This window comes from Micromonospora sp. NPDC049529 (assembly GCF_055586685.1).
The window spans coordinates 114,459-171,323 of record NZ_JBVJHT010000003.1 but is presented as its reverse complement, the minus strand read 5'-3'; the positions used below and the strand labels follow the sequence as shown (position 1 = coordinate 171,323).

General features: G+C 71.8%; 53 protein-coding genes and 1 pseudogene (1 of these 54 cut by a window edge). 14 read left to right on the top strand and 40 right to left on the bottom strand.

The window, feature by feature from the left end:
- The 8 genes from ACZ6QQ_RS06005 to rimP all read right to left on the bottom strand — a co-directional run.
- On the bottom strand, window positions 1–199 hold the 5' portion of the coding sequence (locus tag ACZ6QQ_RS06005) for a hypothetical protein (protein ID WP_465874727.1). It extends 209 nt beyond the left edge of the window; the window shows 199 of its 408 coding nt (coding positions 1–199); the start codon lies at window positions 197–199; its stop codon lies off the left edge, out of view.
- A gap of 51 nt (window positions 200–250) precedes the next feature.
- Complete coding sequence (locus ACZ6QQ_RS06000) at window positions 251–1,318, bottom strand: DHH family phosphoesterase (RefSeq protein WP_465874726.1); 1,068 nt, start codon at window positions 1,316–1,318, stop codon at window positions 251–253.
- Complete coding sequence (gene rbfA, locus ACZ6QQ_RS05995; protein ID WP_465874725.1) at window positions 1,315–1,791, bottom strand: 30S ribosome-binding factor RbfA; 477 nt, start codon at window positions 1,789–1,791, stop codon at window positions 1,315–1,317. The genes ACZ6QQ_RS06000 and rbfA overlap by 4 nt, the downstream gene beginning before the upstream one ends.
- A 160-nt stretch (window positions 1,792–1,951) precedes the next feature.
- Window positions 1,952–2,245 carry a DUF503 domain-containing protein gene (locus tag ACZ6QQ_RS05990; protein ID WP_465874724.1) on the bottom strand — a complete coding sequence of 98 codons (294 nt, stop codon included), beginning with the start codon at window positions 2,243–2,245 and terminating at the stop codon, window positions 1,952–1,954.
- Window positions 2,246–2,334: 89 nt separating this feature from the next.
- Window positions 2,335–5,355, bottom strand: a complete 3,021-nt coding sequence (gene infB, locus ACZ6QQ_RS05985; RefSeq protein ID WP_465874723.1) for a translation initiation factor IF-2 — start codon at window positions 5,353–5,355, stop codon at window positions 2,335–2,337.
- 108 nt (window positions 5,356–5,463) lie between these two features.
- Complete coding sequence (locus tag ACZ6QQ_RS05980; RefSeq protein ID WP_465875026.1) at window positions 5,464–5,748, bottom strand: YlxR family protein; 285 nt, start codon at window positions 5,746–5,748, stop codon at window positions 5,464–5,466.
- A gap of 48 nt (window positions 5,749–5,796) precedes the next feature.
- Window positions 5,797–6,852 carry a transcription termination factor NusA gene (gene nusA, locus ACZ6QQ_RS05975; RefSeq protein WP_465874722.1) on the bottom strand — a complete coding sequence of 352 codons (1,056 nt, stop codon included), beginning with the start codon at window positions 6,850–6,852 and terminating at the stop codon, window positions 5,797–5,799.
- Window positions 6,849–7,583, bottom strand: coding sequence for a ribosome maturation factor RimP (gene rimP, locus ACZ6QQ_RS05970; RefSeq protein ID WP_465874721.1), 735 nt, complete (start codon window positions 7,581–7,583; stop codon window positions 6,849–6,851). Before rimP ends, nusA begins: the two co-directional genes overlap by 4 nt.
- Window positions 7,584–7,838: 255 nt before the next feature.
- Here rimP and ACZ6QQ_RS05965 point away from each other — a divergent pair, with 255 nt between their 5' ends.
- From ACZ6QQ_RS05965 to ACZ6QQ_RS05950, 4 genes are all read left to right on the top strand, one after another.
- Window positions 7,839–8,300, top strand: a complete 462-nt coding sequence (locus ACZ6QQ_RS05965) for a hypothetical protein (RefSeq protein WP_465875025.1) — start codon at window positions 7,839–7,841, stop codon at window positions 8,298–8,300.
- 19 nt (window positions 8,301–8,319) lie between these two features.
- Entirely contained in the window at window positions 8,320–8,742 is a 423-nt protein-coding gene (locus tag ACZ6QQ_RS05960) for a ferritin-like domain-containing protein (protein WP_465874720.1), read from the top strand.
- 97 nt (window positions 8,743–8,839) lie between these two features.
- Window positions 8,840–9,367 (top strand): PadR family transcriptional regulator, encoded by a 528-nt coding sequence (locus ACZ6QQ_RS05955; protein WP_465874719.1) that lies wholly within the window; start codon window positions 8,840–8,842, stop codon window positions 9,365–9,367.
- 119 nt (window positions 9,368–9,486) lie between these two features.
- A complete protein-coding gene (locus ACZ6QQ_RS05950) occupies window positions 9,487–9,993 on the top strand; it encodes a nitroreductase family deazaflavin-dependent oxidoreductase (protein WP_465874718.1) in 507 nt (168 codons plus the stop codon).
- A 63-nt stretch (window positions 9,994–10,056) separates the two neighbouring features.
- Here the strand turns inward: ACZ6QQ_RS05950 and ACZ6QQ_RS05945 are convergent, their stop codons facing one another.
- From ACZ6QQ_RS05945 to pcaF, 6 genes are all read right to left on the bottom strand, one after another.
- Window positions 10,057–10,773, bottom strand: a complete 717-nt coding sequence (locus ACZ6QQ_RS05945) for a VIT1/CCC1 transporter family protein (protein WP_465874717.1) — start codon at window positions 10,771–10,773, stop codon at window positions 10,057–10,059.
- Window positions 10,770–11,627 carry a type I methionyl aminopeptidase gene (map, locus tag ACZ6QQ_RS05940; protein WP_465874716.1) on the bottom strand — a complete coding sequence of 286 codons (858 nt, stop codon included), beginning with the start codon at window positions 11,625–11,627 and terminating at the stop codon, window positions 10,770–10,772. Before map ends, ACZ6QQ_RS05945 begins: the two co-directional genes overlap by 4 nt.
- Before the next feature lie 110 nt (window positions 11,628–11,737).
- A complete protein-coding gene (locus ACZ6QQ_RS05935; RefSeq protein ID WP_465874715.1) occupies window positions 11,738–12,934 on the bottom strand; it encodes an ATP-binding SpoIIE family protein phosphatase in 1,197 nt (398 codons plus the stop codon).
- 602 nt (window positions 12,935–13,536) lie between these two features.
- A complete protein-coding gene (locus ACZ6QQ_RS05930; protein WP_465874714.1) occupies window positions 13,537–14,037 on the bottom strand; it encodes a DUF456 domain-containing protein in 501 nt (166 codons plus the stop codon).
- A gap of 4 nt (window positions 14,038–14,041) precedes the next feature.
- Window positions 14,042–16,210: a putative bifunctional diguanylate cyclase/phosphodiesterase gene (locus ACZ6QQ_RS05925; RefSeq protein WP_465874713.1), complete on the bottom strand. Its 2,169-nt coding sequence runs from the start codon at window positions 16,208–16,210 to the stop codon at window positions 14,042–14,044.
- Window positions 16,211–16,487: 277 nt separating this feature from the next.
- Window positions 16,488–17,693, bottom strand: a complete 1,206-nt coding sequence (gene pcaF, locus ACZ6QQ_RS05920) for a 3-oxoadipyl-CoA thiolase (RefSeq protein ID WP_465874712.1) — start codon at window positions 17,691–17,693, stop codon at window positions 16,488–16,490.
- A gap of 132 nt (window positions 17,694–17,825) precedes the next feature.
- Between pcaF and ACZ6QQ_RS05915 the strand changes: the two genes are divergently transcribed.
- Complete coding sequence (locus ACZ6QQ_RS05915) at window positions 17,826–18,476, top strand: DUF998 domain-containing protein (RefSeq protein ID WP_465874711.1); 651 nt, start codon at window positions 17,826–17,828, stop codon at window positions 18,474–18,476.
- Between the two features lie 16 nt (window positions 18,477–18,492).
- On the opposite strand, the gene ACZ6QQ_RS05910 is transcribed toward ACZ6QQ_RS05915, so the two are convergent.
- The 5 genes and pseudogenes from ACZ6QQ_RS05910 to ACZ6QQ_RS05890 all read right to left on the bottom strand — a co-directional run bounded on the left by ACZ6QQ_RS05910 (window position 18,493) and on the right by ACZ6QQ_RS05890 (window position 24,286).
- Complete coding sequence (locus ACZ6QQ_RS05910) at window positions 18,493–19,737, bottom strand: sugar ABC transporter permease (RefSeq protein ID WP_465874710.1); 1,245 nt, start codon at window positions 19,735–19,737, stop codon at window positions 18,493–18,495.
- 226 nt (window positions 19,738–19,963) lie between these two features.
- A pseudogene (locus ACZ6QQ_RS05905) lies at window positions 19,964–20,803 on the bottom strand (ATP-binding cassette domain-containing protein); the annotation flags it as partial.
- A 63-nt stretch (window positions 20,804–20,866) separates the two neighbouring features.
- Window positions 20,867–22,000: a sugar ABC transporter substrate-binding protein gene (locus ACZ6QQ_RS05900; protein WP_465874709.1), complete on the bottom strand. Its 1,134-nt coding sequence runs from the start codon at window positions 21,998–22,000 to the stop codon at window positions 20,867–20,869.
- Window positions 22,001–22,123: 123 nt separating this feature from the next.
- Window positions 22,124–22,963, bottom strand: a complete 840-nt coding sequence (locus ACZ6QQ_RS05895) for a GNAT family N-acetyltransferase (RefSeq protein ID WP_465874708.1) — start codon at window positions 22,961–22,963, stop codon at window positions 22,124–22,126.
- Window positions 22,964–23,044: 81 nt separating this feature from the next.
- A complete protein-coding gene (locus ACZ6QQ_RS05890; RefSeq protein ID WP_465874707.1) occupies window positions 23,045–24,286 on the bottom strand; it encodes an MFS transporter in 1,242 nt (413 codons plus the stop codon).
- Between the two features lie 128 nt (window positions 24,287–24,414).
- On the opposite strand from ACZ6QQ_RS05890, the gene ACZ6QQ_RS05885 reads away from it, so the two are divergent.
- Window positions 24,415–24,987, top strand: coding sequence for a PadR family transcriptional regulator (locus ACZ6QQ_RS05885; RefSeq protein WP_465874706.1), 573 nt, complete (start codon window positions 24,415–24,417; stop codon window positions 24,985–24,987).
- A gap of 139 nt (window positions 24,988–25,126) precedes the next feature.
- Here ACZ6QQ_RS05885 and ispG read toward each other — a convergent pair whose 3' ends face one another.
- The 5 genes from ispG to ACZ6QQ_RS05860 form a co-directional block, all read right to left on the bottom strand.
- On the bottom strand, window positions 25,127–26,299 hold the full coding sequence (gene ispG / locus ACZ6QQ_RS05880) for a flavodoxin-dependent (E)-4-hydroxy-3-methylbut-2-enyl-diphosphate synthase (RefSeq protein WP_465874705.1): 1,173 nt from the start codon (window positions 26,297–26,299) through the stop codon (window positions 25,127–25,129).
- Between the two features lie 7 nt (window positions 26,300–26,306).
- Entirely contained in the window at window positions 26,307–27,557 is a 1,251-nt protein-coding gene (locus ACZ6QQ_RS05875) for a M50 family metallopeptidase (RefSeq protein ID WP_465874704.1), read from the bottom strand.
- Window positions 27,557–28,768, bottom strand: coding sequence for a 1-deoxy-D-xylulose-5-phosphate reductoisomerase (dxr, locus tag ACZ6QQ_RS05870; RefSeq protein WP_465874703.1), 1,212 nt, complete (start codon window positions 28,766–28,768; stop codon window positions 27,557–27,559). The genes ACZ6QQ_RS05875 and dxr overlap by 1 nt, the downstream gene beginning before the upstream one ends.
- Before the next feature lie 125 nt (window positions 28,769–28,893).
- Window positions 28,894–29,448, bottom strand: a complete 555-nt coding sequence (locus tag ACZ6QQ_RS05865; protein ID WP_465874702.1) for a GNAT family N-acetyltransferase — start codon at window positions 29,446–29,448, stop codon at window positions 28,894–28,896.
- Window positions 29,449–29,551: 103 nt separating this feature from the next.
- Entirely contained in the window at window positions 29,552–31,846 is a 2,295-nt protein-coding gene (locus tag ACZ6QQ_RS05860) for an MMPL family transporter (protein WP_465874701.1), read from the bottom strand.
- 80 nt (window positions 31,847–31,926) lie between these two features.
- On the opposite strand from ACZ6QQ_RS05860, the gene ACZ6QQ_RS05855 reads away from it, so the two are divergent.
- Window positions 31,927–33,543 carry a phytoene desaturase family protein gene (locus tag ACZ6QQ_RS05855; protein WP_465874700.1) on the top strand — a complete coding sequence of 539 codons (1,617 nt, stop codon included), beginning with the start codon at window positions 31,927–31,929 and terminating at the stop codon, window positions 33,541–33,543.
- Window positions 33,544–33,669: 126 nt separating this feature from the next.
- On the opposite strand, the gene ACZ6QQ_RS05850 is transcribed toward ACZ6QQ_RS05855, so the two are convergent.
- Window positions 33,670–35,235 carry a Rieske 2Fe-2S domain-containing protein gene (locus ACZ6QQ_RS05850; RefSeq protein WP_465874699.1) on the bottom strand — a complete coding sequence of 522 codons (1,566 nt, stop codon included), beginning with the start codon at window positions 35,233–35,235 and terminating at the stop codon, window positions 33,670–33,672.
- Between the two features lie 178 nt (window positions 35,236–35,413).
- Here ACZ6QQ_RS05850 and ACZ6QQ_RS05845 point away from each other — a divergent pair, with 178 nt between their 5' ends.
- Window positions 35,414–35,635 carry a DUF2631 domain-containing protein gene (locus ACZ6QQ_RS05845; protein WP_465874698.1) on the top strand — a complete coding sequence of 74 codons (222 nt, stop codon included), beginning with the start codon at window positions 35,414–35,416 and terminating at the stop codon, window positions 35,633–35,635.
- Window positions 35,636–35,780: 145 nt separating this feature from the next.
- On the opposite strand, the gene ACZ6QQ_RS05840 is transcribed toward ACZ6QQ_RS05845, so the two are convergent.
- From ACZ6QQ_RS05840 to ACZ6QQ_RS05805, 8 genes are all read right to left on the bottom strand, one after another.
- Window positions 35,781–37,010, bottom strand: a complete 1,230-nt coding sequence (locus tag ACZ6QQ_RS05840; protein ID WP_465874697.1) for a DivIVA domain-containing protein — start codon at window positions 37,008–37,010, stop codon at window positions 35,781–35,783.
- A gap of 67 nt (window positions 37,011–37,077) precedes the next feature.
- Complete coding sequence (rlmN, locus tag ACZ6QQ_RS05835) at window positions 37,078–38,214, bottom strand: dual-specificity RNA methyltransferase RlmN (protein ID WP_465874696.1); 1,137 nt, start codon at window positions 38,212–38,214, stop codon at window positions 37,078–37,080.
- Window positions 38,215–38,310: 96 nt separating this feature from the next.
- Window positions 38,311–39,756: a phosphatidate cytidylyltransferase gene (locus ACZ6QQ_RS05830; protein ID WP_465874695.1), complete on the bottom strand. Its 1,446-nt coding sequence runs from the start codon at window positions 39,754–39,756 to the stop codon at window positions 38,311–38,313.
- Window positions 39,756–40,313 (bottom strand): ribosome recycling factor, encoded by a 558-nt coding sequence (frr, locus tag ACZ6QQ_RS05825; RefSeq protein ID WP_465874694.1) that lies wholly within the window; start codon window positions 40,311–40,313, stop codon window positions 39,756–39,758. The genes ACZ6QQ_RS05830 and frr overlap by 1 nt, the downstream gene beginning before the upstream one ends.
- 140 nt (window positions 40,314–40,453) lie before the next feature.
- On the bottom strand, window positions 40,454–41,221 hold the full coding sequence (gene pyrH, locus ACZ6QQ_RS05820) for a UMP kinase (protein ID WP_465874693.1): 768 nt from the start codon (window positions 41,219–41,221) through the stop codon (window positions 40,454–40,456).
- Window positions 41,222–41,402: 181 nt separating this feature from the next.
- A complete protein-coding gene (gene tsf / locus ACZ6QQ_RS05815; protein ID WP_465874692.1) occupies window positions 41,403–42,230 on the bottom strand; it encodes a translation elongation factor Ts in 828 nt (275 codons plus the stop codon).
- 132 nt (window positions 42,231–42,362) lie between these two features.
- Window positions 42,363–43,211, bottom strand: coding sequence for a 30S ribosomal protein S2 (gene rpsB / locus ACZ6QQ_RS05810; RefSeq protein WP_465874691.1), 849 nt, complete (start codon window positions 43,209–43,211; stop codon window positions 42,363–42,365).
- A gap of 299 nt (window positions 43,212–43,510) precedes the next feature.
- The gene (locus ACZ6QQ_RS05805) at window positions 43,511–44,797 is read right to left on the bottom strand and encodes a hypothetical protein (protein ID WP_465874690.1); all 1,287 of its coding nucleotides are present in this window, start codon (window positions 44,795–44,797) and stop codon (window positions 43,511–43,513) included.
- Window positions 44,798–45,107: 310 nt separating this feature from the next.
- Between ACZ6QQ_RS05805 and ACZ6QQ_RS05800 the strand changes: the two genes are divergently transcribed.
- A complete protein-coding gene (locus ACZ6QQ_RS05800; RefSeq protein ID WP_465874689.1) occupies window positions 45,108–46,259 on the top strand; it encodes a DUF2332 domain-containing protein in 1,152 nt (383 codons plus the stop codon).
- Between the two features lie 179 nt (window positions 46,260–46,438).
- Window positions 46,439–46,816: a YraN family protein gene (locus tag ACZ6QQ_RS05795; RefSeq protein WP_465874688.1), complete on the top strand. Its 378-nt coding sequence runs from the start codon at window positions 46,439–46,441 to the stop codon at window positions 46,814–46,816.
- Between the two features lie 67 nt (window positions 46,817–46,883).
- On the opposite strand, the gene ACZ6QQ_RS05790 is transcribed toward ACZ6QQ_RS05795, so the two are convergent.
- Window positions 46,884–48,329 carry a glycerophosphodiester phosphodiesterase gene (locus tag ACZ6QQ_RS05790; protein ID WP_465874687.1) on the bottom strand — a complete coding sequence of 482 codons (1,446 nt, stop codon included), beginning with the start codon at window positions 48,327–48,329 and terminating at the stop codon, window positions 46,884–46,886.
- A gap of 164 nt (window positions 48,330–48,493) precedes the next feature.
- Between ACZ6QQ_RS05790 and ACZ6QQ_RS05785 the strand changes: the two genes are divergently transcribed.
- Window positions 48,494–49,807: an acyltransferase family protein gene (locus tag ACZ6QQ_RS05785; protein ID WP_465874686.1), complete on the top strand. Its 1,314-nt coding sequence runs from the start codon at window positions 48,494–48,496 to the stop codon at window positions 49,805–49,807.
- A 251-nt stretch (window positions 49,808–50,058) separates the two neighbouring features.
- Here ACZ6QQ_RS05785 and ACZ6QQ_RS05780 read toward each other — a convergent pair whose 3' ends face one another.
- Window positions 50,059–50,607: a GNAT family N-acetyltransferase gene (locus ACZ6QQ_RS05780; RefSeq protein WP_465874685.1), complete on the bottom strand. Its 549-nt coding sequence runs from the start codon at window positions 50,605–50,607 to the stop codon at window positions 50,059–50,061.
- A gap of 208 nt (window positions 50,608–50,815) precedes the next feature.
- On the opposite strand from ACZ6QQ_RS05780, the gene ACZ6QQ_RS05775 reads away from it, so the two are divergent.
- A complete protein-coding gene (locus ACZ6QQ_RS05775) occupies window positions 50,816–51,772 on the top strand; it encodes a helix-turn-helix domain-containing protein (protein ID WP_465874684.1) in 957 nt (318 codons plus the stop codon).
- 114 nt (window positions 51,773–51,886) lie between these two features.
- Complete coding sequence (locus tag ACZ6QQ_RS05770) at window positions 51,887–52,975, top strand: threonine aldolase family protein (protein WP_465874683.1); 1,089 nt, start codon at window positions 51,887–51,889, stop codon at window positions 52,973–52,975.
- Here ACZ6QQ_RS05770 and ACZ6QQ_RS05765 read toward each other — a convergent pair whose 3' ends face one another.
- From ACZ6QQ_RS05765 to ACZ6QQ_RS05750, 4 genes are all read right to left on the bottom strand, one after another.
- Window positions 52,976–53,464, bottom strand: coding sequence for a carboxymuconolactone decarboxylase family protein (locus ACZ6QQ_RS05765; RefSeq protein WP_465874682.1), 489 nt, complete (start codon window positions 53,462–53,464; stop codon window positions 52,976–52,978).
- Window positions 53,465–53,794: a GNAT family N-acetyltransferase gene (locus ACZ6QQ_RS05760; protein WP_465874681.1), complete on the bottom strand. Its 330-nt coding sequence runs from the start codon at window positions 53,792–53,794 to the stop codon at window positions 53,465–53,467.
- 35 nt (window positions 53,795–53,829) lie between these two features.
- Window positions 53,830–54,807 (bottom strand): pirin family protein, encoded by a 978-nt coding sequence (locus ACZ6QQ_RS05755; protein WP_465874680.1) that lies wholly within the window; start codon window positions 54,805–54,807, stop codon window positions 53,830–53,832.
- Between the two features lie 108 nt (window positions 54,808–54,915).
- Window positions 54,916–55,269 carry a winged helix-turn-helix transcriptional regulator gene (locus ACZ6QQ_RS05750; RefSeq protein WP_465874679.1) on the bottom strand — a complete coding sequence of 118 codons (354 nt, stop codon included), beginning with the start codon at window positions 55,267–55,269 and terminating at the stop codon, window positions 54,916–54,918.
- 107 nt (window positions 55,270–55,376) lie between these two features.
- Here ACZ6QQ_RS05750 and ACZ6QQ_RS05745 point away from each other — a divergent pair, with 107 nt between their 5' ends.
- A complete protein-coding gene (locus tag ACZ6QQ_RS05745) occupies window positions 55,377–56,486 on the top strand; it encodes an NAD(P)/FAD-dependent oxidoreductase (protein WP_465874678.1) in 1,110 nt (369 codons plus the stop codon).
- A gap of 58 nt (window positions 56,487–56,544) precedes the next feature.
- On the opposite strand, the gene ACZ6QQ_RS05740 is transcribed toward ACZ6QQ_RS05745, so the two are convergent.
- Window positions 56,545–56,772 carry a hypothetical protein gene (locus ACZ6QQ_RS05740; protein WP_465874677.1) on the bottom strand — a complete coding sequence of 76 codons (228 nt, stop codon included), beginning with the start codon at window positions 56,770–56,772 and terminating at the stop codon, window positions 56,545–56,547.
- Between the last annotated feature and the right edge of the window lie 93 nt (window positions 56,773–56,865).

The following is a 56,865-nucleotide window of genomic DNA, read 5'->3' as shown; positions in this document are numbered from 1 at the left end:
GCGGCCGACGCGGCACCCGGTTGCCGAGTCCGAGCCAGATCAGCACTCCCCCGGTGCCCAGGGTGTAGAGGTTCGCCGACAGCGAGAACGAGGGAAGCTGGCCGCCCACCAGCGACAGACAGGCGAGTACGGGGACCGAAACAAGGGGTTTGTCCCAGGGACGCGGCACAACGACGGCTATTTCCGAGGGCTGCTCCATCTTCCGATTGTGCCCGCGGTGCCGGAGTGCCGAAAGTGCATTGTCCCCGGACTATCCCCGATCTTCCGGCCCGGTCAGCGCCCGCTCCAACTCGTCCCGGATCGCCCCGATCACCTCGGCCGGGCCGCCACGACCGGTGAACCCGGCGGCCAGCCGGTGCCCACCGCCACCGAGCGCCACCGCGACCCGGCTCACGTCCAGCGCACCCTTGCTCCGCATCGAGACCGCCCACTCGGCCGCCGCCACCTGCTTCAGCACGCAGCTCACGTCCGCCTCCTCGGTGCACCGCACCGAGTCGATCAGGGCCTCCAGCACGTACGCCGGCTGCTGGTGCCGGGCCAGGTCGTCCAGGGTGGCGTAGGTCCAGACCAGCCCGTGGCCGGCGGCGGCGGCCGGTTCGAGCACCGCCCGGCCCAGCACGTCGCCGTAGAGCCGGACGGCACCGAACGGTCGGGTGTCGAAGACCCGGCGGGAGATCTCCTCCGGCCGGATTCCGGTGGCCAGCAGCCGGGCCGCCATCTCGTGCACCGCCGGAGTGGTCATCGCGAACCGGAACGAACCGGTGTCGGTGGTCAACGCGACGTAGAGACACTCGGCGATCTCGCGGTCGAGCGGTACGTCCAGCCGGTCGAGCAGCCCCTCCACCACCACCGAGGTGGCGGCGGCGAGCGGGTCGACCAGGTGGATCCGGCCGAACCGGGTGTTCGAGGCGTGGTGGTCCAGCACCACCACCTCACCCGCCCGGTCGAGCCGGTCGACCAGGTCGCCGATCCGGGACACGCTGGCGGCGTCGAAACAGAGCACCAGGTCCGGATCGGTCCAGGTGTCGGCGGCCGGCACGAGCAGGTCGAGACCGGGCAGGGCGCCGAACGGCTCGGCCACCCCGGGCGGGCCGGGGAAGGTCGCCTGGAGCTGCCGGAAACCCAGCCGGCGCAGGCCGAGGGCGCAGCCGAGCATGCTGCCCAGCGCGTCCCCGTCCGGGTTGACGTGACAGATCAGCAGCACCCGGGCGTCCGGCGACAGGGCGCGTACGGCGGCGACCGCCGCCGCCCAGTCAGCCGGGTCGGGACCGGCGTCGGCCGGAGACTGGGCCAGAGCCGGACCGGCGGAGCCGGTCACCGCCGGTCACCGGGCCCGACGGCCGGGTCGTCCTCGTCGTCGTCCGAGTCGTCGTCCTCGTCGAGCTTGTACGGCTGCGCGTCACCGGCGTACGCCGCGTTGGCCGCCCGCCGCTGCACCTCCTCGTCCGCGTTGCGCGCGACGGCGAGCAGGTCATCGATGTGCTTGACCTGGTCCTGCACGTTGTCCAGGACGAAGGTCAGGGACGGCGAGTGCCGCAGCCCGAGCGCCTTGCCGACGGTGCTGCGCAGCAGGCCCTTGGCGCTTTCCAGGGCGGCGGCGGTGGAGGCCTGTTCGGTGGCGTCACCGAGCACGGTGTAGAAAACCGTGGCTTCCCGCAGATCGGCGGTGATCCGGGCATCGGTGATCGTGATCATGCCGAGCCGGGGATCCTTGATCTGCGTACGCACCACGGAAGCCACCAGCTCCCGGACACGCTCAGCGTGCCGGCGCACCTTGGCCGGGTCCGTCATTTCCGCACCTCCACGGCATCCCTACTCCCGGCGCGGGTCGACGGTACGGAGCACCGCCGACGGCCACCGGCCGACTTTTGAACACTACCCGCGAGCCATGACGGGGCGCTCGGGGGCGCCGCCCGGTGACCTCCACCGGGACACCGGCCGCACCGGCCCCTCAGTCGTCCTCGCCGTGCAGTCTGCGCCGGACCGACAGCAGTTCCAGTTCGGGTCGACCGGCGACCAGGCGCTCGCACTTGTCGAGCACCTCGCCCACGTGGGAAGCCTCCGCCGCCACCACCGCCACCGCGATCTCGGCCCGCCCGTGCAGGTCCAGAGCACCCACCTCGGCGACCGAGATCTCGAACCGGCGCAGTGCCGCCACCACCGGGCGGACATAGGAGCGCTTTTCCTTCAGCGACCGGGAATCCCCCGGCAGCAATACGTCGAAAACCGCGGTTCCAGTAAACATCGAGTGGACGATACCGCCCCGACACCCCGCATGATCAAGGGGTTTACGCCACCACGGGCGTAAACCCCTTGATCAGTTGGAGCTATCCGTCAGGCGCGGGTCTTCTCCCGCATCTCGAAGGTCTCGATGATGTCGCCAACCTGGACGTTGTTGTAGTTGCCCAGGGTGAGACCGCATTCGAAGCCCTCGCGCACCTCGGTCGCGTCGTCCTTGAACCGCTTGAGCGAGCTGATCGTGAGGTTGTCCGCCACGACCGCCCCGTCGCGCAGCAGGCGGGCCTTGGCGTTACGCCGGATGACCCCCGAGCGGACGATACAACCGGAGATGTTACCGATCTTGGAGGACCGGAAGACGTCCCTGATCTCGGCGCTGCCGAGCTCGACCTCTTCGTACTCCGGCTTGAGCAGACCCTTGAGCGCCGCGTCGATCTCCTCGATGGCCTGGTAGATCACGGTGTAGTACCGGATCTCCACACCCTCGCGGTCGGCGATCTCGCGAACCTTGTTCGAGGCCCGCACGTTGAAGCCGATGATCGTCGCCGCCTCGGCCGAAGCGCTCGCCAGCATCACGTTGCTTTCCGTGATGGCACCGACGCCACGGTCGAGGATCTTGAGCTGAACCTCCTCGGGGATGTCCAGCTTGAACAGCGCGTCCTCCAGGGCCTCCACGGAACCGGAGACATCGCCCTTGAGGATGAGGTTGAGCGAGGTCTTCTCGCCCTCCTTGATCTGCTCCATGAGCGTCTCAAGAGTGGCCCGACCACGGGAGTTGGCGAAGCTCGCCGCCCGTCGCCGTGCCTGCCGCTGCTCGGCGATCTGCCGCACCGTACGGTCGTCGGCCGCGGCCAGGAACGTGTCACCGGCGCTGGGCACCGCGGTCAGACCGAGCACCATGACCGGACGCGCCGGTCCGGCCTCGGCGACCTGGTTGCCGTTCTCGTCGAGCATCGCCCGGACACGTCCGTGCGCCCCACCGGCGACGATCGAGTCGCCGGCCCGCAGGGTGCCCTTCTGCACCAGCACCGTCGCCACCGCACCGCGCCCCTTGTCGAGGTGCGCCTCGACCGCGACACCCTGCGCCGGCCCGTCGATCGGAGCGGTCAGCTCCAGCGACGCGTCGGCGGTCAGCAGGATCGCCTCAAGCAGCTCGTCGATGCCGATGCCGGGCTTGGCCGCCACGTTGACGAACATGGTGTCGCCGCCGTACTCCTCGGCGACCAGGCCGTACTCGGTCAGCTGCTGGCGGACCTTGTCCGGGTTGGCCTCCGGCTTGTCGACCTTGTTCACCGCGACCACGATCGGCACGTCGGCCGCCTTGGCGTGGTTGAGCGCCTCGATCGTCTGCGGCATGACGCCGTCGTCGGCCGCGACCACCAGCACCACGATGTCGGTGACCTGGGCACCACGGGCACGCATGGCGGTGAACGCCTCGTGACCCGGGGTGTCGATGAAGGTCAGCGCCCGCTCGTCCCCGTTGTGCGGAACCCACACCTGGTAGGCACCGATGTGCTGGGTGATGCCACCGGCCTCGCCCGCGACCATGTTGGTCTTGCGGATCGCGTCCAGCAGCTTGGTCTTACCGTGGTCGACGTGACCCATGACGGTCACCACCGGCGGACGGGTGACCAGTCGGGCGATGTCAACCTCGGCGTCGAGGTCGATGTTGAACTGCGCCAGCAGGGCGCGGTCCTCGTCCTCCGGGCTGACGATCTGCACGTCGAAGCCGAGGTGCTCACCGAGGAGCAACAGGGTCTCGTCCGAGCAGGACTGGGTCGCCGTGACCATCTCGCCCAGGTTGAACATCTCCTGGACCAGCGAACCCGGGTTGGCGTTGATCCGGTCGGCGAAGTCCGACAGCGAGGCACCGCGCGACAGCCGTACGACCTGACCCTGACCTCGGGGGGCACCCGAGCTCATGGTCGGCGCGGACAGGTTGTCGAACTCTTGTCTGCGCTGCTTCTTCGACTTGCGACCACGGGTCGGCTTGCCGCCCGGACGCCCGAAGGCACCCGCGGCACCGCCGCCACGACCGCGACCGCCACCACCCGGACGGCCGCCACCGGCGCCCGCACCGGCCGGCGCACCGCCACCGGGACCGCCACGGTAACCGCCGCCACCACCGGGGGCGCCACCGCCGCCACCGGGACGGAAGCCGCCACCGGCACCGCCGCCGCCACCGGGACGGAAGCCACCGCCGCCGCCACCGCCACCGGGGCCGCCACGGAAGCCGCCACCGGCACCGCCGCCGCCACCGGGACGACCCGCACCGCCGCCGGGACCGCCCGGACGGCCGGGGCCGCCGCCAGCGGGACGACCGGGACGCTGGGTCGGCATGGAAGCCGGGCTGGGCCGAGGCGGCATGGAAGCCGGGCTCGGCCGGGGCGGCATCGACGCCGGGTTGGGCCGGGGTCCGCCGGGAGCGGCCGGACGCTGACCACCCGGGGTGATGCCGAACGGGTTGTTGCCACCGCTACGCGCCGGCGGACGACCGCCGGGGCCGGGGCGACCCGGTGCCGGAGCACCCGGAGTCGCCGGCCGGGCGGCCGGGGAACCCGGACGCGGCGGAACGGCGTTCGGACCCGGCCGGGGCCGGGTCTGCGCGCCACCGTCGGCCGGCGGTTCCCGGCGTACGGTGTCGCGTTGCTGCTGACGGGCGGCCTGGGCGGCCTTGACCGCCGCCTCCTGCTCCGCCTTGAGGGCGGCGGCGCGCGCCTCGGCGGCCGCTACCTCGATGTCGTGCGCGCTCGCCGGCTTGGCGGTCGGCGCGGCCGGCTGGGGCGGACCCGGAACCGGGCCCTTCGGCCGGGCCGGCGGCGCCGTGGGACGGCGGGGCGGCATGGGCTTGGCGGAGATCCTCGGCTCACCCGGGGTTGCTGTCCCGGGGGTCGCCGACGGGGCCGCCGGAGGGGCTGGGGTCGCCGGCGCGGCGGGGGCCGCCGCGGCGTTCGACGACGCGACGAACGCGCCGCGCAGCCGGCGGGCGACTGGCGCCTCGACGGTGCTCGACGCGGACTTCACGAACTCGCCCATTTCCTTCAGCTTGGCGAGAACGGTCTTGCTTTCGACCCCGAGCTCTTTTGCCAGCTCGTGTACGCGGGCCTTGCCTGCCACTGCACTCCTCACTCCGAGGTCGTGCGGGCAAGTACCCGCAACAACCTCACTCGTGCACTTGAAGCCTGGTCATTTCAGGGACTTCATCGTGTGCTCATGTCGGTCGTCCTACCTTGCTTGCGACCCTCGCCCGGCCGGATGGCCGGACGTAGTGGTTGACGCATCAATGTGCTCGGCCAGCACCCCGGTGTCAGGAACACCGGGGATACGCAGTGCCCGCCCGAAGGCGCGGCGCCGCTGTGCCAGCGCGAAGCAAGCCGAGTCAAAGTGCAGATGCGCCCCCCGACCCGGCAACCTGCGGGCCGGATCAGGTCGGAGATTGTAGCCAACCCCGTCGCCGACCGCGACAATCCGCAGCAGATCGACAGCCGAAGCGCGTTGCCGACAGCCCACACAGGTGCGCTCCGGCCACACGCGTCGTACCACTGGGAAAGTCTACCCCTACCCGGCCGAGATCGCTCCGCCCGGCTCCGTCACGTGATCAGCACCGGCCCGCGCACCGGTCGGAGCCGAGCTCGCCGCCTGCTCGTTGTCGGGCTTGATGTCGATCCGCCAACCGGTCAGACGCGCCGCCAACCGGGCGTTCTGGCCCTCCCGGCCGATCGCCAGCGAGAGCTGGAAGTCCGGCACGGTCACCCGGGCCGCGCGGCTGGCCAGGTCGACCACCTCGACCCGCAGCGCCTTGGCCGGCGACAACGCGTTGCCGACGAAGTTGGCCGGGTCGTCCGACCAGTCGATGATGTCGATCTTCTCGCCGTGCAGCTCGCTCATGACCGCGCGGACCCGCTGACCCATCGGCCCGATGCAGGCGCCCTTGGCGTTCACCCCCGGTACGGCCGACCGGACCGCAATCTTCGTACGGTGACCTGCCTCACGTGCGATCGCGGCGATCTCCACCGTGCCGTCGGCGATCTCCGGCACCTCCAGGGCGAAGAGCTTCTTCACCAGGTTCGGGTGGGAACGGGACAGGGTGATCTGCGGGCCCCGGAAGCCCTTGGCCACGTGCACCACCACGCACCGGATCCGCTGGCCGTGCCCGTAGATCTCGCCCGGCACCTGCTCGGGCGCGGGCAGCACCGCCTCCAGCTTGCCCAGGTCGACGCTGACGATGCCCTTCTCGGCCCGTCCCTCGTGCGCCTGGACCACCCCGGTGACCAGGTCACCCTCGCGGCCCACGTACTCGCCGAAGTGCACCTCGTCGGTGGCCTCCCGCAGTCGCTGGAGGATCACCTGCTTGGCGGTCATCGCGGCGATCCGGCCGAAGTCGTGCGGGGTGTCGTCCCACTCCCGACCGACCACGCCCTCCTCGTTGACCTCCTGGGCGTAGACCAGGGCGGCCCCGGTCTTACGGTCGATCTCCACTCGGGCGTGCGTCTCCGAGCCCTCGGTGTGCCGGTAGGCGGTCAGCAACGCGGTCTCGATCGCCGCGAGGATCGTGTCGAACGGAATCTCCCGCTCGCGCTCCAGGGCGCGCAGTGCCGCGAGGTCGATGTTCACCTCTCCTCGCCCTCCACATCTTCGTCGTCGGTGTCGTCGATATCGGGCAGGTCGTCGTCGTGCATGTCGGGCTGGTCGTCCTCGAACTCCACCAGATCGGAGTCCGCCACCTCGTCGAGCCGGCTGAACTCCACCTGCACCCGACCGGGACCGAGATCCGCGTAGGCCCACTCCCCGGACGTCCCGTCCAGGTCGAAGCGGACCCGCTCGTCGTCGGCGGCGACCACCCGTCCGGTGATCTGCCGCTCGGTGGTCGGCCGGTCGGCGGTGGCCGGTTCCGCCGTCCGCTGCTCCGGCGCGGGCGTCCCGCCACCGGAGGTGGTGACCTTCACGAGCCGGCCGACGTTGCGCCGCCAGTGCCGGGGCAGGGTCAGCGGCCGGTCCACGCCGGGCGAACTGACCTCCAGCTGGTACTCCCCCGCGACGATGTCGCCGCCGGACTCCTCGGCCAGGTCGAGCGCCGCCGAGACGGCCCGGGACACGTCGGCCACCGCGTCGAGGTTGATCCCGCCGTCGCCGTCCACGATGATCCGCACCACGTGCCGACGCCCGGCGCGGGCGACCGAGACGTCCTCCAGGTCGTAGCCGGCCTCGACCACCACCGGCTCGATCACGGCCCGTAGCCGGGCCCGACGAGCAGTAAGATCACTCCGAGGGCGCTCCACCGAGCGCCGCTCACCAGCCCGCGGCCCAGCCGTCGACCGGCTGGTAGCGCGGCCACGCTGCGTCATATCCGCACTCCTTTCCGAATCGTCGGCGGCCCAGGCGGGCAGCCATGCCAGTTCGCCACCGGGCCCAGACGCGCCCGGCGGCTGCGCAGAGCGTAACGCGCGGGCCGACCGGCGAGCCGGGCGGCGCACCGGGGCGAAGGGTACGCCGGGTACCGGCCTTGCGCCCGGCGTCCGCGACGCATGGTGTTGACTTGCCCGGTGCGGACCGCGGAGACCAACGAGAACCATCGCGTACGGGGGCGGTCCCGACGCGACCTGATCCGGGCGGCCGGCCTGTTGGCGCTCGCCACCGGCGCGGGCTCACTGAGCGGCTGCGGGCTGTTCGGGGACGAGCCGGTGCCGCCCCCGCCCGACCCGCTCGCCCCGCTGGTCACCAACGCGCTCGACCTCGCCGACCGGTACGACGCCGCCGTGGCGGCCTTTCCCGACCTCGCCGACCGGCTGGGCCCGGTCGCGCAGGCACACCGGGCGCACGCCGCCGAACTCGCCCGGGTGACCGGCACCGTCCTGCCCAGCGGCAGCCCGACGGTGGGCGCGTCGGCCGGCACACCGGCACCGGCCGGGGACTCGAAGAGCGCCCTGGCGACGTTGCGGGCGGCCGAGACCGAGGGCCGGGAGACGATGGCGAAGGCCTGCACCGAGGCACCGGCGGACCGGGCGGTCCTGCTCGGCACCATCGCCGCGGCGCGGGCCACCCACCTGGAGGTGCTGCGGTGAACCGAGCGGGGGCGGCGTGATGAGCGGACCACTGGACGCGGCACTCGCCGCCGAGCACGCGGCGATCTTCGCGTACGGGCCGATCGGGGTGCGGCTCACCGGTGCCCAGGCCGCCGACGCGCGGGCCGCCGAGGCCGCCCACCGGACCCGGCGGGACGCGCTAGTGCTGCTGCTGACCGGCAACGGGGGCACCGCACCGGCGGCCGCCGCCAGCTACGAGTTGCCGTTCCCGGTGACCGACGCGGCGGCGGCACTGAAGTTGGCGGTGGAGATCGAGGAACGGACCGGCGCGGTGTGGCGGGCGGCGCTGGCCACCACGACCGGGGCGGACCGGGGCCGGGCGCTGGACGCGCTGACCGACTGCGCCGTACGGGCCACCCGGTGGCGGCGCACCGCCGGGGTCACCCCCGTCACGGTGGCCTTCCCCGGCCGGCCGACCTGACCGCCGCCGCAGGTCACCGGGGCGCCGCCGGGACGGTTGGTGGAGCCGTTCCGGCGCGGGTTGCCAGCGGGATACCCGGTATACATACTCGGTAGCCGTGTCCATCCGCTACGGCCTGCTCGCCCTCCTCGAACGCGGGCCGATGTACGGCTACCAGCTCCGGTCCGCCTTCGAGGAGTCGATCGGCGCCACCTGGCCGCTCAACATCGGGCAGGTCTACACCACGCTCGGCCGCCTCGTCCGGGACGAGTTGGTCGAGTCGTTGCCGGAGCACGATGCCGGGCAGCGGCCGTACCGGATCACCGAGGCCGGGCGGGTGGAGCTGGCCGGGTGGTTCGAGACGGCGATCAGCCGTACCGAACGTCCCCGGGACGAGTTGACGATCAAGCTGGCGTTGGCCCTGTCCACACCGGGGGTCGACGTCGACCGGGTGGTGCACACCCAGCGGGCGGCGAGCACCCGGGCGCTCCAGGAGTTCGTCCGGCGCAAGGTCCGTGACACCCGCCCCGACAACGTCTCCGGGCGGCTGGTGCTGGACGCGATGATCGTCCAGACCGAGGCGGAGATCCGCTGGCTGGACCACTGCATGGAGAGTCTCGGCCAGCCGCCGACCGGTACGCCGTAGGTTCCGGTCGCCCGCGCGGCACGTCCGACACGACAGCCGTGGGGCGGGCCGACCGGACAGCGCCCGGTTCTCCACCGTTCGGGGCTTTCCTTTTCCGGAGAAACCGACACACTGTGTCGATGTCCGCCCTCGGTACGCTCGTCCGCCGGTTCAGCCACCGACGCTGGTTCGCCCGGACGGTCCGGTTCCTCGTCCCGGTCGACCGGCTGATCGGTCGGGTGACCCGGGGACGGGTGGTGGCGCTCGGCATCGCCCCGTCCCTGATCATCACGACCACCGGTCGCCGGTCGGGGCAGCCGCGCAGCAACCCGCTGCTCTACGTACGCGACGGCGACGCCTACGTGGTGATCGGCTCGAACTGGGGCCAGACCCGGCACCCGGCCTGGTCGCTCAACCTGCTCGCCGAGCCGACCGCGGCGGTCACCCTCGACGGCACCCGGTTCCCGGTCCGGGCCACCCTGGCCGAGGGCGCGCAGCGGGAGCGGCTGTGGCAGCTGCTGCTGGCCGAGTGGCCGGCGTACCGGACCTATGTGGAACGGTCCGGCGGACGCGACATCCGGATCTTCCGGCTGGCCCCGGACGGCCCCGGCACCGCCGAACCGACCCCCCACGACCCGACGCCCTGAGCCCGTCCCGTTGCCGTTGCGGTTGCCGGTGCCGGTGCCGTTGCCGGTGCCGGGTCGGCCGGATCAGCCGAGCGGGCCGCCCAGCCCGATCAACCGGCCGACCAGGTACGTCACCACGGCCGCCGCCACACCCAGCAGCAGCTGCCGGGTGCCGCTGATCCACCACGGTCGGCTGGTGAACCGGGCGACCAGCGCACCGGCCACGAACAGACCCAACGCGCCGACACCGAGGGCCAGCCAGAGGTTGGTGAAGCCGAGCAGATACGTCAGCAGCGGCACCAGGGCGCCGACGGAGAAGCAGACCGTCGACAGGATCGCCGCCGTCCACGGGCTGGGCTGCTCGTCCGGATCGACCCCGAGTTCCTCGCGTACGTGCACCCGCAGCGCCTCTTCGGGGTTGCTCCGCAACGCCGTGGCGACCTGCTCGGCGAGATGCCGGGGCAGCCCGCGCTCGACCCAGGCGTCGGCCAGCTCCTGTGCCTCCGCCTCCGGGTGCCGTTCCAGCTCGCGGCGCTCCTTGGCCACCTCGGCGGCCAGTTGCTCGTTCTGCGAACGGACGCTGGTGTACTCGCCGAGTCCCATCGAGATCGCTCCGGCGACCAGGCCGGCGACGCCGGTCAGCACGATGGTGCGCGGGGCGATGCCGCCGCCGCCGACTCCCGCGATCAGTGCGATGTTGGTGACCAGGCCGTCCATCGCGCCGAAGACGGCGGGACGCAGCCAACCGCCGGAGACGTCGGCGTGGTGGTCCTCTCGCAGTGCGGCCGGGGATTCCGTCATGGCAGGGTGAGGATTTCGTGCCCGTCCTCGGTGACCAGGATCGTGTGCTCGAACTGGGCGGTCCACCGCCGGTCCTTGGTCACCACGGTCCAGCCGTCGGCCCACATGTCGTACTCGTGCGTGCCGAGGGTGATCATCGGTTCGATGGTGAAGGTCATCCCCGGTTCCATCAGGTCGGTGGGTCGGGGGCTGTCGTAGTGCGGCACGTAGAGCCCGCTGTGGAAGGCCTCGCCGATGCCGTGGCCGGTGAAGTCGCGCACCACGCCGTAGCCGAACCGGCGGGCGTACGACTCGATCACCCGGCCGATGACGTTGATCTGCCGGCCGGGGGCGACCGCCCGGATGCCCCGCATCATGGCCTCGTGGGTCCGCTCCACCAGCAGCCGGTTGGATTCCGTCACCTCGCCCACGCAGAAGGTGGCGTCGGTGTCGCCGTGCACGCCGTCGACAAAGGCGGTGACGTCGACGTTGATGATGTCGCCGTCCTCCAGCAGCGTCGAGTCGGGGATGCCGTGGCAGATGACCTCGTTCAGGCTGGTGCAGCACGACTTGGGGAAGCCCCGGTAGCCGAGGGTCGACGGGTAGGCGCCCTGGTCGACGAGGAACTCGTGCACCACCCGGTCGATCTCGTCGGTGCTGACCCCCGGCTTGCAGTGCTCACCGGCGAGCTGCGTCGCCTGCGCGGCGATCCGCCCGGCGACCCGCATCTTCTCGATCGTCTCGGCCGTCTGCACGTGCGACCCGCGCCACTCCTTGGGCCGCTTCTTGCCGACGTACTCGGGTCGGGCGATCTGGGGTGGCACCGGCCGCCACGGGGACAGGGTGCCTGGGGTGAGTGGCGCACGGACGTTCATGCGTCCAGCCTATCGCCGGGGTCCCTGGCGCTCACCGCGCCGTGACTGCCGCCACGAGGGGTTCCGGGGTGGCGCGTTCCCGCCGCGCCACCGGCCCGGTCGGGCCCCGCTCAGGAGGACAACCGCCGCCAGAAGGTGACCTCGGTGCCCTCGGCGGTACGGCTCACGCTGAGCTCGCCGAGCGCGCGGATCAGCTCCAGTCCCCGGCCCCGGAATCCGGGATCGTGCGCCTCCCGCCACTGCCCGCTGTCCCGTACGGTCGCCACCACCGTGCCGTCGACCACGGCCACCTCGACGGTGATCGTCCGGTCGGCCGGCGCCACGGGGTGCTCGATCGCGTTCGCCGCCGCCTCGGAGACCGCGACGACGAGGTCGAAAAGATCTTCCTCTCCGACCTGGTGGTCGGAGAGGAACTCCAGCAGCCGCTGGCGCAGTGCGCTCAGTTTGGTCGGGTCGGCCGGCAGGCGCAGCGCGAACCGGTTGGGGGCGGTCTCCGCGAGTGCCAGGATGGCGACCTGTTCGGCCCTCGGTCGGTGGGGTGCCTGCACGAATCGCACCTGGACCAGCTCCTCTATCTCCTCCTCGGCCGGTCCGACCGGGATCGCCGCGACCGGCCGGGGTGAGTCCCGGGCCGGGCGGAACGGAAAGATCATGTCTGACGGCGGCTCGGCACGGACGGGTGCCGGGGTGGCTGACCGCAGCGGCGCCCTGGTGGGTGCCCGCGCGGGGACGGCGCTGTGGAACAGCAGCCGGGCGCCGGCCGCCAGCCGGGTGTCGACCGTGTCGTACCGGGCGTCGGGCCGGTCCCCGATCGCCGGGCCGAGCGGCCGCCGGTGCAGCAGGTCGATCCGGCCGTCGGAGCCGAGGCACAGCGGCGACGGGTGTCCCGCGCTGGCGTAGCAGAGCCGGCCGGTACGCGGCTCGAACCGGAGGCAGAGCACGATCGCGTCCGACTCGCGCAGCGCGTTGGCGAACTGCCGGTTGAGCCGGGTGAGGGCGGTGCCGGGGTTGACTCCGGCGAGCAGGTCCGCCAGCAGTGCCGTACGCAGCTGCCCCATCACCGCGACGGCCGACATCCCCGCCCCGAGTACGTCCCCGACCACCACCACCAGATCGCCGTCGACGGCCGTGACGGCGTCGTACCACTCGCCGCCGCCGGTGGCCGTGCCAGCGACGCCGGTGGCGCCGACCGTGGCGGTGTCGGCGGTGACGCCGGCTGCCGGGTCGGTGTCGGTGGGGAGTTCGCGCGTCCCGTGCACCGGACCGGCATGCTGCCGGCTGCCGTCTTCTGCCGGGCCCGAGCTCATCTCGCCTCCTGCTCCCGCCGGTGCGGAGTGCCGTTGCGCCCTCTCACCGTGTCCGCCCAGTACCCGATCGGACCAGCGCCGTAACGCTTTGATCGAGGTCAGTTGGGTGGCGTGGCGGACCACACACCGACAGTGACCATGACCGGAGCGATCGGGCCATCGAGCGGAGCGGCCGGCAGGACAGAGTCGGGCAGCGGGACGACGCGGACGGGACCGGGTGGGTGCGTGGACGCCGGACCGGTTCGATAAACGGTTGCCGCATCAGCCCGAGCGGACGCATCCTCATGGAGGTGCCGGCGCCGCGGGACGAACGGCGGTCGCACCGGTTGCCCGCCCCGACGGGAGCGGGCCCGACCGACCGGATTTCCACCGTGAGCGCGTGCGGCGCGAGCGTCGGTGGCGGTCCGGCCGACAGCTGATCGACCGGAGGCGGTAACACCCGCCTCCGACCGGGGCCGGACCTTCGGCCCGCCGGGTCCTCGGACGGCCCGGCGTACGCGACGGCGCGGGACGTGGTCACCTCTCTCACCCGTACGGCATTCGCCGTGCCAACGCCCGCCCCGCGCCGTCGCCCCTCTCCCCGCCGCGCCTCCGCTCGACGCTCAGACCACGGCCAGGCCGATCACCCAGGTGAGCGCGATGGCGAGGGCGACGCTCAACTCGACCAGCATGGCCAGGCCGAACGCCTTGAGCGCGTCCTTGGTGGACGGCCAGGCCAGCCGGTTGTCACCCAGCCGGAGCCGTTCGGCCAGCCACACCCCGAGCACGAACCCGAGGACCAGGCCCACCACCGGTACGACGAAGAAGCCGACCAGTCCGAGCACCCCGCCGGCCAGCAGGGTGCTGTTCGGCACCCCGGTCCGTTTCAGGTTCCGGCCCGGCCAGGCGTACTTGATGATGGTCCCGACCAGGGTCAGCGCGGTGACGATGCCGAGCACCACCCACCGGCCCCAGCCGCCGTCGTCGAAGATCGCCCAGAGCAGTACGCCGCCCCAGCAGAGCGGCAGGGCCGGCAGCACGGGCATGAGCACGCCGATGATGCCGGTCAGGATGGCCAGTCCACTCAGGAACGTGACCAGCGAGTCGGTGTCCGTCAGATCCACCCGGTCAGCCTGCCCTACCCGGAGCGGATTCGCGTAGTCGTGCGGTGATCTCGTCCGCCGCGACCGGTGCCCCGAAATACCGGCCCTGCCCGGTGTCGCAGGTCAGCGCCCGTAGCCGGTCGGCCTGTCCGGCGGTCTCCACCGCCTCGGCGGTCACCGACAGGCCCAGCGCGTGCGCCAACCGGACCAGCGCGTCCACGATCCGTTCGTCGACCAGGGCGAGCGGGTCGCCGGTCCGGATCCCCTCGACGAACGGGGCGGCGAGCTTGAGCGTGTGGAACGGCAGCCGCCGCAGGTACGCCAGGTTCGAGTAGCCGGTGCCGAAGTCGTCGATGGCCAGCCGTACGCCGAGCGCGGCGAGCCGGCGCAGCGACCGTACCGGCTCGCCGCCGGTGGCCATCACCGCGCTCTCGGTGATCTCCAGTTGCAGCAGCTCGGGCGGGAGCCCGGTCTCGGTCAGCACGTCGGCGACCATGTCGACCACGCCGGGATCGTTCGCCTGCCGTACGGCCAGGTTGACGCTGACCACGAGGTGGGCGTCGGGGAACTCGCGCCGCCAGCGGCTGCCGTACGCGCACGCCTGGTGCAGCACCCAGCGGCCGAGCCGGATGATCAACCCGGTCTCCTCGGCCAGCCCGATGAACTGGTCCGGACCGAGCAGTCCCAGCTCCGGATGCCGCCACCGGACCAGCGCCTCGACCGCCCGGGTCGACCCGTCGGCCAGGCAGACGATCGGCTGGTAGTCGACGGTGAACTCGCCCCGCTCCAGCGCTGCCGGCAGCGCCGCGGCGAGGCCGGCGCGGGCGTTGTCGCGGGCACCGCGCTCGGGGTCGTAGACCGCCCACCGCCCCCGGCCGTCCGCCTTCGCCCAGTAGAGGGTGGTGTCCGCGGCCTTCATCAGGTCGGCCGGGCAGGTACCGGCGAGCGGGCCCTCGACCAGGCCGATGCTGGCCGACACCTCTAGCTGCTGGTCGCCGACCAGTACCGGGCGGGCGACGGTGGCCAGGGCGATCTCCGCCACCTCGGTCACCTCCGGCGCGCCGCTGCTCCCCTCGACCAGGATGACGAACTCGTCGCCGCCCATCCGGGCCACCAGGTGTCCACGGGCGGCGACGGAGTCGGCGAGCCGGCGGGCGACCACGACCAGCAGCCGGTCGCCGAGGTCGTGCCCGAGGCTGTCGTTGATCGACTTGAAGCCGTCGAGGTCGAGGAAGCAGAGGCCGACCCGGTCGGTCGGTTCACCGTCGGCGAAGACCGCCGCCAGCCGGTCGAAGAAGAGGGTACGGTTCGGCAGCCCGGTCAGCGGGTCGTGCAGCGCCTGGAAGCGCAGCCGCTGCTGGAGCTCGTACCGTTCGGTGATGTCCTCGACCATGGCCACGATGAACCGGGGCCGGCCGTCGTCGTGCCGGATCAGGGAGAGCGCGAGGTCGGTCCGGACGACGTCGCCGTCGCGGCGGTGGTAGCGCTTCTCCACCCTGGCCGTCTCCCGCTTGCCCTCGACCAGTTCCCGGTAGAGCTCACCGAGCGGCCCCACGTCCTCGGAGTGGCAGAGCCCGGTCACGTCGATGTCGCGCAGTTCGGCGACGGAGTAGCCGAGCATCTCGGCGAACGCCTGGTTGACGTCGATGATCCGGCCGGCGGTGTCGGTGATGCCGATGCCCAGCGCCGCACCGCTGAAGACCGCCCGGAACCGCGCCTCGCTGGCCCGCAGCGCCCGTTCGGACTCGTCCCGGGCCTGCCACGCCGAGCGGCTGATCCGTTCCTGCTGGCTGAAGGTCAGCTCGCGCAGCGCACGGGCGAACCCGGCCGCCAGGCTGCCCTGCAACTGGATGATCCGGTGCCGTACGGACGGGGTGTCGGACCGGTCGGGCAGCACCGAGGCGGCGAACCCGGTGCCGAGTGCGCGCACCGACCAGTCGAGCATGGCCGGGTCGGTGAGGTGTGCCCCGACCAGGGCCCGGCCGACGTCGTCCGCCGGGTCGGCGCTGAACGGTTCGGCGAGCAGGGCCTGGGCGAGACGTACGGCGTGCACTGTCAGCAGGCGTTGGGTCTCCGCCGCGCTCATCGGTACGAAGCCGAGCCGGGTGACGGCCTCGGCCCACTGCTGTGCGTACCGGTGCACACCGGCCCGGCTGAACTCCTCGCCGCCGGCGGGTGGAACGGGGGCCGGCACGACTAGCCGCCGAGGGGGCCGGCGGGGGCCGCCCGCCGCCCGGCACCGCCGCCCGCCGGTCCACTGTCCACGATGGAGGGCGTTACCTCCGGGCGATCTTCGTCAGGCAGTTGCATCGTCCGCCTCAGCTCGTCCCGCCGACGGTTGGCCGGCTCGGTGAGCCATCGAGCATACGCGTGCCGACCGGCTCGCGGCTCCGCCGCAAGGCGTCCCGGCCACGCCGATCGGGGACTCGCGCCCACCCACCGGCGTCGATGCCCCGATCACCCGAGACGAACTAGTCGACCGACTCCAGCATCAGCGCGATGCCCTGACCGACCCCGATGCACATGGTGCACAGCGCCCGCCGCGCCTGGCGGTGGCCCAGTTCGAGCGCGGCCGTCAACGCCAGCCGGGCGCCGCTGGCGCCCAGCGGGTGCCCCAGCGCGATGGCGCCGCCGTTCGGGTTGACGTGCTCGGCGTCCTCCGGCAGGCCCAGCTCGCGCAGGACGGCCACCGCCTGCGCGGCGAACGCCTCGTTCAGCTCCACCAGGTCCACGTCGCCGATGCCGACGCCGAGCCGGCCGAGCAGGCGGTTGGTGGCCGGCACCGGCCCCATCCCCATCACCCTCGGCGGCACCCCGGCGGCGGCCGACCCGGTGATCCGGGCCAGCGGCGTGAGGTCGTGGCGGCGTACCGCCTCGGCGCTGGCGACCAGCACCGCGGCGGCGCCGTCGTTGACCCCGGAGGAGTTGCCGGCGGTCACGGTGCCGCCGTCGCGGAACGGCGTGGGCAGGGCCGCGAGCCGGTCCAGCGAGGTTTCCCTCGGATGCTCGTCGAGGGCCACCAGCCGGGTCTCCCGGCGGCCGGCCGGCACCTCGATCGGCGCGATCTCCTCGGCCAGCCGGCCGCTGGCCTGCGCGCGGGCGGCCCGCTGCTGGGAGCGGAACGCGAACGCGTCCTGGGCGGCCCGGTCGACGCCGTACTCGGCGGCGACGTTCTCCGCCGTCTCCGGCATGGCGTCGGTGCCGAAGTCGCGTTCCATCAGCGGGTTCACGAACCGCCAGCCGAGGGTGGTGTCGTGGATCTCGGCCGCGCGGGAGAACGGTGTGGTCGCCTTCGGCAGGACGAACGGCGCCCGGCTCATGCTCTCCACCCCGCCGGCCACTATCAGGTCGGCCTGGCCGGCGATGATCGCGTGGGCGGCGATGCCGACCGCGTCCAGCCCGGAGCCGCAGAGCCGGTTGACCGTGGTCCCCGGCACGCCCTCGGGCAGCCCGGCCAGCAGGGTCGCCATCCGGGCCACGTTGCGGTTGTCCTCACCGGCCTGGTTGGCGCAGCCCAGCACCACGTCGTCGACCGCCGCCCAGTCCACCGTCCGGTGGCGGGCCACCAGTTCCCGGATCACGTGCGCCGCGAGGTCGTCCGGACGTACGCCGGCCAGCGCGCCGGCGTACCGGCCGATCGGGGTACGGACGCCGGAGACGAGGTATGCCGCTGTCACGCCGGCAGCATAGCCAGTACGGGTCAGGTCCGACCCCGCCGGCTGCCCTTACCGGGGTTCGGCGCGGCGACGCGCGGTCCCGGCGTACCGGACCGGCACCGGGAGCCCGAGCGGGCAAGATAGTTTGTCCCCATGCGCCGGACCCTGGTCGCTCGCGGCGCCGCCGCCTGCCTGCTGACCGGAGTGGTCGTGGTGACCCTCGCCGTGGTCGCCGGTCCGACCTCCCCGCTGACCGGGTACGTCAGCGAGGCCGGTGTCGGCTCCAGCGGGTACGCGACCGCGTACCGGATCGGGATCTTCTCGGTGGCGGTCGGCCTGCTCCTGCTCGCCGCGGCCCTGCCCCCGACGCTGCGGCCGGCGGCGGCCCTGCTGGCGGTCGGTGCGGCCGGTACCGGGTTGTCCGCCTCGGTCTCCTGCACCGCTGGTTGTCCGCTGCCGCCGTTCGAGCCGACCACCACCCCCGACCTGGTGCACGGCAGCGGCAGCATCCTCGCGGTCGCCTGCGTCGTCTTCGCGATGCTGGCGGTCGCCTGGTCCGACACGGGCGTGCCGGTGCTGCGCCGGCTCGGTCTGGTCGGTGCCTCGTTGGCGCTGCCACTGTCGGTGACGATCGGGCTGGCCATGCTCACCGTCGGTCGGGGCGCGCTGGTCGGCTCGGTCGAACGGGCGCTGCTGCTGGTCATCGCGCTCTGGGCGATCGCCAGTGCGCTGGCGGCGGGCTTCGACCGGCGCGACCTGTCGGCTCGCCGCCCGGCCGGCTCCGCCGCCGGCAACCGGGAGTGACCGGCCGACTCAGCCGCTAGCCCCGGCCGGTGGTGCGCCGACCGCGTCGGGAGAGCGAGTCGAGGATGACGGCGGCGAGCAGCACCCCGGCGGTGATCATGAAGCGCACCGACGAGTTCAGCTGGAGCAGGAACATGCCCGAGGTGATCGAGCCGAGCACCAGGCTGCCGAGCAGCGCGCCGTAGGTCGAACCCCGGCCGCCGAAGAGGCTCACCCCGCCGATGACGGCGGCGGCGATGGCGATCAGCAGGGTGTCGGCGGCCCCGGTGGACTGGCCGGCGGCGAAGCCGCGCGAGGCGGTCAGCACGCCACCGAAGGCGGCGAAGGCGGAGGCGAGCGCGAACACCGAGATCCGGATCAGCGAGACGTTGATGCCGGCGCGCCGGGCGGCCTCGACGTTGCCGCCGACCGCGAAGATGCTCCGCCCGTAGCGGGTCCGGCGCAGCACCAGGTCGACGATGACCACCAACCCGACAAAGATCAACAACGCCACCGGTACGCCCTGCCAGGCGTTGAGCACCCCCACGGCGGCGAAGATCAGTACGCCCAGCCCCACCACCCGCAACAGCGAGCCGAGTACGCCCCGACTCGGCAACCCGGCCGCGATCCGGCGCCGACTGTCCACCAGCACCGCGAGGGCGTACACGACCAGCGCCGCCGCGCCGATCACCCAGCCGGAGACGCTGTCCAGGTTGGTGTGGGTCAGCCCGCCGATGAACCCGGTGTACGGGAGGTTGATCGTCCCCTCCGGGCTGAGCAGGTAGAGCTGGAGCCCCTGCCAGCCGATGTTCCCGGAGAGGGTGACGATGAACGCGGGCACCCCGAGCCGGGCGAAGATGCTGCCCTGGAAGATGCCGATCGCGATGCCGAAGATGATCGCGACGACCATCGCGGCCACGCCGCCCCAACTGTTGCGCACACTCAGTACGGCCAGCAGCGCGGCGGCCACCCCGGCCACCGAACCGACCGACAGGTCGATCTCGCCCAGCAACAGGACCAGCACGATGCCGACACTGATCGTGCCCGTGGCGGCGATCTGCAGGGCCAGGTTGGTCAGGTTCTGCGGGCTGAGGAAGGCGTCGTTGAGCGACTGGAAGACCGCCCAGATGATGATCAGGCCGATGACCACCGGCCAGGCGCCCAGTTCCCCGCCGCGCAACCGCCGCCGCAGCGCGTCCACCGGGCCGCTCGCGCCCCGGTCGGCCGGATGCTGGAGGCCGTCACCGGCGGGCGGTTCCGGGCTCGTGGTCGCCGTACTCATGCCGAGACCTCCCGCCGTGTCACGTCCGCTCCTCCGGGTCCGGGGAGTGGGCACCACCGGCCGGGCCGCCGGAGGTCGGGCCACCGGAGGTCGGGCCACCGGCCGGGGCGCCTCCGGTCGTACCGCCGGAAGTTGGGCCACCGGCCGGGCGGTCCGGCGGGGCGTCGGGCACCGGTCCACCGGCCGGGCCGCCGACGACCGGGCCGCCGCCCGGGCCACCGGGACCGGCGGCCGGACCGGCAGCGGGGCCGGCCGGGTCACCGGCGGCGGCCGGGCCGGCCAGGCCACCGCCGCCGCTCTCGGCCGAACGGGCCCGTCGCCGGGTGACCGCGTTGTCCAGTGCCCCGGTGATCGCCTGGACGATCTCCTCCTGGCTGGTCCGCCGCTGGTCGAAGACTCCGGCGTTGCGGCCGAGCCGCAGCACCACCACCCGGTCGGCGACCGCCTTGACGTCGGCCAGGTTGTGGCTGATGAGCAGGACACCGAGACCCCGTTGCCGGAGTCGTTCGATCAGGTCCAGCACCTCGGCGGTCTGGGCGACGCCGAGGGCGGCGGTGGGCTCGTCGAGCAGCACCAGTTTCGGTTCGCCGAGCAGCGACCGGGCGATGGCCACCGACTGTCGCTGTCCGCCGGAGAGGCCGGCGGCCGGCAGCCGTACGGAGGGGATCTTCACCGAGAGGCTGACCAGCAGTTCCCGGGCCCGGCGTTCCATCCCGATCTCGTCGATCACGAAGCTGCGGGTCAGTTCGCGGCCGAGGAAGAGGTTGGCGACGACGTCGAGGTTGTCGCAGAGGGCGAGATCCTGGTAGACGGTGGCGATGCCCAGCGCGGTGGCGTCGCTCGGCTTGCCGATCTGGGCCGGCCGCCCCTCCCAGCGGATCTCGCCGTTGTCGGCGGGGTTCACCCCGGCGATCACCTTGATCAGCGTCGACTTGCCCGCGCCGTTGTCGCCGACCAGCGCGACCACCTCGCCGGAATAGACCTCCAGCGACACGTCGGCGAGCGCCTCGACCGCGCCGAACCGTTTGGAGATGCCCGACAGCGCGAGCACCGGTGTGTCGGCCACCGTCCCCACCCCCGTTTCAGATCACGACCCGCCTGTGGACGATCAGGAAATGCCGGTACGGGGTCAGGAGATGCCGGCGGAGGCGCACGGTCCGGCGAACGCGCCGGCACAGATCTGCGCGACGGTGTAGAAGCCGTCCTTGATCACCGTGTCCTTGATGTTGCCCTTGGTCACGGCCACCGGCTCCAGCAGCACCGACGCGACGTCCTTGGTCCCGTTGTTGCGCATGGTGGTCGACTGGGCGGTGAAGTCCTGCCCGGTCGCGGCGTCGATCGCCATCTGCCCGGCGATGTCCGCCTCCGGCTTGATCGACTTGAAGACCGTCATGAACTGGTCGCCGGAGACGATCCGCTGGACCCCGGCGAGTTCGGCGTCCTGCCCGGTGACCGGGGGCAGCGGCGTACCGAAGCCGGCGCCCTTCATCGAGGCGATCGCACCGCCGGCCATGCCGTCGTTCGCGGCGTAGACCCCGATCACCCGGTCCCGCCCGATGGCGGTGATCGCCTGGTCCATCTCCTGCTGGGCCCGGTCCGGGGACCAGTCCGGGGTGTCGAACTCGTTGCCGATGTTGACCTTCCCGTCCAGTACGGAGTGGGCGCCGGCCTTGAAGTCGGCCGCGTTCGGGTCGGTCGGCGAGCCGTTGATCATCACGATGTCGCCGCGCTTCGGGTTCTGCCCGTTCGCGCTCAACTGGTCCAGCAGCGCCTGCCCCTGCACCATGCCCACCCGGCGGTTGTCGTACGAGACGTAGAAGCTGACCGGGCCGGAGGCGAGCCGGTCGTACGCGACCACCGGCACCTTCTGCGACTGGGCGTTGCTGACGATCGCACCGGCGGCCTTGGCGTCGACCGCGTCGAGGATCATCACCTTGATCCCCTGGGTGAGCATCGCCTCGGCCTGCGACTGCTGCTTGGCCGGATCCTGGTCGGCGTTCTGGTAGAGGACCTGGCACTTCGGACACAACTCGGCGAGCTTGGCCTGGATCAGCGGGCGGTCGAAGGTCTCGTAGCGGGTGGTCTTCGACTCCGGCAGCAGCAGGCCGATCTTGAAGCCGTCGGCGACCTTCACGTTGCTGGAGGTCGTGCCGCTGCCGCCGCCGTTGTCGTTGTTCCCGCCGCATCCGGCAGCCGCCGCCGCGAGCCCGGCCACGAGCAACGCGCTGGTGACGCGCACGGTGGCGCGGAGTCTCGTTGACACGTCTACCTCCTGCTAGCCGACCCCGCTGCCGTGGAACCGCCACAGCGGATTCACATTTGCCCTGGTTGTCAGCTTGGCGGAAGTAAGCAGTGTTTGGAGCTGGTTTGCCACATCAGCGCTTGTTCAGAACAGGATGGTGGCGAACGTGCCGACCGGCTGGAAACCGCAGCGCTCGTAGACCCGGCGGGCCGGCACGTTGTAGTCGTTGACGTAGAGCGAGACCGACGGCGCGACCCGGGTCAGCGCGTCGGAGACCACCGCCGCCATGGCGGCCGCGGCGATCCCCCGGCCGCGCCAGCCCGGCGCGACCCAGACCCCCTGGATCTGCGCTGTGCGCCGGGTCACCACCGCGAGTTCGGCCTTGAAGACCACCTGGCCGTCGACGAACCGGGCGTACGCCCGACGGGCCCGGACCAGGTCGGCCACCCGACGGCGGTAGCTGCGCCCACCGTCCTCGATCAACGGCGACACGCCCACCTCCTCGGTGTACATCGCCACCGCCGCCGGGAAGAGCAGGTCGACCTCGGCCGGGCGGACCGGACGCACGTCCGGGTCGGCCGCGATCGCCGGTGCCGCCCCGGTCGCCAGCAACGGCTGGTTCGGGCGTACGTCACGGGCCGGGCCCCAGTGCGCGGAAAGCTGGTCCCAGAGGCCGAGCACCTCGTCGGCCCGCCCGACGATCGAGGAGCAGAACCGCTCCTCGGTGGCGAGCAGCTCGGCGAACGCGGTGATCGCGGACGGGGTGGCGCGTACCGGTGTGAGCTGGCCGCCGACCCAGCAGAGCGACTCGATCTCGCGGCCGGCGCCGTAGCCGTAGACCCGGCCGTCCGCCCGCCACCAGGACAGTCCGTGCGCGGAGATCCGCTCGGCCACCTGCGCAGCCGCGTACGGGTCGAGGTCGAGCAGCCGTTCGACCGCCCCCCGCTCAGCCTCACCGAGTTGCCGTACCGGAACCATCAGCACACCTACCAGCGTGCCAGATGAGTGACCGGCGGGACGGGGCGACGTCGGTGCCGGTCACCCATCGGGCGCGCTCCGACCGGGCTAGCCGACGGCGACCGGTCGCGCCGCCGGTACGGCCGGCCGGTTCCCGGCGGCCCACCGGACCACCGCCGGCTGCGCCGCCCCGAGCAGTGCGAAGAGTACGGCCAGCACCAGCCAGCCGGGGGCACCCCAGCCGACCGCGAGCGTGGTCACCAGGACCGGTGCCAGCATGCCGCCGAGTTGCATCCCCATCCCGTAGGCGCCCTGGTACTGGCCCTGGGCGTGGGCCGGCGCCAGCCCGAACGAGATGCCCCAGCCGGCGGCGGAGTGCCACAGTTCGCCGACCACGTGCACCAGCGCCCCGGCCACCAGCAGACCGACCGCCACCGGGGTCGACACCCCGCCACTGGCGGCGTAGAGCAGGCAGGCGACACCGATGGCGACCCCGGCCCGACGGGCGGCGCGGGCGGCCCCGGTCAGCTGCTCGGTGCCGCGCGAGGCGCGTACCTGAAAGAGCACGATCACGGTGGTGTTCACCAGCAGCAGCACCGAGATCAGCCAGCGCGGTGCGTGGGTGTGCTGGGCGATCCAGAGCGGCAGGGCGATGTTGAGCAGACCGAAGTGCATCGACATCAGCCCGTCCAGCACCGTGAAGGCCAGGAACGGGCGGTCCCGCAGCGCGATCAGGCGTGGCCCGTGACCCGGTCCGCGTACCGGCGGGATCGGCGCCATCGGGATCAGGATGAGAGCGGCGACGGCGAAGCTGGCCGCGTTGATCCCGATCAGCGTCACGTACGCGGCCCTGGTGTCGGCGGCGAGTCCCACGCCGGCCAGCACGGTGCCGGCCGAGATGCCGAGATTGGTGGTGGCCCGCAGGTAGGCGCGGGTGCGTACGCGCTGGTCGGGCGGGACCGAACCGGCGATCATGGCGCCCCGCGCACCCCGGAAGGCGGCGTCGGCGAGCGCGGTGACGATCCCGACCAGGAGGAACTGCGGAAAGGACCGGACCGCGATCAGCGCGGCGGTCAGCCCGGCCGAGGCGAGCAGGCCGGAAAACTGGATGCCGCGCGGCCCGAACCGGTCGGCGAGGTAACCCATCGGGGCGCTCGCCACCAGGCTGACCAGCGCGGTCAGGGTGAGGCCGAGGCCGACCTGGGCCACGCTCAGTCCGACCGAGCGGGTCAGGAACAGCGCGCTCGCGGTCAGCCAGATCCCCCGTCCGACCGTCTGGACCAGGGTGGAGACGGCGAGGATCCGGGCCGCTCCGGGCTCGGGCAACAGGCGTTCCGGCAGAAGTCGCATCACTCCACCCAACCGTACGACCGTACGGTTTGTCGCCCCGATATTGCCCGCCGCACCTCCGAAGGGTTGCAGCCGATGCGTTGGCGATATATCGTCGACACATCAGCGATAGTCACAGGAGGAGTCAGATGAGTTTCCACCGAAGGTTCCACGCGATGCACGAGGAGTCCCGGATGCGCGGCGGCGGCTTCGGCTTCCCGCCGTTCTCCCCCGGCGGCCACGGACACCCCGGCCGGGGACGCGGTCGCGGGCGGGGACGCCGGCCGAACGTGCGCGGCGCCGTACTGGCCCTGCTCACCGAGCGGCCGATGCACGGCTACGAGATGATCCAGGAGCTCGACCAGCGCACCGGCGGTGCCTGGCGACCGAGCCCCGGTTCGATCTACCCCACCCTGCAACTCCTGGAGGACGAGGGCCTCATCGTCGCCGCGGCGGCCGAGGCCGGTGGCGGGCGCAAGCGGTTCAGCCTCACCGAGGCCGGTCAGCCCGAGGCTGCCGAGGCGGCACAGACCCCACCCTGGGAAGAGTTCGCCCCCGACACCGTCAACAGCTGGCAGGAAATGCGCGACGCCGGCTTCCAGGCGATGAACGCGCTGCGCCAGGTGATGATCAACGGCACCGACGACCAACGCGAACGCGCCGCCCAGGTCCTCGAAGAAACCCGCCGCAAGCTCTACGCCATCCTCGCCGAATCCGAGTGACCCCCACACCTACCCCGAAACAGAAAGGGCATCCCCACCACGAGGGGATGCCCTTTCTCAGCACCAGGGTTTGTCGGCGGCCTGCCCACGGCGGGATCAAGCCTGACCGCCCAGAGTGGGCAGGTCGCCGACAAACCACCTAGTGAACAGTTACGGTCGGCCCGACGATCAGGTCCCGCAGATCCTCGGGCAACTCCGCCCCCATCTCGTCCGCCAACCGCAGCGCCTCTTCGATCAGCGTCTCGACGATCTGCGCCTCGGGCACCGTCTTGACCACCTGGCCGCGTACGAAGATCTGGCCCTTGCCGTTGCCCGACGCGACGCCGAGGTCGGCCTCCCGCGCCTCGCCCGGTCCGTTCACCACGCAGCCCATGACGGCCACCCGCAGCGGCACCGGCAGCCCTTCCAGACCGGCGGTGACCTCCTCGGCCAGCTTGTAGACGTCGACCTGGGCCCGACCGCAGGACGGGCAGGAGACGATCTCCAGGCCACGCTCGCGCAGGCCCAGTGACTCCAGGATCTGGTTGCCGACCTTGATCTCCTCGACCGGCGGCGCGGAGAGCGAGACCCGGATCGTGTCCCCGATCCCCTCGGCCAGCAGCGCGCCGAAGGCGACCGCCGACTTGATGGTGCCCTGGAACGCCGGACCGGCCTCGGTCACGCCCAGGTGCAGCGGGTAGTCACACTGCTGCGCGAGCTGCCGGTACGCGCGGATCATGACGACCGGGTCGTTGTGCTTGACCGAGATCTTGATGTCCCGGAAGCCGTGCTCCTCGAAGAGCGAGCATTCCCAGAGCGCCGACTCGACCAGCGCCTCGGCGGTGGCCTTGCCGTACTTGGCGAGCAGCCGCTTGTCCAGCGAGCCGGCGTTCACGCCGATCCGGATCGGCACCCTGGCCGCCTGCGCGGCACGGGCGATCTCGGCCACCTTGTCGTCGAACTGCCGGATGTTGCCCGGGTTCACCCGGACCGCCGCGCAGCCCGCGTCGATCGCGGCGAAGACGTACTTCGGCTGGAAGTGGATGTCCGCGATCACCGGGATCTGGGATTTCCTGGCGATCGCCGGCAACGCCTCGACGTCGTCCTGCGACGGCACGGCGACCCGGACGATCTGGCAGCCGGAGGCGGTCAGCTCGGCGATCTGCTGCAACGTGGCGTTCACGTCGGAGGTCAGGGTCGTGGTCATCGACTGCACCGAGACCGGGGCACCGCCGCCGACCGGCACGGAACCGACCATGATCTGGCGGCTGGTCCGCCGGGGTGCGAGCGGCGGCGGCGGTACGGCCGGCATACCGAGACTGACAGCGGTCACAGGACACTCACCTTGAGAAAAGCGTGATCGGATTTACCACGTCCGCGGTGACGGTGAGCAGCGTGAATGCCCCACCGATCAGGATCACCACGTACGTTACGGGCATCAACTTCAGGTAGTCGACGCGCCCTGGGTCAGGACGGCCCAGCCGGGCGAAGATCCAGGTACGGACCCGCTCGAACCAGGCGATGGCGATGTGGCCGCCGTCCAACGGCAGCAGCGGCAGCAGGTTGAAGATGCCGACGAAGAAGTTCAACGAGATGAACACCAGGACGAGCACCTCCCAGGCGTCGTTGGCGACCGCCTCGCCACCGAGCCGGCTCGCCCCGACCACACTGATCGGTGTGTCCGCGTCCCGCTCACCGCCGGTGATCGCGGTCCACAGCGCCGGGATCTTCTCCGGGATCCGCTGCAACGCGTGCACGGTGCCGACCGCCATCTGACCGGTGTAGTCGGCGGTCGCGCCGAAGGCGTCGATCGGGCTGTAGGTGATCATGCCGGGGGTCTGGATGCTGAGTCCGACGCCGAGCGCGGAGACCGGGGAGACCGGTCCGGCGGCGTCGTCCAGCGGCGGGCGCTGCACCGAGGCGAGCTTCACCTCGGCCTGCTGGGTGGCGCCGTCGCGCAGGAAGTCGACCTTCGCCGGTGCGTCGGCCGGCGTACGGCGGACCACGTCGAGCACGTCGCCCCAGGTGGAGACGGCGGTGCCGTTGACCGCGGTGATCCGGTCACCGGTACGCAGTTGTGCCTGCGCGGCCGGGCTCGGCGGGTCGCTCGGCGTGCAGGCCCGCTGCACGTTCTCCACCACGACACAGTCGGCCAGGGCGATGACGGCCGGCTGCTGCCGGGCCTGCTCCTCCGTGGTCGGGAAGTCGGGGTTGGGCAGGCCCATGAAGACCGCCGCGAACCAGAGCGCCACGATCGCGAGCAGGAAGTGGGTGATCGAACCCGCGGACATCACGACGGTGCGCTTCCACACCGGGAACCGCCACATCGCCCGAGGCTCGTCGGCCGGGTCGACGTCGTCGTCCTGGGGGGTCATCCCGACGATCTTGCAGAAGCCGCCGAGCGGGATCGCCTTGAGTCCGTACTCGGTCTCGCCCCGGCGGAAGGACCAGACGGTGGGTCCGAAGCCCACGAAGTAGCGGGTGACCTTCATCCCGAAGCTCTTGGCCGTCAACATGTGTCCGGCCTCATGCAAGCTCACCGAGATGAGGATCCCGAGGGCAACCACCACGACCCCGAGCAGGTACAGCATCAAGCTCCCTTCACCGACATCTCGATGATCTTCTGAGCGTGCTCGCGCGCCCAGCTCTCCGCCGCGAGCACCTCCTCGACGGTACCCGGTTCGGGCAGTTCCGGAGCCGCCTCCAGAACCCGCTCCAGTGTGTCGACGATGCCGAGGAACGGTAGCCGACCCGCCACGAAGGCAGCCACGCACTCCTCGTTGGCCGCGTTGTAGATGGCCGGTCTGCCCCGACCGGTCACGCCGGCCTGCTTCGCCAGCCGGACCGCCGGGAAGGCGTCGTCGTCCAGCGGCTCGAAATCCCAGCGGTGCCCGGCGGTCCAGTCGACTGCGGCGGCGGCCTCGGGCACCCGGTCCGGCCAGCCCAGGGCGAGCGCGATCGGCAGCCGCATGTCCGGCGGGCTGGCCTGGGCGATGGTGGAGCCGTCGACGAACTCGACCATCGAGTGGATCACCGACTGCGGGTGCACCATCACCTCGATGTCGGCGTACGGGACGTCGAACAGCTCGTGCGCCTCGATCACCTCCAGCGCCTTGTTCACCAGCGTGGCGCTGTTGATCGTGACCACCGGGCCCATGTTCCAGGTCGGGTGGGCCAGCGCCTGCTCGGGTGTGACCCCGGTCAACTCGGCCCGCCGACGGCCCCGGAACGCGCCACCGCTGGCGGTGAGCACCAGCCGCCGCACCTCCGACCGGTCGCCCGAGCGCAGGCACTGGGCCAGCGCCGAGTGCTCCGAGTCGACCGGCACGATCTGGCCCGGCCGCTGCACCGCACTCCGTACGATCGAGCCACCCGCCACCAGCGACTCCTTGTTCGCCAGCGCGAGCGTACGACCGGCGCGCAGCGCGGCCAGGGTGGGTGCCAGACCGAGCGAGCCGACCACGCCGTTGAGGACGACGTCGGCCGACCACTGCGCCAGCTCGGTCATGGCCGACGGGCCGGCCAGGATCTTGGGGATGCGGAAGCCACCACTCGGGTAGCCGCGCTTGGCGGCCTCGGCGTAGAAGGCGAGTTGCAGGTCCTGGGCGGCCGACGCCTTGGCCACCCCGACCGCCTCGACCTTCAGTTCGAGTGCCTGGGCCGCCAGTTGCGCCACGTTGCCGCCACCGGCCCCGATGGCGACCACCCGGAAGCGGTCCGGATTGCGCCGGGCGATGTCGATGGCCTGGGTTCCGATTGACCCGGTCGAGCCGAGCAGCACGATCTCACGGGGAACGGTCACCCGGACATTCTCGCTGAACCGCACCGACCACCGCACATCGCGCCGTACACCCTGTCACTGACCTGCCGTCGACCTCTGCCGAGCGGCCCACCGCGACGCGCCGGACACGTCTGCGAACACGGGTACTACGGCGAAACCGGACGACGCAGGACGAAGGCTTCGAGTTCCTCGCCGCCGTACCAGTCGGTCCGCCGGCCGATCGGGGTCATGCCCAGCCGCCGGGCGACCGCCATGGAGGCGTTGTTACCCGGCTGCACCACCGCGTAGATCTCCGACGCCCCGCCGGCGAACCCGCGTTCGACCGCGCCCCGGGCGGCCTCGGTGGCGAAGCCCTGCCCCTGCGAGTCCGGGTGCAGGTGCCAGCCCACCTCGACGTTCGTGGTGGGGATCGACTCGTCGAGGCCGGGCAGGAGCTTGAGCAGCACCGTGCCGGCGACCTGGCCGGTGTCCCGGCGCTGGAGCGCCCAGGTGCCGTACCGGCCGGCGTGGTCGGCGTGCCGGGCGTGCCAGCGCCGTACCACCGCGACCGCCTGCGCGGGATCGGTGAGCGGGAGTCCGGACGATGCCCCGAGCCAGCGGGTGACCTCCTCCAGAGAGTAGATCTGGAAGAGCCGCTCCAGGTCGCCCGGCTCCTCGGTCCAGCTCCGGACGATCAGCCGCTCGGTCTCGAAACCCGTCATGGCCCGCGATCCTAGACCAGTCCGGACACCCGTCGCGATCGTGAAAAGCCCGGCCGACCCGGGCGGGCCGCCTCGTCCGGGGTGCGGGCCGGCGTGTCGAAGATCACGACGGGAAGCCCTGCTCCCGGATGCCGAAGCGGCGGTGCAGGCGGGCCAGCGGGGCCGGGGCCCACCAATTCCAGCGGCCGAGCAGGCGCATCGTCGCCGGCACCAGCAGGGCCCGGACCAGGGTCGCGTCGACCACGATCGCCACGATCATGCCGACCCCGATCAGCTTGATGAAGGTGGTGCCACCGGTCGCGAAGCCGGCGACCACCACGACCAGCAGCAACGCCGCCGCGGTGATGATCCGGCCGGTGTGTTGCAGGCCGGTCGCGACGGCGGCGGTGTTGTCCCCGGTCCGGTCCCACTCCTCGCGTACGCGGGAGAGCAGGAAGACCTCGTAGTCGGTGGCGAGCCCGAACAGGACGGCGAGCATCAGGATCGGGTTGCTCGGCTCGATGAAGCCGGTCGGGGTGAAGTCGAGCAGGCCGGCGAGGTGCCCCTCCTGGAAGATCCAGACGACCACGCCGAACGAGGCGCCGATCGAGACCAGGTTCATCACCACCGCCTTGATCGGCAGCACCACCGAACCGAAGGCGAGGAAGAGCAGGACCAGGGTGGCCGCCGCCATGATCAACGCCATCCAGGGCAGCCGGGTCCCGAGGCTGTGCAGCAGGTCGGCGTCGGCCGCCGGCCGCCCGCCGACCAGCACCTCGACACCGGGCGCCGGCTCGGGCAGGGCCCGCAGTTGGCGTACGGCCGCCTGGGCGGTCTCCCCGGTCGGTGCACCCCGGTAGGTGACCGAGAGCAGGGTGTGCTCGCCCCGGCTGGCCGCCACCCGTACGCCGGTGACGCCGGGCACCCGGCCGACCTGCTCGGCGAACCGCCCGGTGCCTTCGGCCGACGCGCCCGACACCAGCACGTCGATCGGGTTCGGGTTGCCGCCGGGGAACTCGGCCCCGATCCGCTCGGTCACCACCCGTGGCTGCGCGTCGGCCGGCAGCACCCGCTCGTCGAAACCGCCGAACTCGATCCGCGTGAACGGAAAGGCCAGCACGGCCAGCACCACCAGCACACCGACCAGGTACGGCAGCGGCCGCCGCATCACACTGCGCGCCAACCGCGCCCACCCGCCCCCGGCCACCGCACTGCCGTCCCGAGCCGAAGCAGCCGCTGACGAAGTGGCAGCGAGCGGAACCGCCGCCGTCGCAGCCGCTGACGCAGTGGCAGCGAGCGGAACCGCCGCCGTGGCAGCAGCTCGGGCGGCGCGGCGGCGGGCACCGGGCAGCGGAACCCGCAGCGCGTTGATCCGGTTCCCGAGCACGGCGAGCAGCGCCGGCAGTACGGTCAGCGCGGCGAGCATCGCGACCAGGACCGCCGCGACCCCGCCCAGGCCCATCGAGCGGAGGAACGCCTGCGGGAAGATCAGCAGGCTGGCCAGGGCAAGGGCGATGGTCAACCCCGACACCAGCACCGTACGACCGGCGCTGTTCATCACCCGGGCGACCGCGACCGGGGTGTCGTGCCCGGCGGCGAGTTCCTCACGGAACCGGCTGACCACGAAGAGCGCGTAGTCGATCGCCATGCCGAGCCCGATCAGCGTGATGATGTTGACGGCGAAGACCGACACCTCGGTCACCAGGTGCAGCAGCCGTACGGCGACGAAGGCACCGAGGATCGCCAGTCCGCCGATCAGCAGCGGGGTGGCCGCCGCCACCAGCCCGCCGAAGATCAGGATGAGCAGCACCAGCAGGACCGGCAGCGAGAGCGTTTCGGCGCGGGTGATGTCCTCGGTGGTCTGCCGGTTCGCGGTGACCAGGAACGGGACGGCGCCGCCGACCTCGGTCCGTACGCCGGGCACGGCCAGGTCCGGTCGCAGCCGTTCGAAGGCCGCGGTCTTGGCGTCCTCGTCGCCGGCCCGCAGTTTCACCAGGGCGTAGGTGGCCCGCCGGTCGGTGGAGAGCAGGGCCGGGGCGCCGGTGGAGTACCAGTCGGTCACGCTGACCACCTCGGGCCGCTGGCGCAGCCGCTCCAGGGTCGCGGTGACCGGCCCCCGGACCGCCGCCTGGTCCACCGTGCCGCCGTCGCTACCGCTACCGCTACCGCTACCGGTGTCGCCGTCGCTGCCGCCGTCGATGGAGTAGAGCACCAGCACGTCGGCACCCTGCTCGCCCAACTCGGCGACGATCCGCTGCTGGGTACGACTGGACTCGCTGGCCGGATCGTCGAAGCCGCCGCCGGTCAGCGAGCCGAGCAGGCCGAGTCCCCAGGTCGCACCGAGTACGACCAGGGCCAGCCCGGCACCGAGCACCGCCCACCGGAACCGGACGACCGCCGTACCCCACCAGTCGAACATCAACACCCCTCCGGGCCAAGATCCGGGCTTCAGCCTAGGACCCTCCCGAGCGGGCCCGATCCGCACTAGGCTCCCCTGGCATGAGCGCAGAGCTGCCCCGGCGGGCCGACGTGGTGATCATCGGATCGGGGCACAACGGCCTGGTCTCCGCCGTGCTGCTGGCCCGCGCCGGCCTCGACGTGGTGGTGCTGGAGGCGTCCGAGACGCTCGGCGGCGCGACCCGCACCGAACAGCCGTTCCCGAAGGTGCCGGGGCTGCGCCACTCGACCGGGTCGTACCTGCTCGGGCTGATGCCGCCGGAGCTGATCGCGCTGCTGGACGTGAAGATCCCGGTGCTGCGCCGCGACCCGCACTACTTCCTGCCGACACCGGGCGGCCTCGGCTCGCCGTACCTGCTCTTCGGCAGTGACCGGGCGGCGACCCGCGCGCAGATGGCGTCGGTCTTCTCCCCGGCCGACGTGGCCGCCGACGACGCCATGCAGGCCGAGCTGGCGGCGCTGCGCGACGACCTGGCGCCGGCCTGGCTGGCCGAGCCGCTGCCGGTGGCGCAGACCGCCGAGCGGTACATCCGGCCGGCGCTGCGTGACACGTTCGTCGACCTGGTCACCGGCTCGGTCGCCGACTACCTGGCCCGGTTCGAGTTCCGCTCCGAACTGCTCGTCTCCATGTACGCGGTCACCGACGGCCTCTCCGGGCTCAACGCCGGTCCGGACGACCCCGGCACCGGGCACAACTTCCTGGTGCACAACATGTGCCGGCTGCCGGGCGCCGACGGCACGTGGATGATCACCGAGGGCGGCATGGGCACCGTCTCGCGGACCTTCGCCGACGCCGCCCGCGCCGCCGGGGCCACAATCTTCACCGGTACGCCGGTCAGCGCGGTCACCCTCACCGGCGCCACGGCCGGCGGAGGCGGTACGGCCAGCGGAGTGGTGCTCGCCGACGGGCGCGAGGTCGACGCCGAGGTGGTGCTCGGCGCCTGTGACCCGTACCGCCTGATCGACCTGCTGCCCGACGGTGCCCTGCCGGCCCCGCTCGCCGACCGGATGGCGGCGGTACGCCGTACCGGCACCACCCTCAAGCTGAACCTGGCCCTGTCCGGGCTGCCGCGTTTCTCCTGCCTGCCGGCGGATGCCCCGAGCCCGTTCGGCTCGACCATCCACCTGCTGCCCGGCTCGGCATCCCTGCTCGACGGGGCGGCCGAACAGTCACCGATGGCGGCGCTGCGCGCGATGTGGGCCGACGTATCGGCCGGGCGGCTGCCGCAGGAGCCCACCATCGAGTGGTACCTGCACACCACCGTCGACCCGTCCCTGCGCGACGGGGCGGGGCACCACTCGTCGGCGCTGTTCGTCCAGTCGGTCCCGTACGAGCTGGCCGGCACCACCTGGGCCGAGGCACTGCCGTCCTATGTGGACAAGCTGGTGGCGATCTGCGAGCGGTACGCCCCCGGCACCGCCGACCTGGTCGCCGACGCGGTGCCACTGCCCCCGCCCGGCATCGAGGCGCACTTCGGCATCACCGGTGGCCACATCCACCACGTCGACAACACGGTCGCGTTCGCCGACCGGATGCCGTACGCCACCGGCATCGACGGCCTGTACGCCGGCAGCGCCGGCTGCCACCCCGCCGGCAGCGTCATCGGCGCCGCCGGCCACAACGCCGCCCAACGCATCCTCACCGACCTCGGCCGCTGACCACCCGCTCCCCCCTCCCCTGACGAAGCCACTCATGTAGAGAAAGAGTGGTTATCCGGCGCCGGATAGCCACTCTTTCTCTACATTTGTCGACGGCCCACGGGTGGGGGGCGGCGCAGGGTGGGGTTACTCGGCGGGGACGGGGGCTTCGGTGCCGGCGCGGTGGGCGCGGATCTCGTGGCCGACGCTGGTGAGGCAGCGGCCACTGGGCAGGTCGAAGCGCCAGCCGTGCAGCTGGCAGGTGAGCTGGTCGCCGTCGATGATGCCGAACCGGGTCAGGTCGGCCTTCAGGTGCGGGCAGCGGCGCTGTACGACCCAGTCGCCGAGCTTGACGTCCTCGGCATCCGGGCGCTGCTCGGCGTACCAGCCCTCGGCGTACTGGAGGCGCTCCTCGGAGAGGCACTTGAAGAAGGCGTACACGAATTCGTTGTACTGCCCGATCCGGGCGGCCGAGAAGCGGCAGGAGAGGAAGAGCGAGTTGACCCAGTCGACCTCGCCGGAGTGCAGCAACTGCTCGATCAGCGCCCGCTCGGTACGGAACCGGTAGCGGACCTTCTCGTCGGCGGCGGCCCGCACCTCCTTGCCCGGGAAGTCCACCACGATCGACTCGACCGACTCGCCGTCGTAGCCGACCAGGTCGAACCGGATCGGACCGCCGACACCCTTGGCCAGGTAGACCGACTCGTCCAGCAGCGGCTCGATCCGCCGCTTCATCTCACCCAGGACGTCGACCTCCGGGTGCCGCCAGGTCGCCTTGGCCGCCTCGATCACCGGCCGCTGCCGGGCCTGGTACTCGCGCAGGTGCTCTTCCTTGTTGTCGAAGAACTCGCGCACGTCGGCGACCGGGTGGCTGGTCTCGCAGGTCTCGGCGGTCAGCTCGGAAACGCTGCCGGGCAGCAGGATGACCCCGTTGTCGTAGCCGAGTCCGGTGTAGTGGTCGAGGAAGACCTGCTGGTCGGGGAAGATGTTGCCCTCGTCGCCGTGGATGTCGTTGAACTGCCACAGGTCGTCGTCGAGGAAGCAGGGCGGCCCGGCGATCGGGAAGACGTACGACGCCTTCAGGTCGTCGATGTAGCGGATCGTCCGGTCCATCTGCCGGTCGCGCTTCTGCTTGCCGAAGGCCGTCTTCGCCGCCGCCGGCAGTTCGTACACCATCGGGTACCAGATGGCGCCGGAGAACTGGATCATCTGGGCGTGCACGTGGCCCAGCTCGCGGAAGATGTCCAGGTCGCTCGGGCGGGCGTCGTTCTGGTTGAGCAGCCGGATGCCGTCGTACTCGACCCAGAGTGACGAGTCACCGATCGGGCCGTCGGTCGGGCTGGTCAGCGCCTGGATCATCACCTTGAGCCCGCCGTCGAGCTCGACCACCTCGTTGCTGGTGGTACGCAGGAAACTGGTGAAGCCCAGCTCGCGCAGCTCGTCCTCCAGCTCGGAGGTCGGGTACGCCGGCAGGAGCACGGTCGCCTTCTTCGAGATGAAGCGCTTCAGGTGCTCCGCGTCGAAGTGGTCCCGGTGCAGGTGGGAGACGTAGAGGTAGTCGACCTGGCCGAGGGTCTCCCAGTCCAGCTGTGAATTGTCCGGGAATGGGAACCACGAGGCGAAGTAGGCCGGGTTGACCCACGGATCGCACAGGATGCTGCCCGCACCCGTGTCGATCCGCATACTGGCGTGTCCCGTACCTGTCACTCGCACTGCGCACTCCTCCAACCGAGAAACATCTCGTACGCCCAAACGCTACCGGAGCGAGTACGGGCCCCAACCCGCGACGCCAGGTTGCCCACCTCACCCCAGCGTGGAGACCCTCCGTCGCCACCGGTGACCGGCGTGCCAGACTGAACCGGAGATTCGAACGTGAGGGGAAGGACCGAACGTGGCAGGAAGCGAGCCGGTAACGTCGCCCGATCAGCACAAGCCGGGGCACCGCAAGGCAGGCCGGATCGGCGCTGTCGTCTCCGCGGCGGCTCTGCTGGCCATGCTGGTCGGTAACCACGAGGGCGCGACCGAGGACATCTGGCTGATCGGCATCGCGGCCGGGCTGCTGCTGATCGTCATCGGCGACACCGTACTGCGCCGCAACGGCCTGCGCTCCTGATCCTCGGCTGCGGCCGGGGTCCCGCAGAGCGCGCCGGCAACGTACACGATTCAGGCCCGTCCCGGTCCGGGACGGGCCTGAATTCACGTTCTGTCCGGTTCCCCCGGACGAGCGCCCGTCCGGTCGTCGGACGGGCGATGGCGGCTCACCGCCGGCGCAGGATGTCCTGCACCTCCTTGAGCGCGGCGTCGACCTCGGCCTCGAAGTAACCGCCGGGCACCAGACCGAACTTCATCAGGTCGAGTTCGGCCGGGTTGACCGGCATCGGTCCCCGCCCGGACATACCGCTCAGGATGCCGTCGAAGAGCCGGTCGACCTGCTCCGGGTCGTATCCGCTGCCGAAGCGGCGGACCTGGAAACCGCGTCGGATGTTGTCCACCCGCTGCATGTCGCCACCGGGACCACCGGGCATCGGCGGCGGGCCACCGGCCGGCGGGCCACCCATCGGAGGACCACCGACCGGGGGACCCCCCATCGGGGGGCCGGCGATCGGCGGGCCACCAGCGGGCGGCAACCCGAGACCGGGGCCGGGGCCTCGGCCACGCAGGTCACGGTCGGGCATCCGGATCTCGGCGGTCATGTCCGTCTTACCGTGCCGCCCCGACTCGAAACCGTCGAAACGGTCCTCGGGCGACGGGCCGAATCCGGGGGGCAGGCCGGCCGGGCCACGCGCGCCGGGCGGCGGGCCACCGGGACCGCCCCGGTTGTCGTAACCGCCACGGGGCGGGGCGTCGTGACCGCCGGCGAACATGCCGGTGGGCTCGTCGTACCGGCCGTACGGGTCCGGCGGGCCGGCCTGGGCCGGCATCGGTCGCTGCGGCATCGGCGGGCCGCCCGGAGGCAGGGCCCGGTCGTCGCGCATCGGCGGACCCATCCGGTCCGGCGGACCCATCGGACCACCGGGACCCATGCGATCGGGGGGACCCATACGATCGGGCGGACCCATCGGGCCGCCGGGACCCATCCGGTCGGGCGGACCCATGCGATCGGGGGGACCCATACGGTCCGGCGGACCCATCGGGCCGCCGGGACCCATCCGGTCGGGCGGACCCATGCGATCGGGGACACCCATCCGGTCGGGCGGACCCATCCGGGCCGGCAGGCGGGGATCCGCCCCCCGGTTACCGCCGCCACGCTCCTCCAACTCGGCGAGCTGGCGCTCGACCCGGTCGAGATGCAGGTCGACCTGCCACTCGTCGTAGCCGCCGAACCGGACCCGGAACACGACGTCGTGGACCTCCTGCGAGGCGACGGGTGCGCCGGCCGGCGAGCCGGCAAGGGTGGCCTCGACCCGGTCCAGGAACGTGTCCACCTCGTCGACCTTGTAGCCCCGCCGGAGCGCCTTACGCCGGAAGCGTTGACCCTGATCCGCCACTATGTCTCCTGCTTCGATCGCTCATCACGCAGCCCACCGCGTCGGCCGACCCATCCGAGGTGCTCGGTCACGTGGCCACCTCGGCTGCGGCCAACTGCCCACATGCCCCGTCGATCTCCCGTCCACGCGTGTCGCGGACCGTGGTCGACACCCCGGCCTCGCGCAACCGTCGCACGAACTCCCGCTCCACCGGCTTGGGGCTCGCGTCCCAGCGACTACCCGGCGTCGGGTTGAGCGGAATGAGATTCACGTGTGCCAGCCGTCCGGCCAACAGCCGGCCAAGCAGGTCGGCGCGCCACGGCTGGTCGTTCACATCTTTGATCATTGCGTACTCGATGGAAACGCGGCGGCCCGTGCGGTCGGCGTAGTCCCATGCCGCATCCAGCACCTCGGCGACCTTCCACCGCTGGTTGACCGGAACGAGTTCGTCGCGCAGATCATCATCGGGCGCGTGCAGCGACAACGCAAGGGTCACCGAGAGGTCCTCGCCCGTCAGACGGCGGATGGCCGGCACCAGCCCGACGGTGGAAACGGTGATGTGGCGCTGGGACAGGCCGAGCCCCTCCGGTGCCGGCGCGCAGAGCCGCCGTACGGCCGCGATGACCCGGGAGTAGTTGGCCAGCGGCTCGCCCATGCCCATGAACACCACGTGCGACAACCGGGGCGGCGACCCGGCCACGGCGCCGGAGGCCGCCACACCGGCGAGGTACACCGCCTGGTCGACGATCTCGGCGGTGGAGAGGTTGCGGGTCAGACCGGCCTGACCGGTGGCGCAGAACGGGCAGGCCATCCCGCAGCCAGCCTGGCTGGAGATGCAGACGGTGATCCGGTCCGGATAACCCATCAGCACGCTCTCGACCATCGAGCCGTCGTGCAGCCGCCAGAGCGCCTTGCGGGTGGCGCCGTCGTCGCAGGCCAACTCGCGGACCGGGGTCAGCAGCGTCGGCAGCAGCGCCTCGGCGAGGCGGTCACGGGTGGCCGCCGGCAGGTCCGTCATCTGCGCGGGGTCGCGTACCAGGCGGCCGAAGTAGTGGGTGGAGACCTGCTTGGCACGGAACGCGGGCTCGCCCAACTCGGCGACCAGCGCCTGCCGGTCGGGCAGGGCGAGGTCGGCGAGATGGCGCGGAGGCATCGCCGCGCGGGCGGACTTCACGGCCGCGGTCGGCGCGTCCGGACTGATCGGGATCATGGGCAGGCTCGTCATGGCTTGTCCAGTCTCCCACGCCGACGGAAACACGTACCTGGCCGAGGGGTCCGAACCGGTACGTGCTCCAGGTCGGGTCGCGGACGTGGGAACATCTCAGCCCACCGGCACCAGGAACGCCAGCAGCAGATAGGCGACCGGTACGGCGAACAGCACCGAGTCCAGCCGGTCCATCAGACCGCCGTGTCCGGGGAGCAGATTGCTCATGTCCTTGACCCGGAGATCCCTCTTGATCATCGATTCGGCCAGGTCGCCGAGGACCGCCGAGCCCGAGACCGCCACCCCGAAGACCGCTCCCCAGAGCGGGTTGACGTCGAACAGGAGCCAGAGCAGCAGCGCGCTGCCCCCGGCGGCCGCCAGCACCGAGCCGGCAAAGCCCTCCCAGGACTTCTTCGGGCTCACCGAGGGCGCCATCGGGTGCTTGCCGAAAGCCACCCCGGCCGCGTACCCGCCGGTGTCGGAGAGCACCACCGCGACGATCGTCACCACCACCCGCAGCGGGCCGTTGGTCGGCTCGGCGGCGAGCAGCGCGGCGAAGCCGCCCAGGAACGGCACGTAGACGGCGATCAGCGTGGCGGTGGTGAGGTCCCGTTGGAAGCCCGCCGGTCCGTCGCCGAGCCGCCAGACCATCGTCGCCAGCACGGTCACCAGCAGCCCGAGGCTGAGGGCGTCCGGCCCGGCGAACCAGGCGAGTCCCACCATCAGCACGCCGCCGACCAGCAGCGGGACCAGCGGCGGTTGAGCGCCGCTGCGGCGTACGGCCTGGGTCATCTCCCAGATGCCGACCCCGACGGCGGCCGCGACCACCGCGAGGAACGCGAGCGGGAACACGACGAGCGGAACCACGACCGCCGCGCCCAGGCCGAGTCCGACGCCGATCGCGGCCGGCAGGTTGCGCCCGGCTCGGCTGTTCGCGGGCAGGGTCGCCGGCCGTCCCGGGCCGGCTCGACGGCGACCGGTACGCGGACGCGGGCCGTCCGGCTCCGCCTCCTCCGGATCGGGCACCGGTGCCTCCCGGGGCGGGCCGACCGACCGGGCCGGGCCGGGCTCGACGTGCTCGGGGCGGGCCCATCCGGGCTCGGCCTGTTCCGGCCGGAGCCGCCGGGGATCGAGCTGGTCCGCCCCGGGTTGGTGGGGGTGGCCCGGTGGGGCGACCAGGTCCTGCTGGTCGAAGCCGCGGATCGGGGCCCAGCCGAGCGGATCGGTGAGCCCGTTCGCGCCCGCGTCGGCCCGGTCGTCACCACCCGGAAAGCCGCCGCCGGAGTCCCCCGGCCGGTACGGCTGCGCGTCCGGCCGGTCCGTGCCGGCGTACGGGCCGATCGGGCCGGCGTACCCGTCCCGGCGGGCCGGCGCGTCGCCGTGCCGGTACCCGGAGACGGGCGCGTAGCCCGGCGCGTCGGCAACGGCCTCGGGCGCGGCACCGGGGTGCCGCGCCCGAAGTCGAGGCTCGTCGGGAGCATCGGGCCAGTACGGGCCGGCTGGTCCGTCCTGGCGCTGCCGGCCCTGGGACTCGGCGCTGCCGCTGGGGTCGAGGTAGGACATCAGACCTCGAGCAGCTCGGCTTCCTTGTGCTTGACCAGTTCGTCGACGTGCGTCGAGTATTTCTGGGTGAGGTCGTCCAGCTCCTTCTCGGCGCGGCGTCCCTCGTCCTCACCCGCCTCGCCGTCCTTGACGATGCGGTCGAGCTCTTCCTTGCCCCGGCGGCGGATGTTGCGGATCGCGACCTTGGCTTCCTCGGCCTTGTTCCGCGCCACCTTGATCATTTCCCGGCGCCGCTCCTCGGTCATCTGCGGCAGCAGGATGCGGAGCTGGTTACCCTCGTTGCCGGGGTTGACGCCGAGGTCGGAGTCGCGGATCGCCTTCTCCATCGCCTGGAGCTGCGACGCGTCGTACGGCTTGATGATCGCCATCCGGGGCTCCGGTACGCCGACCGAGGCCATCTGGGTCAGCGGCGTCGGGGTACCGTAGTAGTCGATGATGATCTTGGAGAACATGGCCGGCGTGGCCCGCCCGGTGCGGATCGCACCGAACTCCTCCTTGGCGTGCTCGACCGCACGTTCCATCTTTTCCTCGGACTCGAGGAGAGTGTCGTCGATCACCTGCTCCCTCGCCTCCCTCTGCTAAGTCGTTAGGTCGTGTCGTGCCCGGCTCACGCCGCGCCCCGCTTGATGGTCCCGGCTCACGCCGTGCTCTGCTCGATGGTCCCGGCTCACGCCGTGCTCTACTCGACGGTCCCGGCTCACGCCGTGATCAAGGTCCCGATCCGGTCGCCGCCGACGGCGCGGATGATCGTGTCGTCGCCCTCGGCGCCGAAGACCAGCATCGGCAGCCCGTTCTCCTCACAGAGGCTGAACGCGGCGGCGTCGGCGACCCGCAGCCCGCGCCGCAACACCTCGGAGAAAGTGATCTTGTCGAACTTGCTCGCCGTCGGGTCGGTACGCGGGTCCGCGGAGTAGACCCCGTCCACCCCGTTCTTGCTCATCAACACCACGTCGGCACGAATCTCCAGCGCCCGCTGGGCGGCGACGGTGTCGGTCGAGAAGTACGGCATCCCGGCGCCCGCGCCGAAGATCACCACACGGCCCTTCTCCAGGTGCCGGATCGCCCGCAGCGGAATGTACGGCTCCGCCACCTGGGCCATCGTGATCGCGCTCTGCACCCGCGTCTCGATGCCCTCCTTCTCCAGGAAGTCCTGCAACGCGAGGCAGTTCATCACCGTACCGAGCATGCCCATGTAGTCGGCCCGCGCCCGGTCCATCCCCCGCTTCTGCAACTCGGCGCCACGGAAGAAGTTCCCGCCGCCGACCACCACGGAGACCTGCACACCACGCCGTACGACGGTTGCGATCTGCCGGGCGATGGCCTGGACCACGTCGGGGTCGACCCCGATCGCCCCGCCGCCGAAGACCTCACCGGAGAGCTTGAGCACCACCCGGCGGGCCCGGCCGGGCGGTGGCGCCGTCGGATCGTCCGCCGCCAGGGTCCGGTCACTAACCACCTGCGTCATCCGACCCGCCTCTCTTCCGCGGACTTCCCGCCCGCTGCCCCGTCGCCGCACCTGCCGCTGCCGACCCTATGTGACGAGGAGGCCGCGGTGCCTGTCATGTACACCGGCGGCCTCCTCGTGGTTTGTCTCAGTCCCCTCACCGGCCCGGACCGGACGGGCCCGGACCGACGCTGGGATCCGCTCAGGCCTGGCCGACCTCGAACCGCACGAAGCGGGTGACGGTGATGCCGGCCTCGGCGAGCACCTGCTTGACCGTCTTCTTGTTGTCGGTCACGGACGGCTGCTCCACCAGGACGTAGTCCTTGAAGAAGCCGTTCACCCGACCCTCGACGATCTTCGGCAGGGCGGCCTCCGGCTTGCCCTCCTCGCGGGCGGTCTGCTCGGCGATGCGCCGCTCGGACTCGACCGTCTCGGCCGGCACCTCGTCGCGGGTGACGAACTTCGGCCGCATCGCCGCGATCTGCATCGCCGCGCCGCGCGCGTCCGCGTCGCCCGCCTCGTCCGACGAGCCGGTGTACTCGACCAGCACGCCGACGGCCGGCGGCAGGTCCTGCGCCTTGCGGTGCAGGTAGACCGCGACCGTGCCGTCGAGTACGGCGAAGCGGTTCAGCACCAGCTTCTCGCCGATCTTCGCCGACTGCTCCTGGATCAGGTCGGCGACGGTCTTGCCGTTGAGCGTCGAGGCGAGCAGGCCCTCGGCGTCGGTCACGCCGGACTGCACGCCGTGCTCGACGAGCTGCTGCGCCAGCGCGATGAAGTCCTCGGTCTTGGCGACGAAGTCGGTCTCACAGTTGAGTTCGAGCAGCGCCTTGCCGGAGTGCGCGACCAGGCCGTTCGCGGCGGTACGGCCGGCCCGCTTGCCGACGTCCTTGGCGCCCTTGATGCGCAGCAGCTCGATGGCCTTGTCGAAGTCGCCCTCAGCCTCGGTGAGCGCCTTCTTGGAGTCCATCATGCCGGCGCCGGTCAGGTCGCGGAGCCGCTTGACATCCGCAGCGGTGAAGTCTGACATGACTCTCTCTTCGGTGTTTGGGACTGCGATGGATGATCTGCTAAAGGGAAACTCGGATCCGGGCGCGTGGTGTCCACGTACGCGCTCGGGCCAGCCGGCCGCGGTGTGCGGCCGGCCGACCCGGCGGCAGGGTCACTCAGCGGCGGCGGCAGCCGGTTCGGCCGCCTTCGGCTCCGCGTCGTCGGCCTTCTTCTCGGTGTCCTCGATCAGTTCCCGCTCCCACTCGGCGAGCGGCTCGTCGGCGGCCACCACACCCGGCTCCGGCTTCTCGTCGCCGCCGCGGTGCTTGCCCGAGCGGGCGATCAGGCCGTCGCCGACCGCCGCCGCGATCACGCGGGTGAGCAGCTCGGCGGAACGGATCGCGTCGTCGTTGCCCGGGATCGGGAAGTCGACCTCGTCCGGGTCGCAGTTGGTGTCGAGCACCGCGATCACCGGGATGCCCAGCTTGCGGGCCTCGTCGACGGCGATGTGCTCCTTCTTGGTGTCGACAACCCAGATCGCGGCGGGCACCTTGGTCATGTCCCGCAGACCACCCAGCGTGCGGGTGAGCTTGATCTTCTCCCGGGAGAGCTGCAGGGTCTCCTTCTTGGTGTAACCCGCAGCGGTGCCGGAGAGGTCACCCAGCGCCTCCAGCTCCTTCATCCGCTGGAGCCGCTTGTAGACCGTCTGGAAGTTGGTCAGCATGCCACCGAGCCAGCGGTGGTTGACGTACGGCTGGCCGACCCGGGTCGCCTGCTCGGCAATCGCCTCCTGGGCCTGCTTCTTGGTGCCGACGAACAGGATGCTGCCGCCCTCGGCGACGGTCCGGCGCACGTACTCGTACGCGGTCTCGATGTACTCGAGGGTCTGGCGCAGGTCGATGATGTAGATACCGTTGCGCTCGGTGAAGATGAAGCGCTTCATCTTCGGGTTCCAGCGCCGGGTCTGGTGCCCGAAGTGGACACCACTTTCCAGCAGCTGACGCATGGTCACTACGGCCATGGTGGGGTGCTCCTTCGATGTCCCTGGTTGTCACGCCGGGCCGGTCGGCCTGGCGTCCTGGCGCCTGGTCGACGGCCATGGTGGGCCCAATCAAGATCGGGACCAGGGGGCCGTCGTCCCACGGGCAACCGTGGAAAGGGCGCGCGAGGTCGACCGCACGGGCGGTCGCCAGGGTCAAGTGTACGCCCCGCGCCCTCCGCCCCCGCACAAGCCCGGCAGCCGGTGACGATCACGGGGACACCGGTGACGCCGGGGACCAGTAGTGCCTCGCGGTTCGATTCGCGGCGAATCCCGACCGGTCAGCCGGCGGCGAGCGCGGCGGCCACGAACAGGACCAACCCGATGGTCAGGTACGCGGTCGGCGGGCGCAGCCACACCCTGCCCGGATCACCGATCGCCGCTCCACCGGTCAACAGCGCGTACAGGCCGGCGGCGAACGCCGGCAGGCCGAAGGCGAAGAACGTGCCCGCGATGACCCCGCTGGCCGACACCGGCCCGCCCACTGCCCCGTCGAACAGGATCCGCAGCGCCGGCACCTCAAGAATCACCACGAGTACGGCGAAGAGCAGCGCGACGGCTGGCCGCCGGGTCCGGTACACCCCGTCACCGGTCGGCCCGCCACCGGTGCCGATCCGGCGCGGCCCGTCGGCCGGCTCGCCGTACAGGCCGGTGGACTCGGCGACGGGCGGGAACTCCGCCACCGGCGGCAGGTCGCCGGGCTGGACCGGGACCATGACCATCGGCCCGGTCGGCAGGTGCAGCGCCCCGGCGGCCGGCTCGACCGGCGGGGACTGCGGGGCGGTCCGGCCGGCACCGACGATCGGGTAGCCGGCCAGCGGAGGCCGTTCCGCACCGCTCGCGGCACGGGCCGGCTCGGTCGTCGCCCGCCCGGCGTCGAGTTGCGCGTCGGCCGGGCGGCCGGTGGCCTCGCCCCGGCCGGGCGGGACGTCCTGGCCGCTCCGGCTCGCCTCGCCCGGCTCGCGTGCGGCGCGCTCGGCGGGGGCGGGAGCGGTCTCCGGCCGTACCCGGATCGCTTCGAGCGGGTCACGTACCGCTTCGATCGGGTCGGGGTAGCGGTCGGCCGGGGCGTACCGGTCGGGTTCGTTGCGGAACCGGTCGGCCCCGGACCGGAACCGGTCCGACTCGCCCGTGAACCGATCCGACTCTGCCGTGAACCGGTCCGACTCACCCGTGAAGCGGTCCGACTCGCCGGTGAAGCGGTCCGGGTTCGAGCCGAACCGGTCGGCGGCGACCGGGTATCGGTCGAGGTCACGGTCTCGGTCGGAGGCCGGGTCGGCGGAGTGCCGGTCCTGGCCGGGCGAAAAGCGGTCGGTGTCGGCGGAGTGCCGGTCCGAGCCGGCCGAGAAACGCTCCGGCTCGGTCGGGTAGCGGTCGGCGAGCGGATCGGTGATCGTGGCGTAGCGGCCCTCCCCGGGCGATCCCCCGCGCGACTCGGCGGCCGGGTAGCCGTCCGCCGGGTAGCGCGCCTCGGCGCCGGTCCGCCAGTCCGACTCGGGATATCCGCGCTCGCCGGCGTACCAGCGTGGCTGCTCCTGGTCCTCGGGGAAGTTACGTTGTCCGTCCACGAACGGGCACCGTAAACGACCCGCACGAGGCGGCGCCAATTAGATGACCTTGATGCCCGGCTTGTCGCTGACTTTGCGTTCCGGGCGAGGCGCCGCCTTTGGCCCCTGGTGCAGAGATTCCCCCGAACCGTGCCCGCAGCCTCGTGCGTCGGGCACGCCGACCGCTGCCGGAGCCGCACCGCACCGTGCTGCTTCCGCAGGACGTATCGGCTCCGCTTCCGCAGGCCGTATCGGCCTGCCTTCCGGGCCGCACCCGCGCACGTGACGAAGGTCGCTGCGCGCTCCGGCCGGTGGGCGGACCATCACCGGTATGACGGTTACCGAGGAGTTCGCCCTGGCGGAGATGTTCCGTCGCTTCGCCCGGCACGAGTTCCGCGGTGTCTCACCCCGGTACGAGTACCTGTCCGAACTGCTCGCCGAACGACCCGACCTGTCCGAGCCCCTGCGCGCCGCCGGCCCCGGCCAACGACGGGCGATCCTCTACTTCGCCGCCGTCCAGTACCTGCTCCGGACGACGGCTGCGGGGCACCCGCTGGCGGCGTACCTGCCGACCCTCGGGGGCGGCCGGGGAGTCGACGACGGGTTGGGCGTCGCGTTCGCCGACCTGGTCGACGCCTACCGGGACGAGTTGACCGAGCTCTGCGCCACCCGGACCACCCAGACCAACGAGGCCCGGCGGGGGGCGGTGCTGCGGGCCGGGTTCGGCCGGGCGGCCGCGTACGCCGAGGGTCGGCCGCTGCACCTGGTGGAACTCGGCACCAGCGCCGGCCTGCTGCTGATCAGCGACCGGTACGCCTGCCGGTACGTCGGACCCGACGGCCGCACCGAGACGTACGGGCCGACCGGGGTGCCGGAGGCACTGACCATGACCGTCGGCCTGCACGGTCCCGGTTGGCCCGAACCGGCCGCCGCCGAACTGACCGTCACCGACCGGGTGGGCATCGACCTCTCCCCGATCGACGCCACCGACCCGGTGGCCACCGACTGGTTGCGGGCCTGTGTCTGGCCGGAGCAGATCGAGCGGCTGGCCCGGTTGGAGGCGGCGCTGGCCGAGGTGGCCCTGGTCCGGCCGCGACTGGTCGCCGGGGACATGGTGGCGACCCTGCCCGCTCTGCTCGAACAGGTGCCGGACGCGGCGGTGCCGGTGGTCTTCACCTCGATGGCGCTGACCTACCTCGACCGTGCCGACCGGCTCCGGCTGGCCGCGATCCTGGCCGGGGTCGGTGCCCGGCGGGACCTGACGGTGGTGCTCAACGAGGCGTCGGCGGCCGGTGCGGAGCTGTTCCTCGACCGTCGACCGGCGGCGGCCGGGCCGCCCGGAGTGCTCGCCGCCGCGCTGCTCACCGTGGTCGACTGGCGGGACGGCCGGGCCGGCGTCGAGGTGCTGGGCCGCACCGGCGGGCACGGCGACTGGTTGGAATGGCACCCCATGACGTACGCGTACGCGCCGCCGGCCGCCTGAGCCGCCGCCCGTTCCCGGTGGCGACGAGAAGGGGATGCGGCTGCCGAGGAGGTTCGGCGGGCTCCGGTCCCGTGTAACACGACAATGGCTTGATCGTCCGGCCGTCCACAGGCACTCGCCTCGTCCACAGCCGCACGCCGACGGCCGCACCGCAGCGTCGGCCCGGTCACCCTCGACGGATGACGCTGCAACGCAAGGCGGTCGGCGCGTACGGCGAGCGCTGTGCCGTACGGCACCTGGTGGCGAACGGGCTGCGGGTGGTCGACCGCAACTGGCGTACCCCGGCCGGGGAGCAGGGCCCGGCCGGGGAGATCGACATCATCGCCTGGGACGGTGCCGTCCTCGCGTTCTGCGAGGTGAAGACCAGGCGTGGCGCCACCTTCGGCCCGCCCGCCGAGGCGGTGGTGCCGGCGAAGGCGCGGCGGTTGCGGCGGCTGGCCGCGCGGTGGCTGGAACAGTCGGCAGCCCGTCCGGCGGAGGTCCGCTTCGACGTCGTCTCGGTGTTCGCCCCACCGCGCGGGGCGGCGCGGGTGGAACACCTCAAGGGAGCGTTCTGAATCCCTTGCCCGGCCGCGATCCCTCGCCCGGTCGCGCAACCACCGCCGGTAGGCAGAGCGGCACGGGTCAGCCGGGGTTGGCGGCGTTCCAGTCGACGAGTTCGGGCGACCGGTTGGTGATGATCCCGTCCACCCCGAGGCCCTTCAGCTGCTGCCACTGGCTGGCCGAGTCGACCGTCCAGACCATCAGCGCCACCCCGGCCGTGTGCAGGTTGGCGATGACGGCGGGCCGGCCGGTCAACGCCGCCACCGACGGGTTGTACGCGGTCAGGTGGTACTGCCGCGCGACCGCCACCGGGTCCGCGTCGAGGGTGCTGCGCAGCAGGCCGAGCGGGATCTCCGGGGCGAGTTGGTAGCTGTAGGTGAGCGCGCTGGTCTCGAAGCTCTGGATGAAGACCCGGTCGGTCATCTGCTCGGCCCGGATGATGTCGATGATCCTGCCGACCTGCGCTTTGGTGTGCGCACCCTTGATTTCGAGCAGCAGCTTGCCGCCACGGGTACGCAGGTCGGCCAGTTGCTCGGCCAGCGTCGGCAGGCGTACGCCCGCGAACTGCGGGCCGAACCAGGAACCGGCGTCGAGTTGCTTGAGCTGGGCGGCGGTCAGGTTGCGGATCGCACCGGTGCCGTTGGTGGTCCGGTCGACCGTGCTGTCGTGCATGACGAAGGGAACGCCGTCCTTGCTCGGCTGGACGTCGTTCTCGATCCACTCGGCACCCTCGCGTCGGGCGACGTCCTGCGCGACCAGGGTGTTCTCCGGCGCCACGGCGGAGGCGCCCCGATGGGCGATGACCGTCAACGGCGCACCGACCGGCCGGATGTACGGACTCGGCGCCAGCTCGGTGACCCTGACATTGTCGAAAGACACGGTTGCTCCGTTCACGATCAGCGCCTGCACCCCGCCGGCCGAACGCTGCAGACTGCTGGTCCGCAGCACCTCCCGGCCAGCGAAGAACCAGCGCGCGTTGATGCCGTGCACCTCGGCGGCGATGCTGATGTCCCGGCCGGTGCCGGCCGCCGACGGTGCTGCGGCGGTGTTGGTCACGTTCCAGGTGTTCGCCGTGGTGAGCTGGGCGAACTCCAGCCCGTTCGCGGCGGTGCTACCGCTACGCAGGGTGGCGATCCACCACGGCGGGGTGCCGGCGGACGGTACGTCGAGCCCGAGCGCGGTCCACCGGGTCGCCTCGGTCACGGACTCGAATCGGATCGTCGCCTCGAACCGGAAGTCGTTCAGGTGCCGACCGAAGGTGATCTTCTTCGAACCGCTGCCGGCGGCACCGTACAGCCGCCCGTTCCTGACCGTCCAGTCACCGTCGACGGCCCGCCACCCGGCGGGCAGTCCGCCGGTGTCGAAGTTCGCCGAGACGACGACGCTGCCGGGAGCCGCGACGGCCGGCGTGGTGGTGTCGACCACTGTGAGGGTGCCGACCGAGGCGGCCAGCGCCAGCAGTGCGATGGCGACCCGGCCGGGGGCGGTGGCGCGGACGGGCACGAGGCCCGATCGAGAGAAGCCCATGGGTGGGCACGGTAGGACGGACCGGGGAACATCCCACCCGCAAACAGTTACGGCTTCGCAAATCAGGGATGTACGGCTCATCGCCCCCGAAGTGGTCGATCCCGAACGGAAGCGGACCCGGGCTGGCCGTCGGCACCCGCCCAAGGGTTAGAGTGCCGGGCGTCATGACGACCACCTCCGCCACCGACCCCACCGCCGTCGGCCGACCGCTGAGCAAGCTGCCGTCGCTGACCGGCTTGCGCTGGGTCGCCGCCATGCTGGTCTTCGGCTTCCACGTCGGGACGATGCGGGTCATCGCCGAGCCCGACTACCACGCCGTGGTCAGCAAGGTCTTCACCCTCGGCCTGTCCGGGGTCCAGTTCTTCTTCATCCTCAGCGGCTTCGTGCTGGTCTGGTCGGCCCGACCCGGTGACACCCCGCTGGCGTTCTGGCGACGCCGGATCGCGAAGATCTTCCCCAACCACGTGGTGCTGTGGGCGGCCGTACTGCTGCTCGGGCTCTACTGGGCGGACCCGTTCAACCTCAAGGTCGCGATCACCAACCTCTTCCTGGTGCAGGCCTGGAACCCGACCCCGGGCTGGTTCTACAGCGTCAACACCGTGAGCTGGTCGCTCTCCTGCGAGCTGTTCTTCTACCTCTGCCTGCCGCTGGTGCTCCCGCTGATCCGCCGGCTGCGGCCCTGGGTGCTGGTCGCCGTCATCGTCGCGATGCCGCTGCTGATCCTCTCCCTCTGGCCGGGTCAGCTACTGGTGCCGGAGGCCGACCGCTGGTGGTTCACCCAGGTGTTCCCGCTGGTGCGTTCGCTGGAGTTCTGGATGGGGGTGGCGGCGGCCGAGCTGATGGTGCGCGGCCGGTGGCGCGGCCCCAACCTGAAGATCGCCACCCTGATCTTCGTGCTGACCTGGGTGGCCGCCACCCAGTGGATCCGTGCCGAGTTGTGGACGACGCTGCTCGCCGCCGCGTACATCCTGGTGATCGCCGCCGCGGCCGAAGCCGACGTACGAGGCACCTGGTCGCCGTGGCGGTCCCGGCCGATGCGCTGGCTCGGTGAGGTCTCCTTCGCCTACTACCTGGTGCACGTCTTCGTGGTGACCAGTGTGCTGCGGGCCACCAATCACCTGAACGGCTTCCCCGGCTGGTGGGGACCGGCCGCCGCGATCGGCTTCCTGCTGCTCAACCTCCTCCTCGCCGGGCTGCTGTACCGCTTCGTCGAGACCCCGATGATGCGCCTGCTCGGTCCCCGACGGCGCCCGAAGACTCCGCCACCAACCCCGTCGCCGTCGTCACCGTCCTCGCCGTCGTCACCGTCCTCGCCGTCGTCACCGGCGGCGGCACCGTCACCGGCGGCACGCGTCCCGCACCAGCCCGGCCCCGCCGACCGGACGGACGGCCGGGTCACGACCGACAGCCGGGACGCCACCGGCGGGCGGGACACGGGCGACAATCCGGCCGAGGACAGGTCCCGGACCCGGACGTAGTGGGCGTCACACCGAGGCCCAGATCACAGCCGCCGTTCACCGGTCGCCTTGGTACGACCGCACCGACCTGCCAATAGTTGGGGCTGCCGGACGACCGTAGCCACCATTTCGCGGGCCTGTCGCGCGGGCTCGGGCTCGCGACCCGGCCGCCCGATGCGAACCCGGCCGCCCGACGCGAACCCGGCCGCCCGACGCGAACCCGGCCGCCGCCGGTACCGCCGGTACCGGCGGCAGTGCCGGAGACGGTCAACTCACGTTTCGGCGGGACCGGTGGGTGTGACGGCCGGGCGCCACATGGGCTGAACGGCGGGGCCGCCGTCCGGCAGGATGATCGGGCCACCGAGCGCCCGGAACCCGTGCCGCTCGTACAGCCGGCGGTTGCGCGGTGTGCTGGCCTCCAGGTATGCCGCGACCCCGGCGGCGTCGGCCCGCGCCAACTGGTGGGCGAGCATCGCGCCGCCGAGACCACGTCCCCGATGATCGGGTACGACAGCCATCTGTTGCAGGTACCAGTGTGGTTCGCCGTGTGGGTGACGCCGCCGGGTCAGCTCGTACACGAGGCTCATCCGAGGGGCGTACTCCCCGTAGGCGTGGGCGAAGAACGCGTCCAACTCGGCCGGATCGGAGTCCGGAACCGAACCGTCGTCGTACTCCCACAGGGACAGCCCGGCGATCTCACCGGAGTCCGTCCCCGCGACCAGGATCTCACCGGTGGCGAGCACCCCGTGCACCCAGGCGAGGTCTGCTCCGCGCCGGAGGTGACCCGTTCCCGCCGGACCTGCTCGTCCGGGATCACCCAACTGAACACTGCTTCGTCCATACCGGCCACCGCGAGTGCGGTGGCGATCGTCGGCGCGTCGTCCGCGCCGGCCGGTCGTACGGTCACACTTTCGGACATCAGGTCCCCCTCCCCGTTGGGGGAAAAGATAACCGGAATCGGCCACGATGGACGCCCCGTCGGCGAGCGTTGCTTGAGTCTCCAGCGGGTGGAAGGTGCAGGTTGGTGCCATGGACGACACCTCGGCCCGGTACACGATCGGGCAGTTGGCCCGGCGTACCGGGCTTGCGGTGCGGACGATCCGCTACTGGTCCGATGTCGGCGTCGTGCCACCGGTGGACCGGTCCGCCAACGGATACCGACGGTACGACGCGAGCGCGGTCGTCCGGCTCGACCTGGTCCGAACCCTGCGTGAGCTGGGGCTGGGCTTGGATGACGTACGCCGGGTGCTCGCCGGACAGGCGACCCCGGCCGAGGTGGCGCGACTGCACGTACGGGCCCTCGACGCGGAGATCCGTACGCTGCGGCTGCGCCGGGCCGTACTCGCCACTGTCGCGAAGCGCGGCAGCACCACCGGGGAGCTGACATTGATCCACGAACTGGCCCGACTCTCGGTACGGGAACGCCAGCAGATCATCGACACCTTCGTCGACGAGGTCTTCGCCGGTGTCGACGACTCCGACGGCCTGGTTGTCGCCGAGTGGATGCGGGAGTTGCCCGCACACCTGCCCGACGACCCGACCGTCGAGCAGGTGGACGCGTGGGTGGAGTTGGCGAATCTGGTCGCGGACGAGGACTTCCGTCGGTCCGTACGACGGTTGGTGGTCGGCGGCGGAGGCGACAACCGGTTGGACTTCGGTCTCACCATCCGCCCGGCGGTGCTCAGGCACGCGGGGCGGGCGGTGGCGGAGGGGATCGGACCGGCGTCCGCCGAGGGTGCGGCGGTACTGGCTCGGATCGTGCCCGGCGACCTGCCCGCGTCGGAGGTCGCCGCCCTGCTGGCCTGGCTGGAGGCGGTGGCCGATCCCGCCGTGGAGCGATACTGGCAGCTGTTGGGCGAGCTCTTCGGGATCACCCCGGAGCCACCGGCGGTGCCCGCGTTCGCCTGGCTGCTGGCCGCGTTGCGGGCGGCGACGCGCCCCGGATCGCCGCCCCCGGTCGCCGCCGACCAAGAAGCAACCGGATGACGAGAAACCGGCCAGCAGCGAACCGGGTAACCGAGGAACCGGGTAACCAAGCAACCGGGTGACGAGGAACAAGCCTTATTGCGAGACAGTGGCAACAAGAGCATGCTCTGGATCATGTCGACGCCCGATGCCCGCCCGCCGATCCGCCGATCCCTGTTCGCGCACGCGCCGATCCGGCTGAGCCCGCACGCGGTGCTCCGGCAACTGCTCGACCGGGTCGACGCCGACACCCCGCCGAGCGGGCCGGACGGGCCGGTGGCCCAGCTCGAAGGCAGGATCGCCGCCCTGCTCGGCAAGGAATCCGCGCTGTTCTTCCCGACCGGGACGATGGCGCAGCAGGTCGCGCTCCGGATCCACGCCGAGCGTCGGGGCGTGCCCACGTTCGCCGCGCACCCGCAGACCCACCTGGAGGCCTGGGAGGCGCAGGGTTACCAGGTCGTGCACGGGCTGCGGTTCCACCCGGCCGGTGACCGCCACCGGCTGATGACCGGGGCGGACCTCGACGCGATCGGTGAGCCCCTGGCCGCGGTGCTGTGGGAGTTGCCCCAGCGCGACATCGGCGGGCTGCTGCCCGAGTGGGACGACCTGCGCGCGCAGGTCGAGGCGGCGCGGGCCGGCGGGGCGGCGGCGCACCTGGACGGTGCCCGGATCTGGGAGGCGCAGACCTACTACCAGCGGCCGTTCGACGAGATCGCCGGTCTCTTCGACACCGTGTACGTCTCCCTCTACAAGGCCCTCCAGGGCGTACGCGGTGCGATCCTGGCGGCCGACGCGGCGACGATCGCGCAGGCGTCGGTGTGGCGTACCCGGCTCGGCGGGGCCATCCACGATGCCTGGTCGCTCGCCCTGCCCGCGCTCGCCGGGCTGGACACGCTGCTGCCCCGGATGCCGGCCTACCGGGAGCACGCGATCGCGATCGCGGCGGCGATCAACGCCGACGGGGTGGCGCTGGCCTGGCCGGATCCGCCGCAGACGCCGCTGTTCCACGTGCACCTGCCGGCGGGCGGCCCGGCCGTGGAGCGGGCCGCCGCCGCGATGCTCGCCGAACACGGCGTCCAGCTCTTCGGTCGGATCCGGTCCGCGCCGGATCCGACCCGGTCGAGCTTCGAGATCAGCGTGCACGAGAACGCGATGGACTTCACCCCGGCCGAGGTGGTCGAGCTGCTGCGCGAGCTGGTGCTGCGCGCGGTCCGCGAGCGGTGACTAGCCGGCGGCGGCAGCCACCGCCGGACCCTGCACCGGTACGGGGTGACGACTCAGCACCGACACCCGGTTGAACGAGTTGATCGTGATCGCCGCCCAGCTCAGTACGGAGATCTCGTCGGCCGTCAGCACCGAGGAGACCCAGGCGTAGTCGGCGTCGGTGATCCGTTCGCCCGCCACCAGGGTCGCCCCCTCGGCGAGCATCAGCGCGGCCCGTTCCTTCGCGTCGAACAGCTCGGTCTCCCGCCACACCGTCAGTACGGAGAGCCGGTGGCTGGTCTCGCCCTCGGCCAGCGCCCGCGCGGTGTGCAGTTGCAGGCAGTATCCGCACCCGTTGAGCTGCGAGACCCGGATGTTGACCAGTTCGAGCAGGCGACGGCTCAGGCCGAGTTCGGTGGCCTGGGCGCGTACCTGGACGGCGACCGCGCCGAGCGACTTGAAGATCGCGGGTGACTGCTTGTCGAGATAGATCCGGCGGGCCGGTGGCACCTAGGCACCGAGCCGGGCGAGCAGGTTCGGCGTGACCGGGTCGACCAGGTCGTCGTAGTCGTGGTGGCGACCGAGGTACGACTTCACGAACGGGCAGATCGGCACGATCCGCAGCCCGGCCGCGCGTACGTGGTCGAGTGCTCCGCCGACCAGCCGGCCGCCGAGCCCCTGGCCGCCGTACTCCTTGCCGATCTCGGTGTGGAAGAAGACCCGCTGGTCGTCGTTGTCGAAATACTGGGCGAAGCCGGCGACGGTTCCGTCGACGGTGATGGTGTAGCGGTGCCCGGCCTCGTCCAGCTCGACGGTCGGTTCGGGGTTCGGGTTCGTCACGGTGTGCCTCGTCTCCGGGGGTAGGGGTCGGGTGCTCAGGGGCGGAGTTTCAACCGGCCGCCGGGCAGGGGCGGGGCCGGGATGAGCTGCGACCAGTCGGCGGGAAACGGCCCGTACGGCAGGTCACCGGCATCTTCGGCGGCGGTGCCGAACGCCTGCGCCTGCCAGCGGTCCCGGTACGCGACGACCTCCTCGTGCGTACGCCCGATGAAGTTCCACCACATGATGATCCGCTCGTTCAGCGGTTCGCCGCCGAGCAGCAGGATCCGGGCCGGTCCCGCCTCTGCGGTGATGGTCAGGCTGGCCGGTCCGAGTTGGACGAAGAGCAGTTCGGACGGGGCGACGCCGACACCGGCGACGCTGACCCGGCCGTCGTCGACCAGGATGCCGTGCTCGAACGTCGGGTCCACCTCGATCGTCACCGTCGCCCCGGCGTCGAGCCGCAGCTCCGCGCCGACGAGGCGGGTGGCCGTGCGCACCGGGGAGGTCGAGCCGAGCAGCGAGCCGATGAAGACGCTCACCCGGGCACCGTCGATCGTGACCGGCTCGGGGGCGTAGTGCTCGAACCGGGGTTCGCTGTGCCGCTCGTGTTCGGGCAGGGCGACCCAGAGCTGCGCCCCGCGCAGAATCGTGGTGTCCGGGGTCGAGAACTCGGAGTGCGCGATGCCCCGGCCGGCGGTCATCAGGTTCACCTCGCCGGGCCGGACCGTACGGACCGAGCCGACCGTGTCCTTGTGTTCGATCTCGCCGTCGAAGAGCCAGCTGACGGTCTGGAGCCCGGTGTGCGGGTGGCCGTTGACCGCCATTCCGCCGGATTCGGTCACGTCGTCCGGGCCGTAGTGGTCCACGAAACACCAGGCGCCAATCAGCGACCTGGCCCGTTGCGGCAGGGTCCGGCGTACGTTCAACGCCCGCAGCCCGCCGAGCGGAACGAGCCTCGGTTCGAGGATCTGGAGCCCCTCCGGACCGGACTCGCAGGTGGTGAACTCCGGGTCGGCCTCGGTGGTGCTCACGTACGTCCTCCAGCCTCCGGGCGGCGCGCGATCTTCCGCCGTCAACCCGCCGAGCCTAGCCCGCGTCGGTGACCGAGCGGGGTACCCGATCGGCGGGGACCGACAAGATCAGGTTTTGTCGTCGGGGAGGTGGTCGGTGGCCCAGCGGGAGATCTCGGTGAGGACCGGGATGAGGGCCTGGCCGCCCGAGGTCAGCTCGTAGGAGACGGACACCGGAGGGCCGGCGTCCACCGTACGGGCGACGAGGCCGACCTCGGTCAACTCGGACAGCCGGTCGGAAAGCACCGAATCGCTCACACCCTCGACGGCGCGGGACAACTCGCGGAACCCGGCCGGTCCGCTGCGCAGGCTGCCGAGCACCAGGGCACTCCACCGCTTGCCGAGCACCCCGAAGGCACGCGCCAGGGCCGCGTCGGCCCGGTCACAGGCTCCCGCTTCGGCGTGGTTGACGGCCCTGCTCATGCCACCAAAGCTAGCAGATCCGCTGGCGCTATGCTTTTCGAAGCGGCTACTGTTGCCGTCGGTACACCTAAACCAGGTGCAACTCTGAATTCAGGAGCAACGAGCAGATGACTGAGACAACCCGGCCCCGCCCGAGCGTGGCCGTGCTCGGCGGCGGGTACGCCGGATTCAAGGTCGCCAAGGCGCTCGACGACGTCGCCGACGTGACCCTGGTCGACCCCTCCGACGCCTTCCTGCACAACGTGGCCGCCTGGCGAGCGCTGGTCGAGCCCGACTGGGTGGAGCGGATCTTCCTCCCGTACAGCCGGCTCCTGCACCACGGACGGTTCGTGCGCGACCGGGCCGTGGCGGTCGATGGCCGGCAGGTCACGCTCGCCTCCGGCGAGCGTCTGGAGCCCGACCACCTGATCCTGGCCACCGGCTCGTCCTACCCGTTCCCGGCGAAGAGTGACGAGTCGGAGAGCGCGACCGCGCAGGCGAGGTTCCGCGACGCCCACCAGGAGCTGCGCGGCGCCCAGCGGGTGCTGCTGGTCGGCGCCGGGCCGTCCGGCCTGGAGCTCGCCGGGGAGATCAAGTCGTCCTTCCCGGAGAAGCAGGTGACCCTGGTCGACTCCGGATCCGACATCCTGCCCGGCCGGTTCGACCAGGCGCTCCGCGACGAGCTGCGCAACCAGCTCGACAAGCTCGGCGTCGAACTCAAGCTCGGCAGCCGGCTGGATACTTTGCCCGGCATCGCCCCGGCTACCGCCGGACCGGTGTCGGTCACCACGGTCGCGGGTGAGGAGCTGACCGCCGACATCTGGTACCGCTGCTTCGGCGTCGGCCTGCAAACCGACTACCTGCGCGGCACGCTCGCCGAGGCCCGCAACGAGCAGGGGTACGTGCGGGTCGACCGCCAACTGCGGGTCATCGGACACGACCGCGTGTACGCGATCGGCGACATCTCCGACGCCGACGCGAACCTGGCCGGCACGGCCAGCAGGCAGGCCGAACTGGTCGCTGCGAACCTGCGGGCGCTGATCACCGGTGAGGGTGGGACCGCCAGCTACGAGCCGGCCGGAGTCATCATCGCGGTCCCGCTCGGCCCGGAGGGCGGCGCCGGACAGCTCCCCTGGATCGAGGGCATCGCCGGTGCCGAGGCGGTCTCCGGGATCAAGGGCCGCGCGATGCTGGTGGAGATCTACAGCGCCCAGTTCGACGCCCCCGAGCGGGCCTGACCAGGCACCGCTCGGCCGGCCCGGCGACGTTGCGTACGTCGCCGGGCCGGCGTCTGCACTACAACAGGTGTACGCGTTCGATGCCGCCGTCCGGATCGCGTACGGCGAGGCTGCCACCGCCCCGCTCCACCAGCCACAGGACCAGGTTGTAGACGACCAGCGCCCGGTTGATCGTGTCCGTCTTCGTGTCCCGGGTACGCCCACAGGCCGAGTCGAGCGCGTCGACCGCGCGCGGGCTGAGGTTGACGGTCACCTTTACCAGTGACCGGTCCTCGGCTGCGGTCACGGGGTAGCACCGGCGAGCAGAATCGGCACGACCGAGGTCGCTTTGCCGCCGGCCCGCTGCCCGAGCGCCCAGTCGAGTTGGGCGAACAGTTCA

Bases quoted from the DNA above. Each gene is read 5' to 3' on its own strand.
- rbfA (WP_465874725.1), bottom strand. From the start codon at position 1,791: ATGACGGACCCGGCCAAGGTGCGCCGGCACGCTGAGCGTGTCCGGGAG.
- ACZ6QQ_RS05990 (WP_465874724.1), bottom strand. From the start codon at position 2,245: ATGTTTACTGGAACCGCGGTTTTCGACGTATTGCTGCCGGGGGATTCC.
- rimP (WP_465874721.1), bottom strand. From the start codon at position 7,583: ATGACGCAGCGTGGCCGCGCTACCAGCCGGTCGACGGCTGGGCCGCGG.
- ACZ6QQ_RS05960 (WP_465874720.1), top strand. From the start codon at position 8,320: ATGAGCGGACCACTGGACGCGGCACTCGCCGCCGAGCACGCGGCGATC.
- ACZ6QQ_RS05950 (WP_465874718.1), top strand. From the start codon at position 9,487: ATGTCCGCCCTCGGTACGCTCGTCCGCCGGTTCAGCCACCGACGCTGG.
- ACZ6QQ_RS05945 (WP_465874717.1), bottom strand. From the start codon at position 10,773: ATGACGGAATCCCCGGCCGCACTGCGAGAGGACCACCACGCCGACGTC.
- map (WP_465874716.1), bottom strand. From the start codon at position 11,627: ATGAACGTCCGTGCGCCACTCACCCCAGGCACCCTGTCCCCGTGGCGG.
- ACZ6QQ_RS05935 (WP_465874715.1), bottom strand. From the start codon at position 12,934: ATGAGCTCGGGCCCGGCAGAAGACGGCAGCCGGCAGCATGCCGGTCCG.
- ACZ6QQ_RS05915 (WP_465874711.1), top strand. From the start codon at position 17,826: ATGCGCCGGACCCTGGTCGCTCGCGGCGCCGCCGCCTGCCTGCTGACC.
- ACZ6QQ_RS05910 (WP_465874710.1), bottom strand. From the start codon at position 19,737: ATGAGTACGGCGACCACGAGCCCGGAACCGCCCGCCGGTGACGGCCTC.
- ACZ6QQ_RS05890 (WP_465874707.1), bottom strand. From the start codon at position 24,286: ATGCGACTTCTGCCGGAACGCCTGTTGCCCGAGCCCGGAGCGGCCCGG.
- ACZ6QQ_RS05885 (WP_465874706.1), top strand. From the start codon at position 24,415: ATGAGTTTCCACCGAAGGTTCCACGCGATGCACGAGGAGTCCCGGATG.
- ACZ6QQ_RS05875 (WP_465874704.1), bottom strand. From the start codon at position 27,557: ATGCTGTACCTGCTCGGGGTCGTGGTGGTTGCCCTCGGGATCCTCATC.
- ACZ6QQ_RS05865 (WP_465874702.1), bottom strand. From the start codon at position 29,448: ATGACGGGTTTCGAGACCGAGCGGCTGATCGTCCGGAGCTGGACCGAG.
- ACZ6QQ_RS05860 (WP_465874701.1), bottom strand. From the start codon at position 31,846: ATGTTCGACTGGTGGGGTACGGCGGTCGTCCGGTTCCGGTGGGCGGTG.
- ACZ6QQ_RS05855 (WP_465874700.1), top strand. From the start codon at position 31,927: ATGAGCGCAGAGCTGCCCCGGCGGGCCGACGTGGTGATCATCGGATCG.
- rlmN (WP_465874696.1), bottom strand. From the start codon at position 38,214: ATGACGAGCCTGCCCATGATCCCGATCAGTCCGGACGCGCCGACCGCG.
- ACZ6QQ_RS05830 (WP_465874695.1), bottom strand. From the start codon at position 39,756: ATGTCCTACCTCGACCCCAGCGGCAGCGCCGAGTCCCAGGGCCGGCAG.
- pyrH (WP_465874693.1), bottom strand. From the start codon at position 41,221: ATGACGCAGGTGGTTAGTGACCGGACCCTGGCGGCGGACGATCCGACG.
- tsf (WP_465874692.1), bottom strand. From the start codon at position 42,230: ATGTCAGACTTCACCGCTGCGGATGTCAAGCGGCTCCGCGACCTGACC.
- rpsB (WP_465874691.1), bottom strand. From the start codon at position 43,211: ATGGCCGTAGTGACCATGCGTCAGCTGCTGGAAAGTGGTGTCCACTTC.
- ACZ6QQ_RS05800 (WP_465874689.1), top strand. From the start codon at position 45,108: ATGACGGTTACCGAGGAGTTCGCCCTGGCGGAGATGTTCCGTCGCTTC.
- ACZ6QQ_RS05795 (WP_465874688.1), top strand. From the start codon at position 46,439: ATGACGCTGCAACGCAAGGCGGTCGGCGCGTACGGCGAGCGCTGTGCC.
- ACZ6QQ_RS05790 (WP_465874687.1), bottom strand. From the start codon at position 48,329: ATGGGCTTCTCTCGATCGGGCCTCGTGCCCGTCCGCGCCACCGCCCCC.
- ACZ6QQ_RS05785 (WP_465874686.1), top strand. From the start codon at position 48,494: ATGACGACCACCTCCGCCACCGACCCCACCGCCGTCGGCCGACCGCTG.
- ACZ6QQ_RS05775 (WP_465874684.1), top strand. From the start codon at position 50,816: ATGGACGACACCTCGGCCCGGTACACGATCGGGCAGTTGGCCCGGCGT.
- ACZ6QQ_RS05770 (WP_465874683.1), top strand. From the start codon at position 51,887: ATGTCGACGCCCGATGCCCGCCCGCCGATCCGCCGATCCCTGTTCGCG.
- ACZ6QQ_RS05750 (WP_465874679.1), bottom strand. From the start codon at position 55,269: ATGAGCAGGGCCGTCAACCACGCCGAAGCGGGAGCCTGTGACCGGGCC.
- ACZ6QQ_RS05745 (WP_465874678.1), top strand. From the start codon at position 55,377: ATGACTGAGACAACCCGGCCCCGCCCGAGCGTGGCCGTGCTCGGCGGC.